The sequence below is a fragment of the Agathobaculum desmolans ATCC 43058 genome (assembly GCF_000701665.1).
GTDB classification, from domain to species: domain Bacteria; phylum Bacillota; class Clostridia; order Oscillospirales; family Butyricicoccaceae; genus Agathobaculum; species Agathobaculum desmolans.
Map to the genome: position 1 here is coordinate 1 of NZ_JNJN01000011.1, position 57333 is coordinate 57333.

Genomic DNA, 57333 nt, shown 5'->3' on the forward strand with positions numbered 1-57333 from the left:
ACTCGATATGAACACAAACGAAATCATTTCTTATGATTTATCTCAAAGTGCCAATATGGAACAGATCCAGAGAATGTTGGCCGGTGCCTTTGCGAAGTTTCCCTCTGTAGATGGCCTGATCTTTCACTCTGATCAAGGGTGGCAGTACCAGCACGTGTACTTCAGGCAGGCACTTAAAGATCACAAAATCATTCAATCCATGTCAAGGAAGGGTAACTGTTACGACAATTGCATCATGGAGACCTTCTTTGGACGGATGAAAAACGAGATGTTCTACGGGCATGAAAAAGAGTATTCCTCTTTTGAAACGTTTGCTAAGGCTGTTGACACCTACATAAATTACTACAACAACGAAAGAATCCAAGCGAAAACAAAATGGATGCCTCCCGCAAAATTCAGAGAGGCATCCATGTGCACCTAATTCAATTTTTAATGTGTCCAGAATCCTGGGTACATATCATAGCACCGAGCTGGTATTTGCGGCGGCTTGCCTGCTTTTTCTCTGCCTCCTCCGCGCAACGCCGTTCGATTTTCTGCTTGCGTTCGGCGGCATCCAGTTTCTTCTGCGCTTGCTTTGTACGCTCCTCAACGGTAACCATTGTAATCGAATCTCCTTTTTGTTGTTTCTGAGTATCCGAGATAACCGGATACGCCCCGACCTCCTGCATGAGTCTGTTTGCGGAAATCTTGCACACCCGCGCAAAGCCGTACGGCGACAGTAGAAGCACATCCTTCAACGTCGCCAGCTCATGCGGCTGAACAATGCGCTCACAAACCTCAGAAGTCTGCATGCTGTACCCGCATTTGTGCATCTCGGTGTCAAGCTGCTTGCTGACAGCATGATGACAATATAGGTCTGTGCCCATCGCATCACTGAAAAAACGTTGGGTTTCAGGATCGTTGACACGCAGCACTGCTTGGTATTGACAGTTGTCAAGTATGACTTTACGCTCGACCGAACCGTAATGCTGATCGATTTGCGCGATGCTCTGTACAAAGAGCGCGATGTTAACCTGCTTGCTCCGCAACGTGGACAGGGCATGTGTTATCATCTCCATCCGTCCGAAGCGAGCGAACTCGTCCATCATCAGCAAAAGCCGCGAATTTACCTCTGCCCCTCGGGTGCCCTGCTCCGGTCGGCACTCCAAATAATGGAACAGCTGGGCATACATCAGATTGATCACGCCTGCCCATTGCTCCAACTTGTGCTCTGGGATGTGCAGAAAAATTTGGAAGTCCCGAATCGCATCCCAACTGAAATAGTTTGCTGTCTCGCTCTCTCCGCGCAGCGCGTGGCTGATCAGCGGATCGATCGCGAGAATCATCAGGGCATTCCGCAAACCGCGATCAACGCATGCGAGTGTCTCTTCCTTCAGCTCCGCCGTCTCGCCGAGCAGCATGCGGACGCGAACGTCGCCGTTTACCTTAAGCGAGATCAAAAGCTCAGATAAGGGCTGTGAAAGAATATAACAAATAGTTTCGCTGAAACTGAGTCCGTGCGTAAAGCCGTGCAACAGAGCGGCAGCAAACACCGCCTGCTCACTCTCGCGCCAAAAGGGCTGCGGATCCTGCAGTTTCAACGGCATGATTGCACGCACGATATCCCAAATGTTGCTGATCAGGTTACTGTCGCTGTCATCACGCAGCAGTGCGAATGGGTCGTAGCCGGGTTCGGATGTATTTTCCGGATTGAATACAATGCACGGGCGGTCGACCATACCGCGGCGTAACAGTCGTCGATAGTGGCGTGACAGCTCACCTTTTATATCCGTTACGACGATCGGTCTGCGCCAAGTTTGCAGCGTCGGCATTGCAATGCCGGTGCTTTTACCGCTGCCGCTGCCGCCAACAATCAAGATATGACCGTCAGCACCTTCCGGCAATCCGACGATGCAGGATTCGTCAGCGCCACCGAAGAATACGGCGGAGGTTCCGTATTTAAGCCGCAGTTCCTGCGGAACCTGCGGTTCAAACGCCTTGCCGCGAACGCTCTTGCCAAACTTTGCGTCGATCGCACCGCGCCGCTTCTGGCGGTCGTATGGTGTGATTTTCGCAATAAATTCCGTTTTTTTCTTACTCATAGAAGCTCTCTCGCTTTCTTGGGGATTGTTTTGACCGGTCATCACAATTAGCATAAACGACAAATGCGAAACGTGACGGGACAAAAATAGAACCGAGCTGGATTGCGAGAAGCTGTCGTGCTTGTTATAATGGAATGGCAAATATTAGAGAACGGAGAAGACGATATGCAATATAAAGAATACTCCAATCAAGACTTGCTTGCGCGGGCAGAGCGCTTTTACTGGGATATTCAGCCGTTAAAAGATGCGCTGGACAAAGACCCGTCTTTTTTCCTGAATCCAGAAATCCTGCGTGACTTGATGCTTAATTATTGCAGCGGAGAGACATTTCAGGCATTTACTATTGAGGAAAAGTTGGATGATTTCTTTCAGAATCTGTTTCGACGAATTCATCGAACGAGTAATGAAATGCAGCTCTGTTTCGATATTGCGCCGCAAACAGATGAGGTTTGCAAATTTTTAACGTTATGTAATTATTTACATACCAGAAAATCAATACAAGGTATGCCAATCGTGGATTTTGTGCTACAAGAAAGCGGCATGAATTTCAGTGACCCTGATTCGCCATTTTATGGTTTGCCTAGTCTTGTCGAAAATGAGACGGAGAAGGTCAAAAAGATTCGTATGCGTATATTATCTAAAAGGGAAGTATATATCAAGAATATAAAACGGAATTCCATGTCGAAGGATTCTATCTATGAATGGAGTTTTATGTATAAAATAGAAAACGAACCCGAACTGGCTGATACCTATAAAAGAATGCATAATTTATATAATGATATCTGTTGCGTGCATCGGTTACCCCCTGAAAAAGTGTCTGCAGAAAAAGTGTGTACAGCATATAAGAAATTTGCATCCAAGCTCAAAAAGCTGTCTTACGAAAAGGTTGCTGCACTGCAAAGGGCGACTATAGAGCATATTTGTGCCAACAAGGATTACTATGGAATCAACCTGTATCGTTTTGAGCGAACCATGCGGGCATGCATCCTGTCGAGAGAAATCGAACGCTTGGAAAGCTGCGCTGAAAGCAAAAATAAGGGTTCCCTTTTGCAAAAGTTCACTCTGTTAAGTGATGTAAGTTTCCCCAGCATATATGAGGAATTGTATAAGCTGCCATACCGAAAATTAATCCGATATGCAAGCGTTTTTTCTAACTATATTGCAAGCACTTCGGTAATCGCTTGCTTGATTTTAGATGAGTTAATCGAACAGAATCTTTTTGGAGAGCAGAGCGAGTGGAAAGAACTGTTTCGCACCACTATTAATAAATTGGCAGAAACCGTACTCTACAATCCAGAAAAGATAGAGTTTCCTAACGGCGAGGGCGCGGAAAATAGTTTCCGTCAAATATTGAATTCGTCTGTCATTTGGGAACTTGCTCCAATTATGCCGAACCCATAAGGGTTATTCATGCACTCGCCGATAGAATGTGTTCGGCTTGAGTCCCGTCTTTCGCATGGCCTCCCTCGCTGTGATCTCGCCACGCCGCCAACGGGTAACGACAGCCTCGAAATTATCTGGCAGGGGGAGCGGCTTGCGGCCGGTGTATTTGCCCTGCTGCTTGGCAATCGCTATGCCTTCTCGCTGGCGCTGTAAAATGTACTCCCGCTCGAGCTCGGCGACAGCGGCAAACACAGTCAGCATAAACTTGCCGGTTGGGGTGGTCGTGTCAATCGCTTCCTTCTTCGAGACGAACTCGACCTCCTTGGCGGTCAGTTGCTCGACAAGTTCCAGCAGGTCGCGGGTATTGCGGGCGAAGCGGCTGATGGATTCAACGATCACCGTATCCCCTCTGCGGACATATTGCATCATGCGCTGCAGCTCCGGACGGTCGGTATTTTTTCCACTTGCTTTATCGAGAAATATCTCGTCCACGTTAAGCTCGCGCAGCAGTGTCTGCTGCCGAGCGGGGTTCTGTTCCTCCGTACTGACGCGGATATAGCCGATTTTCATTCAATTCTTCCTTTCCGCTGAAAAAGTTGGTATACTACTAATATAAAGGATGTGAGCGATATGGTATCAATACAGCAAACTCTGTCCGAAGCACTAGACAACATCGCAATGTCCTGCCAGATGGAAGGACTGGAACTCACACCAGAGATTCGTGCGCTGTGTCTATCTGTGATGAACGGCAGCGTCAGCCTTCAGGACAGTCTGCACCAGTTGAATACAAAATATAGTTGAGGTGATGGGCAGGGATGGCTTACAGTATTACGCCAGCAGCGGATGATTGCTATCCGGGCACCAGTGTGTTGATCAACAAATTGGACATCAAGGATCAGAAACAATTGGACGAAAACGAAACGCTGATCACATCGGTCAAGATACTGCAAATCGAGATGAATCCAATCACAGTAGAACCGGATTTCGCATATCTAAAACAGCTGCACCGCATATTATTTCATGAGCTCTATAGTTGGGCAGGAGAGGTGCGTACTATCAATATCAGTAAGATGCGCACTGCATTCTGCCCTGCAGATCAGATTGAAAAAACATCGCAGGCCATTTTTGAACGGCTGCAGGCTTATCACTATTTTCGCGATCTGCCGCGTGATCAGTTGGTTGTGGAGCTGGCCGATCTATATGACTCCCTCAATTATCTACATCCGTTCCGGGAAGGCAATGGCCGGGTACAGCGATTGTACTTCCGTCGGCTGGCACAGTGGAGTGGTCATAACTTGAACTTTGCCGCCGTAGACAGCGATCGAATGATGATTGCCACAATTCGCGCCTCTGCGGGTGTGATGGATGATTTGCGTCAGGTCTTTGACGAGATTTTAGAATGAATATTGCAATAGGGTCGGTACGGATCATGGCACATGTCAAAATCACGAAACCGACCCTATTGCCATACTTTTTACATGTGTCAGTAGGGTACACCCTATTGCACCACAAAACCGGATGTACCTATTCCCTCATCCCGTATATTTTTGCAGAGCAGCAAGGCGTGCCTCTTATGGAAACACGGTGCAGTAGCCAGCTGGTATATCCTCCGGATCATCCTCGTCCAGCAGTTCCCCCAGCACCATGGCAACACCAAGCAGAATCGTTCCCCAGTCCAATGTAATCCCTCCGTTCGTCAGTACGCATACAGCAGTTCCCCCGTCACCTCATGCAGCAGGGGCGGGTCATACAGCATTTCCTCGATCTCCTCCTCCGAACAGCCGTAGTCCAGCAGCGCCTGTATTTCATCCGCCGCTACGCCAAATGCCTTGGCCACCGCGAACAGGTCATCATTGCGCTGCGGCGATTCCTCCGATGCGAACATGCTGTAATACGGCCGATACCGCCACCAGTGCTCATAGGTTGTCCGCGGGATGAAGCTGCCTGTGGTGATACGCCCCCTGCTGTCTATCTTCAAAATATCACCCTCCTCCGGCTCCTGTATACTGCAGGGCGTGCCGAAACCAAGCCGCTTTATCGTCCGGGTCAGAATTTCCTTGGTGGACGCATAGAGCAAATACCCGTCATAGCGGAAGATGCAGAGCGGGTTGTCGCCCTTGACAATCCAGATGCTGTCTTCCGCATCCAGCACCGTAAACACAAAAGTGCCCTCAACTGCTTCAGCCATTTCCTTCAGGCCGGCAAAGTTGAGGGCGTTTTGTTTTTCCATGAGCTGTACAGCTACATAGCTGTCCGTCTCCACACTCGTTTCAGGCAGGCTTTCTGCTAATTTCAGCATCCGGTCGTTCCACAGCACACCGTTGTGGGCAAGGGCGAAGGACTTTCCATTGGCCTTCCCTATAAAGGGATGATTGTTCTGGTTGTGCTTCTCGCTGCCCTGTGTGGTCATCCGGGTGTGCCCCATCACCGCCTGCACACCGTTGGGGATGCGCAACCGCAGTTTGTGTGCCGGCAGCGGGCGTTTGTAGATCCGCATACGGCCTGAGAAATTATAGGCAATGCCGGTGGCATCCGTGCCCCGCACTTCACATTCTCGGGCAAGCGTGTTCAGAATCCGGTTTTTCTGTCTGGTCGTGAGCACATGGCTGTAGTCTATCAATCCAAATAAGCTGCACATATTCAGTCCTCCCCGCCGCAGGCCATACAAACCGCTTCATTGACATACAGCCGCCGTTCCTTGAGATATTGGATCAGCTCCGGCTCACGGATCCGATCCAGAAAGTCAAACCAGCTCATATCCTGTACATCGGTATCGGACATGGAAACAGCCACTTCGCAGAGGTGATCTACCAACTGCAAGGTGGCTGTCAGGGTATTCAGTTTCAGTGTGCCGCGGAACAGACGCAGCTCCACCGTATCTGCATTGGTCAGATTTACTGCGGTATACCGTCCGGCACAGGAGTTCTTCGCATGGTCGATCTGCTCCTTGGGGCAGAGCTTCATGCCGTATCGCGCCGCCCAGCGGTTGAGCTGATACTGTGTCCGGCGGCTGAACCGCAGCAGCTCCGGCCAGAACTTCTCTACAAAGAAGACCAGACGGGCAATCCCGGCCTCCTGCGCTTCGTACGTGCAACCGAAGGCCATGCGGGAGATATGGACATGTAAACCGCAGGTACCGGCGGAATGGCTCTGGTAATCCATCTGCCGGGCGGTATCCAGCACTGCTCCCCATGGCATTTCGTGCAGATGATAGTCCAGCGTCATGGGATGTGTCACGAGCTCCAAGCCGTCATCCAGACTGCCGTCTGTCTTGATGTACAGGTTCTCCGCCTGCCGGTTGGCGACCCGCAGCAGGCGTTCGGCATGGGAAGTGCATTGCCCGCCGTTATCAATCTCAAGCTCCACACCGAACTTGCGCAGCCCTTTGCCGTGGAATACCAGATCCGGAGTGTAGTTGTAATCATGGATCACCGCATCATCACGCACATCATCATAGCAATCCCGGCAGAGGTATTCCTCCCCGAATTCACAGACATCCGAATTGTGGATCAGCACACCGCAGCGGTCACAGCGGGTATAGTGGTGGTCATAGCAGTACCGGCACAGGGAATGGTGGCCGTCCCCAGCATCGGATTCGATATAAAACCGACCTCCGCATTCATCGCAGATAAACGTCAGCCGCTCCGCGCACGGCTGGCACAGCCGGTCTCCCTCTGCCAATACGGCTTCTTCGAGCGGGAATACTTCCCCGCAGTGATTACAGATATAGGTCGTTTGCATGATTTGTTCCTCCTGCTTGGCAATTTTCAGTATCATACGCCAGATCAAACAGGATGTTCGCTTTCTTCCTGTTCCAGCATCATCACGGTTTCTGTTTCACCAAACCGAACAACGATCACTGTATGAATCGGCTTATCCACTGGAAATACAACGACGTTTTCATAGGCGGGATAGGTTTGCGTATGGCGGATGCGCTGCATCCCGTTTTCCTCAGACAGCTCGAACATCTGCCGTGTGCCATGCTGTACGTTCATATCTCCGATTGCATACCATAGGAGATAGGGAACCCACTCCGGCAATTCTTTCGCTATTCGGTCTGAAATAAATACATTTTTCATGTCATGCGCCTCTTTCGCAATAAAAATACCCGCTGGAATCATCCAGCGGGTTCACTATTATAGTTTATATCTCCTTGCGAATGCAGTTCAGATCTGCCCGAGTAGCCAGCGGGCATCCACATTCAAAATCTCGGAAAGAGCTTTTAATTCGATATCGGATACAGGGCGCTTTTGCCCTTCCAATAGGGAGAGAGCGGGCAGGCTGATGTCCACACCCACAACCTGCATACGGGCGAGCAAGTCTTTTTGCAGGATCCCCTGTGCTGTGCGAGCCTCTGTCACCCGCGCCCCGATAATATTTCGATTTCCCAATGAAAGCTTCCGTTTGTTCAATAACCTCACCTACATATACTATTTTTCTATCAGTATATGCAAATTTGGTATTGCTAATTTTGGTAATACCAATTATAATAAAAATAGAACCATTGAAATACAATTTATTCACGAATAGGAGGGATATCTCATGTTTTTATCTCAACTATCCACACAGCAGAAATATAACTTTTTAGACCTTGCTGTTTGTGCTGCTTTGTCCAATGATGTATTCATTGAAGCAGAAAAAGGAGTGATTCAACAATATTGTGTGGAAATGCAGATTGATAACTGGAAGATGGCAGAAAAACCGGATCTAGAGCAAGTGCTACTCCAAATATCTTCTAATGCAACCGAACAGGAGAAGCGAGTTATTGCCTTGGAATGTCTGGCACTTCTACTTATTGACGGCGACTATGATGAAAAAGAGCAGTGTTTTGCGGAAAAGTTATTTCAATCCTTGTCCATTTCACATGATGAACAAGAAAAATTTCTTTCACTGCTAAAACAATATTTGGAGTGCTGTATGTTGCTTTCCAAAGCAGTCAAGCTTTCTTGAATGATGCGAGTATTCCCCTGCAATCAATGCGGTCAATGCTGCCGGCATATTCCAGATCAGCCGCAATATCAGATGTTAGATCGAGGAGATGGCATCTGTCGATACTTGAATCTTTCGACCAACCTTTGTACCATCTATCCAACTCGCCCACTGGTGTGCAATGTTGATGCGATGTATGATGCCTATTTTAAAACAATCTATACAAAAGACAAATTTTATAAATTGAATCAACAAGCATGTGAAAAATTGAAAAGTATGGGAGGAAATTAACTATGATTCCAATTTTGGTTGCAGGCATATCTGCTATCGGTTCCGCTATCGGCACTGCTGCAGCGGCAGTGGGTACGGCGGCAACAGCTCTAGGAACGGCAGCTGCAGGAGTGGCGGCAGCTGCAGCACCTGTAGTAGCCGCCGCCACTCCTGCAGCAGCAGTTGTTGGAGCAGCGGCCGTTAGTATAAAAGCTGTTTATGAAGTAGGTAAGGACGAAGGGCACATGGAGGGGTATTGTAAGTCATCCCGGGAATATGAGAAGAAATTTAGCCAGCAGGCCGCACAATTTGCGAAAGAGAAAGACAATATTATCAAGACTGCCAAGGCCAGTGCAGCGCAAAAGGACGAACTCCTTAAGAAGTGCCTTGATTATATTGCGCAGTTAGAAAAGGAGAAATCTGAGCTTCAGGCGCAGAATAAGACTCTTTCTACTGAAAAGCAAGAGCTTCTTAAACAACTATATATGATGCGTTTTGACATCGAGGCCGCTTAACAAGCGTGAGGCAGTATATGGAATATGAATCATTAACAAATGAGTTTCAAAGATTACAGCAGGCTGATGAAATCGTATTTCACAAAGCTGAAACTCGTATGGATACGTTGATCCGGGAATCTCATCGCGTAGCTGATGTGGCGCATAATGCAGAACAGGTTCTGCATGAGCTGAACGATCAGTTTTCGAAACAAACTGGCTTGACAAAACCCGATATTGTTATACTGCTTATAGCTGTTGGCTTACAAATTGCGCGGCAATGTCTGTTGACGAAGTTCCCGCAGCGCATGGACGATCAAACCGCCGCAAAGGCAACACACGGCCATATTGAAGAGCATTCCAATCGACAGCACAGATACTATGCACCATCTCTGAATGAGATCATAACCAACCCTGTGCCCTTTGACGCATTTGATAATTCAAATGGCGCACTTCGGGGCGGTGGCAAAATGGGGCATCGTGTTACTGCGATTGGACATGATCCCCTGCTGGGTCTTATCTTTGGAACAGCTAATATCGCAACAGCTACTTTGACGACCAATGATTTTCGGTCCTTTCATATCGGTACCAATACTTCCGGTAGAGATTTTTTCAAATGCAATGCACGTACCGACCTTGTACTGAGCCGAACGGGCGAAAAACTCATGCATAGCGGTAGTAGCGGCAAACGGATCGTTGGAGCTTCCTTGCTCAAGGAGATCATCCATCTGAAGACTGATCTGAATACCAAACACAGTTTGCCGCTGCCCGGTCTTACCATGTGCCCAAACCTTGCCAATGAGCTGGCAAGCTATGGATTGGACATGGCTAATGTCGTTACCATTGGAAAACAAGTTACGTTTGCCGCATTGATCAATACGTTGGTCGCAATGTTTCATCGTGCGCTTTTTGATGGAAATGACAGGATGGAGAAAAAGTTGTACGAAGTTAGAACCCGAAAAATTTTGTGTTATTCTAATCTGATCGCATCGTCGGCCAATTTGGTTGGCGTTGCTTTCACAAATAATGTGGCTATGTTAGATTTAGGTGGGATTGCAGTAGCAATTTATCGTTTGATCTCAGATATGAAATTCATTCGCCAAGTAAAGTATGAATTTGTCTTCGGCAGTTTCCATCAAATGATTCAAGGTGAAGATTTGGAACTGCCGCCATATGATTATAGCGATATTCTTGCATCTATTTAACCGCTTGCGAGGATTTCCGAAACTGGGTATTGGGTGGGCTTGTCACTATACTTCTTCTATGTGCAGAGGTATGATGCTGCATTCTATTATACTGTTTTCGGTATTTTGATCATCGAGACAATTCGCAAAATACTTAGCTGAATACTGCTATTCCAGCGTAGACCGCTAAATCGAAGAAATGCAACACATCCCTATCTCCTCAAGCTTTCTCAACAGTTTAATAAACTCGGATTTCTTAATTCTGCAATTTTTCCGGACGACTGCAAGTAACACGCAGTCGTTCGCTTTTTTTGCGATACGGCGCAGTTTCTTTTTCGTCTTTTCGAGATATCTGGAAGCGTTAATACGATTCAGATGTTCTGGGAGTGAAACAGGGGCGCAGTGTATCAGATACGACCGATGCAGAAATTTACGCTGCAGTTTTTCAACCTGAGAACCAAGCTCGATAAGCTGACATTCCCATTTCTTTGACTTGGAAATATTAGCGATTTTAAACCTTCTAAACCGTAATTCCAGCCGAAGAATATTCTCATCAATGGAAATCTGATGGCGGCTCCTGAGTTCATATGATTTATCATAAACCGAGAAAGCACAGCTTTTAGACTTGTTTTCAATCGTCCACGAATGATTATTGGCCAGTTTGGAGTTTATATCAGAATCTGAATGCTTTCCAAACGAAACTTCGCTATAGTGGGGGAGAGAATAGGATTTTTTAAAAATTTCCAGTCGCTCGCGAACATCAGCCCCACGTTCATAATATAGATTACAGGTTAAATCACGGCGTGAGAGCTTGAACGTCTTCAGTCGTTCCCATACGCCGATTGAGTCAAGAATTTCTCGCAGGCAATACTTTAACTGCTGCACTGATTTTTATCCCCTAGAAATAGCGTGGTCGGCTGATATGCACCAGTGAGCAAAGATGACGGATTGATGATTAGCACAAGCCAACACGGATGTGAAACTGACTGACGTAGATGAATCTCAACGCCAATACCCTTGTACCGTGCAGACGGTTATTAGGACATCCATCAACTGTTTCTGGTTCACAGAAATTGTAAGATTCAAGAAGTATTCCTCCCTATATTGTAGAGTAGTAGTTTTTAGTAACATCTCCGAGGGCATGTAACTGCAATAAATATAGCAAAGACGATGGACAAAATATGTCTACTGCCTGTATGAGATGATTTGCCTGTGATTCATTGCGGCATACTATTTCCACTTCCAGTAAGTGAGCTCTATGCAAACTGCCTGCCGATCCACGTTGCACAGGATTTCCGTCAAGCTGGGCATGCGGGCAGCAGCATATCCCTTCCGAAGCGGTATAGGGCTGAAACCAAGTTTTTCGAATTTACCGAGCAGATCCGTGGTGGCGAACCCTTGTTTTTCCATCTGTACAAAAGCAGCATCAATCGTCTGTTTGCGTTGCATCTGGTTTAGCAGGAGCAGCATCCGTTCACGGGTTGCCGCTTTGAATCCAGAATGCTCAATCTGTTCCTGCGCGGCATCATAAGAGAGATACGCTATATCCGGATAGCATTTTTGCACCAACTTTACGATCCTCGTTTTGCTTTCCTGCATCAGTAGCCACAGGATATCCAGTGGATCGTCTGTCCCGGCAGCACCTTCGATCGATTTGAGTTTCCCGCGGCTATAGTGCACCTCGATCCGCAGAACACTGTCCGGGAGATCATCATATGCAACCGCAAGGCCGTTTTCATCCATCTGATAGGTCTTATCATAGATGACCAACTCCTGTGAATTGCAGGCAATCCGAATGTAATGTTTGTTGTACTGGTTCGCTTTTTTCTTATCGCGATGCTGATAGAACTTGCGCTCGTATTTTTTAGGTGTGGCAGTCTTTCTCAGCAGGCGAACCAGCTCGCGGAAGGCTTTCTTGTTGCTGCAGCGGATATTTGTGCACAGATCCACGCGGGAAAGATAATAGCGTCGAATATCGTGCTCGAACGGTGACCTTCGGAACAGATGCTGGAATGTCTTTTCCAGCAGTACGATGCTCTCCTCCTCCGGCGGGAGGATGCCGAGATAGACGTTTTGCAGACAGATCAGCTTACGCGGGTTGATGATCATGCGGATAAAGTGCGTGGTTTTTCCTTCGCTGGTATCGTTCTGCTCCAATCTAATCCGGATTCCAGCGTCTGCATACCGTATACAGATGTAACAGCCGTTCTTTCCGTCCGGATAGATCCAGTTACTGTGTTCCTCGTACAGAATATGCCTGATCTGTTTCCATTCGGATTTGCTGAGCTTCATGGATAGCTCAAACGTGTGGATGGAGAAACCATCTGGTTCTAATGCGATTTCCACCTGCTTGTGCTTCCGAACTTTTTTACTTTTAGCCATAGAAAAACCTCCTGACAAATTGGATTTATTTCAATGTCAAAAGGCTTGTGAAAAAATATGCCCCCTGTTTTCGGATTAACATGGGTATAGGGCACTGTAAAATTATCAGAGGGCAGGGTATATGAAGGAGATGCTGGATGTTCAATAGGCTATCTCTTAACAGGCACCACAAAAACACGTTTATTTATCACGCTGAGAAATTTGCAATTCCGAAGAAATGTGCTATAATATGCGTGTTAAATGATATAAAAGTTCGCATCCATCTGTTACCCATGCACATGGAAAGGCTTTGCTTGCCACAGGCATGTGCACGGCAGAACGCATGATCGAGCTGAAAGGCAACACGCGGCAGATAACCTGCATCCTCCAGCAGGGTGAACAGCGGAAAAAAGATCGCCATCGGCGGCAGCATAACCGAAACCACCGTCGCCAGCACGCGCCACATGCCGTCGGTCAGCATGGCCACCAGCGCCGGCGGCAGACCGAGCGCCGTCAACCCGACGGCCAGCGGCTCGGTCAAACCAAGCAGATGGGTGCTCAGCCACTCGCTTGGCACATTGGCGCCCGACAATGTGATGTAAAAAACCAGTGCCAGCAGCGCCAGCATGCACGGTATCCCCCATCGCCTGCTGAGCACGATCCGGTCAATGCGGCGGTCACGCGCATCCGCCCCCGCCGGCGTACGCACACAGGTCAGCGCAATCTCCTCCGCCCGCAGCGCGGTGGCAGCCGTCAGCAGATCATCCACCTGCCCGGCCGACATACCATCCGGCAGCTGCTGCGGCAAAGCGGCCAATGCTTCGGCGCGGGGCAGTCCGCTGCGCTGTACCGCTGCTTCGATCTCCTCCGGATACCGGATCGCTGCGGTCTGCCCGGCCGGGCCATCCCGCAGCATACCGCCAACGGCCTGTGTCAGCTCCCGCAGACCGCGCCGTTTTCGTGCCGCGCAGGGCACGACCGGAATGCCCAGCTCCCGCTCTAACGCAGGCACATCAATATGAATATGCTTTTTGCGCGCTTCATCCATCAGGTTGAGACACAGCACGACCCGAGGCGTCCATTCCAATACCTGCAGCACCAAAATGAGGTTACGCTCCAAACAGGTCGCATCTGCTACCAGCACGGTTACATCCGCCTGCCCGGATGCCACAAAGTCCCGCGCGATGCGTTCCTCCTCCGAACGGGTGCGCAGCGAGTAAGTGCCCGGCAGGTCGACCAGCGTCATCGCCGTATCACCGCACCGCATCCGCCCATACGCCCCGGCTACGGTTTTTCCGCTCCAGTTTCCGGTATGCTGCCGCCCACCCGTTAACGCGTTGAAAACAGTCGATTTTCCGACGTTGGGATTGCCCGCCAGCGCGATGACCGGCATCTGCCCCGCCTTCAAGCCTGCACCCCCACTTCGATCAGACGGGCATCCGCCGCACGCAGCGCGATCACCGCACCGCGGATGCGGTAGGCGGTCGGATCACCGGAAGCGGCACGCTGGATGCACTGCACCCGCGTATCCGCAACCAAACCGAGATCCTGCAGGCGGCGCCGCATCCCGCCGGCTGCCCGCATGCGGCACACCCGTGCCTCTGCGCCTTCCGGCAGAGCGGAAAGCGGGCAAATGGTTTGATAATTCATGCTATCAGTCCTTACTGGTGTTTCTGATGATTGCCGCGCGCCGCAAAATGGGCGGGCGGCTGCTTCATGCTATGCAGCGGCAGGCGGCTGCGTGTTTTTTCTTCTTGCCTCCATATCAAAACAGGCCCCTCCGGGATCGGTCAAATCCACCCGGAAGGGCCTGTTCTGTCCGGCTGATATGCCGCCGGTTCAATCCGTATTCTGCGCACAGACGATTGAAATATCCGTGCTGATCAAATCACTTTCTGGCGAGCGTCCCTGCTGCAGCAGATCACACAGCAGCGTCAGCGGCTGGTATCCCTGCCGGTACAGATCCTGCGTCACGGTCAGGTCAAGCGATCCCTCTCGCAGCATCTGCCGGCGCCGCTCGGACATATCATGCGCAATAATGCGCAGGCGGCCGGTCATGCCTGCAGCCCGCACGGCATCCACGCAGCCGGTCACGCTGCGGTTTGCCATATAGATCGCCCGCAGCCCCGGCATCGTGCGGATCGCCTCGGTCACGCGGTTAAAGGTCAGGCGATAGTTATTATAGGTTTCGATCACTTCAATCTGTGAAGCTGCAAATCCCTTTGCTGCCATATGGCGGCAAAAACCATCCAAACGGGTGCGGTGCCCGTTATATTCCAGATTGCCCGCCATCGCAAGCACCTGTGCATCCGCCGGAATGCATTTACTGAGCAGCTCCGCTGCAATCCGCCCGCTTTTGGCATAATCCTGCCCGATAAAGCACAGCCGCCGGCTGTTCGGCAGATCCGAGTTGAATGTGATGCAGGGGATCCCCTGCTCTGCCAGCTCGTTGACCTTGGCCTCTATCGAAACATCCTCCAGCGCACACAGGGCGATCCCCTGTGCGCCCCATCCAAGCAGCTCGTCCAGCAGCTCGATCGCCTCGACCGGCAGATCGGTCTCACACATACATACGCGGATCTCCGCATGGCGTTCTGCCAGCGCAGCGCGCGCAGACTGAATCCCGCGGGAGACCTCTGCGTGGAACGGTCCGCCCCAGTTCGGCAGCAAAACGCCCAGCTTAACCGGCGCCAGCGGCAGCGGTCTGCCCGCATCCATGCGGCGGTGCGCCTCCCGCGGGGATAGATAACCGGTTTCGCGGATTGCTGCCATCACCCTCTCGCGCACCTCATCCCGTACATAAGACCGGTTGTTCAGCACCCGGTCTACCGTGCCGCGGGAAACACCGGCCCGCTCCGCCACATCCTGTATGGTAGGACGTTTACTCAAAACAATCACCTGCCTGCTTATTGCTTGTTATAGTATAACACAGATTGTGTGCTTTGTGTGTTAAAATTCATTCCGTGCTTTATATGTGCTTTTGCACATATCATTTCTCCCGCCGCGTATCCGTTGCAGTTTTCATTCTAAACCACATAAATCCATCCCATATGCAGCAATTAAATACGATTTTCCATCTATGTATCCGCAAAACGATTGTGAACCCTGCCTAAACGCATGGGCAAAATCTTGTATTCATCACTTTTATACCATTTTTTCGAGTATTTATCCTCATATTATCCATTTTTACTAACATTTGTTTCGCTTAATAACCTTCTTCGTCTCCATTTCTCTATTGATGATCCAGAAAATATCCGCCACCGGGATTGACATTATCACACAGAAAAACTATAATAAGCACATAAAGTGCACAGAGCACTGAAACACACATTATGGAGAGAAGAAGAAAGGAAGTCAGACATGAAAAAGAAGAACCTGTTAGCAGCACTTCTGGCCGGTTCGCTGGCCCTGAGCTTGACCGCCTGCAGCAGCGACACCGCGCCCGAGGGCGATCCGCAGGCCGGCGGCGAGGGCAGCGATCCCTTCCAGGTCAGCATGATCCTGAAAACCAACTCCTCCGAGTTCTGGCGCCTCATCCAGGCCGGCGCAGAAGCCTACGAGAAGGAGCATCCGGATCTTGTCAAGCTGTCCATCAAGGGGCCTCCGTCCGAGACTTCGTATGAAGAGCAGCTCAACATGATCCAGACCGACCTCGGCACCGCTGAGTTCGACGGTTACCTGATCGCTCCGCTGCAGTCCGACGCGGTTGCCAACCAGATCGCCAACACCGATAAGCCGGTTATGGCGTTCGACACCCGCATCGAATCCGACAAGTGCCTGTCCTTCATCGGCACCGGCAACAAGGAAGCCGCCAAGCAGGGCGCTAAGGCCGCTGTTGAAGCCGCCAAGGCTGCCGGCTGGGAAAAGATCCAGTGCATTGAGATCGCCGGCGTACAGGGCGACGCCACCAACACGGCCCGCATGGACGGCTACCGCGAAGGCATCAACGAAGCGGGCGGCGAATTCCTTGATAACGAAGTACAGTATGCAAACGCCACGGCCGACCTTGCCGTAACTGCAATGGAAGGTATTATGGGCAAATTCCCGGACGGCGTTGCCATCATCTGCTCAAACAACGATGATATGGCGATCGCTGCTGCCAGCACCGCAAAAAAGAACCCGGCTTACGCCAACACCATCTTCCTCGGCTTTGACGGCCAGCTTTCCGCCTGCGAAGCCATTGCCAACGGCGAGCTGACCATGAGCGCCGCACAAAACAACTACGATATCGGCTACAAGGCCGTAGAGGAAATGGTCCGCGTACTGCAGGGCGGCGAGCCGAAGGACTTTGTCGATACCGGCACAGAGATCGTAACCAAGGACAATGCCAACGAGCGCATCGAGCGCATGTCCGGTTACCTCAAGTAAGCATCCCGTTTTCTGTCAGCCCGCCGTTATGGCTCCAAACATAACGGCAGACATATGCCCTGCCGCTGCGGCTCCAAACACAGCGGCGGGACAGCACCGGCTCTGCTGCCCGTGCAGACGGCAAAGCCGGTTCACAACTACTCTTTCTCACAAACCTCTCTTAAGCAACCCCTAACCCCAAGCAACGGGCGCCCGCCAGACTCCCGCGGCGGACGCCCGTTCTATATCCAAAACGCAGGCGGGAGCAACACCCAGTGAGCAAGTCCGGCCACATAAGCCGGCAAAAAGGAGACAGTATTATGAAAGTTGGTATTATCGGTGCGGGCCGCATCGGCAAAGTACACGCCAAGAACATTTCCATGTTCGTACCCGAGATGGAGATCAAGACCATCGCCGATCCGTTCATGAACGAACAGACCGAGGCGTTTGCCAAGCAGTGCGGCATTCCGAACTGCACCAAGGACGCAAACGACATCCTGAACGATCCTGAGATCGAGGCTGTTCTCATCTGTTCCTCGACCGACACCCACTCCAAATACATCATCGAGGCAGCGCACGCAGGCAAGCACATCTTCTGCGAAAAGCCCATTGATTACGATCTGGCTAAGGTGCACGAGGCGATCAACGCTGCCAAGGAAGCCGGTGTCAAACTGCAGATCGGCTTCTGCCGCCGCTTTGACCATAACCACCGCGCAGTTTACGATATGGTGCGCGGCGGCAAGGTAGGCAAGGTGAACATCATCAAAATCTCCTCCCGCGACCCGGAGCCGCCCCCGGTATCCTACGTCAAGGTTTCCGGCGGCATCTTCTATGATATGATGATCCACGATTTCGATATGGCACGTTTCCTTGCCGGCAGCGAGGTTACCGAAGTCAATGCCATCGGTTCGGTGCTGGTCGATCCCGGCATCGGCGAAGCCGGTGATGTGGACACCGCACTGGTCACCCTCAAGTTTGAAAACGGCGCGATCGGCGTGATCGACAACAGCCGCAAGGCGGTTTACGGCTACGACCAGCGCGTAGAGGTCTTTGGCTCGGAAGGCTGCGCAGAGGATCAGAACGATACCCCGAACACCGCAGTTCTCTCCACGGCGGACGGCGCTGTGCACGGTGTGGCCTACAAGGTTATGTGGGATCGCTACACCGGCGCATTTGTTGCGGAAATGCAGGCATTTGCCGACGCTGTTGTCAACAACAAGGAAACCCCGGTCACCGGTGAGGACGGCCTGTATCCCGTGCTGATGGCAGCTGCGGCAACCAAGTCCCTCAAGGAAGGCCGCCCGGTCAAGATCTCCGAAATTGAGTAAAAATTTGTGCATTCTGATGGGTTGCTCCCACAGCCCGTCAGGGTGTATGCTGAAATCAAATCATCCATCCCTACGTTCCGTCTGGAGGTAATCAAATTATGGCACTGAGAAAATGCGCATGCATCGACACCCTGTACACCGAGCTGGACTGGCTCGACCGCTTTCAGGCGGCAAAGGACGATGGCTTTGAAGCCGTCGAATTCTGGGACTGGCGCATCCGTGATCTGGATGCGACCCGCGCAGCAGCCGAAAAGGCCGGCATTGCAATTTCCGGCTTTAACGGCGATGCGGACTACTCGCTGGTCGATCCGACCCACAAGGAAAAGTATATCGACTATCTGAAGCAGTCGATCGCTGCGGCGAAAAAGGTGGGCGCGTCCAGCGTGACCATCCACTCCAACGCATTGGGCGAAGGCGGCATTGTGGTTGACCATTACGACAATCTTTCCCACACGGTCAAGCTGTGCTCGATGTACGATATGCTGCTCGAATGCGCGAAGCTTGCAGAAGCGGAAGAGATCAACCTTAATCTGGAGGCGCTCAACATCACGACCGACCACGTTGGCAACTTCCTTGCCACCACGCAGATGGGTGCGGAAATCGTCCGTCTGATCGGCTCGCCGCGGCTCAAGCTGCTGTACGATGTATACCACATGCAGATCAACGAGGGCTGCATCTGCGATACGATCACCAACTATGCAGACTGTTTCGGCCATATCCACGTAGCGGATGCCCCCGGCCGCCACGAGCCGGGCACGGGCGAGATCAACTACACCAAGGTCATCCGTCATCTGGAGGCTTGCGGCTACACCGGCCGCGTTGGCTACGAGCTGTTCCCCTCCACGGATACCAAAACCGCGGTGCAGGCGATCATGACGCACTGCTGATAAAAACAGATCCCTACGGGAAGCTTTCTCTCTCAAAGCAAAAAGTCAGGCACAAAGCCTGACTTTTTTGCTTGTAACAAAGCGGTCCGGAACACGCCATACCGCTTTGTTATAATTTACTTTCGCTTGTCGGTGCGTCCGACAAGATCATCCAAACGTTACCTGATAATAGTCAGCCAATTTCACCGCCAAATCCAGCGACAGGATACGTTCTCCTCGTTCCTATTTAGAATAAAGCGATTGATCGCACAAAAGCATTTCGGCAATCTGTTTTTGCGTCCAATCGGTATCTTCGCGCAAGTCCCGCATTCTAAGATTCATATTTGTTCGACTGACTCGTATCTATCAGTACGGTTCAACAGATAATCAACGCTCACATCATAGAAATCTGCTAAAGCACACAAAATATGCGGCGGAATCATACGCTGTCCACTTTCATAATATGCGTATGTCCGCTGCGACACACCAATTTCTGCGCCAACCTGCGCCTGTGTGAGATCGCGATCTTCCCGTAAATCCCGGATTCGCTGATACCGCTCCATTTCAATCACCAATTGCAGTATATGTCAGAACAATTTGTTCCATTGACTTTTTGAATAAATTGTTCTAAGCTAAACAAAGAGGTGATTTTATGCCGGATTATAAAGAAATGTACCTGACGCTGTTTCGCGCGACCGAACAGGCCGTCAATACGCTGATCCAAGCACAGCGCGCATGTGAAGAGCTGTACATCAATGCACCGGAGTCCGCACTGCGGATCGTCCCGCTGCCGGAACACGCAGATGAAGCGCCCGGCGATCCGGCACCCGAGTGACAAACCGCCGCAGACGTATTCTGTTAACAGGCTGCATCCCTCGCGCAGCAGCACAAATGCACAAACCGTCAGGCCTTTGCCTGACGGTTTTCACTTCTCGCAAGGAAGATACCGGATATCCTACCTTTTATTTTGCCTGCCGTCCGGCGCTCTCTGCCGGCAGCCCCATCTCGCGCCGCAGCCAATACAGCAGCAAGCCGACTGCCGCGCGCTGTTCCCCCGGGGTCAGCGCCCGTCCCGCCGGGATATGATGCCACTTTTCCATGCAGCCCCGGCAGCACAGCGCTGTGGCATGCTGCGCCACAAATACCGGATGCCCGCGCATCGGCGTCTGCTTGCCGTCCTGCGGCGGCGCCGCCGGCGCCAGACGCAGCCGCACGAAATCCGCTGCATGGCTGCGGATGGTATCCCAGCCCTTATCGCAGATATACTGCCGCTCCCGCAGGCTCAGATGAAACCGGCTGCGGAAAGAAGAGCGCGCCAGACGCGTCAAAATGCGGACATACGCCTGCTGCCGTTCCGCCTGATCCATATCTGCTGTCCTCCCTGCTGTTTTTTCTTATCATACCGCGGCAGAGCAGCAAATGCAAGGCGAAAACACCGTATCGCATCCGGACAGCCCGTCCTGTTTACACAAGCGTAATATACTGCTGCGGATCGACTTTTTCATCATTGACATGGATCTCGAAATGCAGATGAGGTCCGGTGGAATTGCCCGTGTTGCCGGACAGCGCGATCCGATCCCCCTTGGCAACCACATCTCCCACCGACACCAGCAGCTCAGAATTGTGTCCATACAACGTTTTATAGCCATTGCGGTGATCCAGAATGATATATTTGCCATATCCGTTGCCGGAATCCTCCGCCACGATCACTTTACCGTGATCCGCCGCATACACCGGCGTCCCCTCTCCCGCCGCCAGATCGACCCCGCTGTGCAGCCGTCCCCAACGCCATTTGAAGCCCGAGGTAAAGGTATAGCTGCTCATCGGCACCAGAAAACTGCCCGTGCCGATGCCGACATTTTTCGTGCCGACCTCAACGATCTCATCGGTTGCATTGCTCAGCACGGTGCGCGCTACGATCGTGCGTCCGTGCTCCTCCCCGTCCACTGTCCGGATCTCCGCGGTAACAACCGCCTCTCCTGCGCAGCCCTCCTGCAAAGTCGCCCGGTAAGTCTGATCCCGCTCGTCATTCTCCCGCGTAACCGTTTCAAACGGGATCTCCTCGTTATACGTGACCGACCGTATCGCCGTCACATCCAGCTGCGGCGCAAGCGATTGATAAAGCGTCCCTAAATCCGAAGCCAGCGCGGTCTGTGCCACCACACGATCTACCCGCACCGGCTGCAAAAATTCCGCATTTTCATCAGTCGCTGTGGTGTACTGCGCCTTGATACGGTCAAGCAGGGTCTGCGCTTCCTCCGCCGTGCGGCATACCCCGGCCCGTTCCCCGTTTACGGAAATGACCGCCAGCGTATCCAGCTCACCGCTTGCCTCCATCAGATCGCGGCGCAGCTCCTCACCGCTCAAAAACTGCGCAGCGGGCGCACGCATCGGCCGCGTTTGCAGTACGACCGGCAGCGTATACTGCGTGCCGGATAACGCGGTGGCGCTTGCCTCCAGCTCCTGCACCGCGGCATCCAGCATCTCTGTCTGCTCCACCAGCCCCAGCGGACGGCCATCCGCCAAAACCAGCGTCCCCCGCTGCATAAACAGCAGCCCCGGCAGCAAAAACAGCGGCACAAATACCGCCAGTGCGCACAGAGCGCGCCGGCGTCCCACTGCAGTGCACCCACTGCGCAGCAGCCCCCAAACCGGCAGCGTACACAGGCGGGTGATCGCCCGGTCGAGCATCAGAACAGCCTGCACCAGCGCATACAGCAGTCCGGAGCAAAGGCCAAAGAAAAAAGCCAACAGGTTTCGCATATCGGTGACGGAAGGGGCACGCCCCTTCCATTCCCTCCTTTCGTGATCCAAAGGTTACATTTCGGTAACACTGGATAGCTTACTCACGCAGGAGGGCGAAGTCATACGAAACCTGTCGGCCGTGTGGCAAATATTTAATTTTTTACCGGTGCGCCGGTAAAATCTGTGGGGAAAAAGCGCAGATCAAGCGGTTTTTGCTGATAATACCGTTCCAGAACCGCGCGCTGCAGCGAAACCGCAAGCGGCACCGCCGCGTCGAACAGATCGCCAAAAGACTCGGTCCGTTCGACCCCATCCGACAGCCACGGGCGGCGCGCCCGGTTCGCACAATCCGCCGCATGCGGCTGTGCAGGGCGGATGAGTGAGGAAGCCAATCCTGCCTTGCCGACCATGCGCTCAAAGCGCTGCAAATGCCCCTTCGCATGGCTGCCGTTGTGCGCCAGATGCAGCACCCGCCGCATATCGTGCAGCGCATGGTATACCGCCGCAGGGGACAGCCGCACGCCGTACACCGTCCGCGCAGCGCGAGCCATGACCCGCGCCAGCACCGTGCACTCCGGTGCGTTCGGATCCAGCAGCCGGTATGCTTCAAAATCCGCCGGAGCGGCCGCGATATAACCCGCGATCATCACACTGTCAATATCACTTTCTACCTGTGCACGGCGCACCGCCGCCGCGTATCCCGGCAGATAAGGCGTAAGCCGGTCAGCCTGCGCACAGATAAAGGCATGCGTTACCCGATCCAGCGCATAATGCGTACAAAACCCGAACACATAGGCGAGCGCCGCCGTATTATGCTCCTGCACCGCAGCTTCACACAGTGCTTCAAACAGCGGTGCGGGCGGTTCGGTATACATACGTTTTGCCAGCCGCCGCACCGGGCTGGGAAATGGCATATGGTACAAGGTAAGCGGATCCGGCCCCTGTGCGCCCCAACGGTACGCCGCAGAAGACATTTCGGCAATATGCGTCACCGTATCCCCCGTTACACGCTGTACCGTTGCCGCAAAAATATGATGGGTAGCAAATGAAGGCATAGCAACTTCTCCTCCACAAACAATTTGAAATCAGACATTATCCTTAGTATACCGTAAAGCAGGGCAAAATGCCAGCGAAAGCCGCGGATTCCGCATACACAAGCCCGCCGCCGTGTCAGCCATAATATTTGAGCCGCCGCTGCGGCTCCACCAGCGCTTCCACAAACGCCGTAGCCGGATGCCGCACCAGCTCCTCCGGTGTATCGCACTGCTGCACTTGCCCCTGATCCATCACGAGCACACGGGTGCCCAGCTTCAGTGCTTCCCCGATATCATGCGTGACAAACAGGATCGTGATCCCGCTTTCCCGATGGATGCGCTGCATTTCCTCCTGCAGCTGCGCACGAGTAATCTCATCCACTGCACCAAACGGCTCATCCATCAGCAGAATCTCCGGACCGGCAGCCAGCGCCCGGGCAATACCCACCCGCTGCCGCTGTCCGCCGGAAAGCGTGCTCGGAAACCGTCCGGCCAGCGCCGGGTCCAGCCCGACCTGCCGCAGCAGCGCAGCTGTTTTTTCCCGGCGCGCCTGTCCTTTCCACCCGTCCATCCCGGCGATCGAAGGTACATAGGCAACATTCTTTTCCACCGTCATGTGCGGAAACAGCCCTACGCTTTGGATGACATAGCCGATCCGCCGCCGCAGGGCAACCGGATCCGCCTGCGCAACATCCTTCCCCTGCACAAGCACCCGTCCGCTGTCCGCACGGGTCAGGCCGTTGACCATCTTCAGCGCGGTCGTTTTGCCGCAGCCCGAGCGGCCGATCACCGTCAAAAATGTGCCGGATTGGATTTCAAGCGAAAAATCCTGCAGCACAGCCTGCCCGCCAAAGGATTTGAATACATGCTCAAAGCAAATGATAGGCTCCATCGCCTTACCCCTCCAGCAAGCCCTTCCCGATCAGGAAATCACGGGCTGCCTTCTGCTCGTCCACGCCTTCCACCTCGACCTGATAGTTAAGGGATGCCATTTCCTTCTCGGAAAGCAGCCCGTCCATCTGCATCAGCGCCTCTTCCAAACCGGGAAATTCCTCCAGCGCCTGCCGCCGCACCACGGTCGAGCAGAAATAATTCACCTGCAGGTGCTTGTCATCCGCCAGCGTCACCAAATCGGTCTCCGGATTGGCAAGCTGGGCGTCGGTCGTGTACGCATTGGTCACGTCGATCTCGCCGCCAGCCAGCGCCTGATATTTTAAGCCGATGTCAATATCCATCACGTTTTGAAATTGCAGGCCGTAGGTGTCACACAGTGCGCCAAAGCCGTCCGCCCGCTCGATATAATCGGGGTTGCCGCCAAAGGTCAGGCTGCCGGCTGCCGCCGCCAGATCACTGGTGTTCTGCAAATTGTACTGCTTCGCAGTGTCGCCGCGCACAGCTACGGTATAGGTGTTGTTAAAGCCGTACAGACCCAGCCAATCCATATCAAATTTTTCCTGATATTCTTTTCGAAGCTGCGCAAACATCTCGTCATCCGCTATCTCCCCGGCCGGATGGTCAAGCACCATCACCCAACCGCTCGAAGTATATTCCGGGTACAGATCAAACGAGCCGCTTTCCATCGCGGGATGGATATTGCTGGTACCGCCGCCCACGCCCTTGGTGATCTCCACCTCATACCCAGCCTGTTCGATCAGCAGCCCCAGCATTTCACCGAGGATATACTGCTCGGTCATGGGTTTGGTGGCGATACGCACCGGCCGTGCGCCGGCATCAGCCGCCGCATTGTTCCCGCCGCAGGCTGTCAGCGAAACCGCAAGCGCCAGCAGCAGTCCGGCAGTAAGCAGTCGTTTTCCATTCTTTTTCATCATCAGGTTCCTTTCTGTTTGAAGTAGCGTTCCAGCGCACCCAACGCCAGATCGCATAAAATAGCCAGCAGGGCAATCAGAATACTACCTGCCGCCGTCATCGCAGGGTTATAAATCGTGATGCCGCGGTAGATGGCAACGCCCAATCCCCCGGCGCCGACAAACGACGCGATGCCGGCCACCGATATGGTCATCACCACCATATTCCGCACGCCTGCCAGAATCACCCCGGCTGCCATCGGCAGCTTGACCCGCAGCAGCGACTGGAGACGGGTGCTGCCCATCCCCTCCGCCGCCTCCAGAATATCCGGATCCAGCGTTGTCAGCCCCACATATGTGTTGCGCACCATGGGCATGATGCCGTAAATCGTCAGCGCGATCACCGCGGTTTCATTTCCGACCCCGCTGAACGGGATCAGAATACCCAGCAGGGAGATCGCAGGGATCGTGTACAGCACATTGCACACCCCCATCACCGGCGGCGCGATCCGGGGATACTGGGCAATGCCGATGCCGATAAGCAGCCCCAAGACACCAGCCAAACCGATCGCCGTCAGTGCCAGCCCCATGTGTGCCGCCAGCAGCTCCGCAAACCAGTCTGCCCGCTCCACATACAGGGTAAAAATATCTTGCAGCAATTCCATGGCGCTTACCGATGCCGGCAGCGCACGTCCGCTGCAATACGATCGATCATCTGTTGTCCGGATTTGCACCGGCCATCTTCTATTCCGGCGTATGCAGCTCTTTGATGACGGAGCTGTGCTGCATACGCACTGTATATATGATTCACAAATTTTTCCTCCTCGCTTGCACTGCTGGCTTTATAGTAACATCATTTCCCACTTTTGAAAAGTACACTTTTTCACTATTATATCAATTTTTTGCTCCACCTTCCAATTTCTGCATTTTATCCATCCAATGCAGCAGCCCGTCCCTGCCGACACAGACAAAATATTTTACCGGAACTTCGCAGTCCCGCATCGCTGGCTATTGAGGAAGCAAATACATTGTGTTATAATAAAAAATACTGTATTGCAACCTTTCCTGCCGGAAAGACTGCACGCGCAGCTATATCCCACCCTGTAAACCCATTAGGGGATACCACCCATCCCCAGTAAATAAAGGAGAGTTAAGACATATGAAACTCGGTATCGTCGGCCTGCCCAATGTGGGCAAGTCCACTTTGTTCAACGCGATCACACAAGCCGGTGCAGAAAGCGCCAATTACCCCTTCTGCACGATCGACCCAAATGTCGGCATGGTAGCAGTTCCGGATGAACGCCTGCAGCCGCTGACCGATCTGTATCACGCCAAAAAGACCACCCCGGCAGTGGTGGAGTTTGTCGATATCGCCGGGCTGGTGCGCGGCGCCTCCAAGGGGGAAGGACTTGGCAACAAGTTCCTGTCCCACATCCGCGAAGTGGATGCGATCGTTCATGTGGTGCGCTGCTTTGAGAATGAAAACATCGTGCACGTAGAAGGCTCGGTCGATCCCGCGCGCGATATCGAAACCATTAACCTCGAGCTGATCCTTGCGGATATCGAACATCTGGAACGCCGCATCGAGCGTACCCGCAAGGCGGCCAAGGCAGATAAAAAGCTGAATCTTGATGTCGAGATCCTCGAATCCCTCAAAGCGCATCTGGAGGAAGGCAAAACCGCCCGCACCTTCGAAGGCTTCGGCGAGGACGAGGATGTTGACCGCGTCATCGGAGAAAGCGACCTGCTTTCTGCCAAAAAGGTGATCTACGCCGCCAATATGGACGAAGCCGGTTTCACCGGAGATGCCGCCGAGAATGCCCGCCTTACTGCGGTGCAGGCCATTGCGGACGCGGAAGGCGCAATGGTGCTGCCCATCTGCGCCAAACTGGAAGAAGACATCGCCGGGATGGACGCAGAAGAAAAGGAGATGTTCCTTTCCGAGCTGGGACTGCATGAATCCGGTCTCGACCGCCTGATCCGCGTGTGCTACGACCTGCTCGGCCTGATGAGCTATCTGACCGCCGGTGAGCAGGAAGTCCGCGCATGGACGATCGAAAAGGGCACCAAGGCGCCGCAGGCCGCCGGTAAAATCCACACCGATTTTGAGCGCGGCTTCATCCGTGCCGAGGTCATCAGCTACCACGATCTGATCGAGCTTGGCTCACTGGCTGCCGCCCGCGAAAAGGGTCTTGTACGCTCGGAAGGCAAAGAATACGTCATGCAGGACGGCGACGTCGTACTGTTCCGTTTTAACGTATAAACCGTTCCAAAAAGAAGCTGCCGCAGAATGAATACACATTCTGCGGCAGCTTTTTTGCATTTTTTCGCTCACAGCATGCGCAGACGCTGCAAAAACTCCTGATTCTCGGTTTTCTCACATATCCCATCAATACCAGAGGAAATCACCCAAACCGCCATCCCGCGGCGAGCACAGGTGACCAGCATATCGATAATCATATCATGATAAGCGGATTCCTGCCCTGCAAACGGAAAAAAACAGATCAGCAGCCGCGGATTGAGCAGGTACCACTTGTAATAAGAAAAGCGCAGCCGCTCCGGCAGTGTCCACGCCGACAGCGGACACTGCAGCATTTCCCGGCTGAACCAATGCGATGCCTCCTGTAAAATCGTCTCCGTGACCCGCCGGCGCACAATGTGCTGCCCTGCCTTGGGCAGCAGCCCAATACACAGATTATCCAGCGCGGTCAAGTCATCAAACAACACCCCATACGGACGGTCGGGCCGCTCGATCTGGATGCCGATGCGAGTACCGGTCAGCCGCATCAGATCCCGGTAGGCATAGGCCTTCCCATCCAAACGAAATACGCCACGCACCCAACTCTGTCCGTCCAAAAAGCAATCCCGTATGCGGGAAACCGTGTTGTAGTTTTCATCCCGCAGCAGCGCGATCTCCCCGCTGCGGATCTGAAATGTCAGCGGAGGCAGCCCCGGAAAGGTCAGTCCCGCCGCATCCACCACGACCCGCTCATCGCACGGGACGGCCGGGCGTTCCGCACCGCTGCGGCGGTGCTCCCAGCCGAGGATCTCGAACAGACGGCCGTCATATTCATCCGGATAAAGGCGGTAACAGGTGCAGCGATCCCGGATCACATCGATCCGTCCGGCATACCGATAAAGAAACTCCTCACTCATGTCACACAGCAGCACCGCCGTCCCCTGTCCGAGCAATAGCTGCACGCAGTGCATCAGCCGATCCAGATCACGGCGGCGCAGGATTTCGGTAAACCGGTCAAGCACCAGCAGCTCCATGCCGCAAAACCATGCGCGGAACACCGCCAGCCGGTAATAATCCAGCAAGGAGAGCCCGGTCAGCTTGGCCTGCCAGGGAATACTCAACTCCATCTGCTGCAGCATCCGCGTGGTTTCCGGCGCACGAAGCCGCATCTCCGCCTGCCGCCGCTGCCGCCAGGGAAGCGGTTTGCCGAGTGCCATAACAAAATCCCACGCGATCAGCTCCTTGGAGACAAAACGCGATCGATCCGCAACCATGCAGTGCTGTTCGATCCAATGCGTCATCTCGATCGAACCGGCGCGCTGCCCACATACAAATATTCGTCCGCCGGTCACATGCGAAATCCCTTTGAAAATATCCAGATACGCGGTACCCGATGTAAGATGCTCATCCACATAAACGCCGATGCATTCGCCGCGCGAGATCGAAAGCTCAAAGCGGCACTCGCTGCCGTTATTTTGAAACCGGCCGTTTTCCACCCGGATGAGTTCTTCTTTCATACTCCGTCACTCCTCCTGCGTTAGCAACGGCATGGTAACACAGCATTCCGTGCCAACCCCCACCGCACTGAAAATGTGCAGGCCGTAATCTTCCCCGAACATCAAACGGATACGGCTGTTGACATTGCGCAGCGCGATGCCGCCGTGCGAATGCAGAGGCGCCGCGCCGGTCTCGCCGGAAAACTGTGCGTTCAGCTGTGCAACCTGTTCCTCCGGAATGCCCATTCCGTTATCCCGCACACGCAGAAACAGGGTACGGTCGCTGTTTTCCACAATGACCCGCACCGTGCCCTGCCCGATCCGTCCTTCCAGCCCATGTATTACCGCATTTTCCACCAGCGGCTGCAAAATCAGTTTGGGCATGCGTGCCTCGAGCAGCTCCTCGTTTTCCATTTCCAATTCCATGGTCAGCTTATCGCCAAACCGACAGCGCTGGATGGTAAAATAGTTTTCCGCATTATCCAGCTCATCGGAAAACGTCACATATTCCTGCACATTTGAAATCGTATAGCGGAAAAAGGTCGCCAGCGCCTCGGTCGTCTCGGCAATTTCTTCCTGATCGGCCAGAAGTGCATCCGCCCGGATAGCTTCCAGCGCATTATACAAAAAATGCGGATTGATCTGGTTTTGCAGCGCCAGATATTCTGCCTGCTTTTGCTGCAGGCGGGTGATCTCCTCCCCGTGCAGGCGCTCTTCCAGATCGGCAAAAAACGCCTGCAGCTCGGATTGCGCGCTCCAGTCCGCCTGCAGAACCGCCTCCGGGTTTTTATCACTGCGGTAACGGCGCATCAGCCGCCGCAGCTTCCAGCAGGTTTTCAGCCACATGGTACACCACCTACCTGTACAGCTTTTTATAATCCGAAGGGCTTACCCCTGTGTTCTTCTTGAACAGCCGGGAAAAATATTTCAAATCCCGATAACCGACCCGCTCTGCCACATCCTGCACGGAAAGCGCATCGCGGCACAGCAGCTCCTTGGATTTATTGATCCGCAGCTCGGTTAAATAATCCATAAAGTTTTGACCGGTTTCTTTTTTGAACAACGCGGAAAAATAGGTAGCGTTAAACCCCACCGCACTGCTTACATCCTCCAAGCGGAGCGCTTCCTGATAATGCTGCTGCATATACCGCTTGGCTTCCAGGATCGGCCGCGCCTCCCGCCGGGACTGCTCCTCCAACAGCTGCCCAGCCTGCTTCAGGATATCGTCCCGCAGCAGATGCAGGATATCCTGCGGGCTGCCGCACCGCCAAAACTGCTCTTCCATCCGACCGGCCAGCTCCTCCGCCACGGGGCCGTTTTGCTGCATACCATACACTGCCGCCGCCAACACCTGACGAAACCAATCCTCAATCATCTGTCCGTTCAGCGGCTCCTGCTGCAGCAGCTCGTGGCAGCTATCCTCGATCTCCTGCTGCAGGCGGTCGCGATCCAGATACTCCCCGGCCTCCTGTATCCGTTTTTTCCGTGCGGCATCCAACTGGAACCGCACGGCATATGCGGGTGGTTCACTCTCCGCATCCCGCCACGGCTGGGGGCGGCAGAGCCGGTCTCGGCACAGCCAAAGCGCCTCGCGCAAAGAATCCGCCAGCTGTTCCGGACAAGTCCTGCGGCTTCCCAGACACACGGTGCTGCGGATCTCGCGGAACAGGTCGCGCTGCTTTTCGATCTCCTTACGGATCTTGGTAAAACACCGCCGGATCTCCACCGGCTGATAGGATGGCACACTCAGCACCACCGCCACACCTTCCCGCTGCACCGCAGCAGCATACCGTCCGGTCACCCCCTGCACCTCGCGCCGGACAATCTCCAGCGTATGCTGCATCAGCAGCCGGTATCCGTCCGGATACATCCTGCTGTCGGTCATATCCGGTTTGACCAGCGCCGCAAAGCACTGATTCCCGTCCAGCCGCAGGCCGAACAGTTCCTCTGCCTGCGCAGCATCCATAAACGGCTGTCGCCGGTCCGCTGCCCGGCGCAGTGCAGCGAGCATCTGTTCTTGCCGCCGCTCACCGCTCTGCTGCAATTCCAGTTCTACCGCCGCTTCCTCACCCAGCTTGGCTTTGAGGCGCAGCAGAATGCCCTCCAATTCCTCCTGTTTGAGCGGCTTGAGCAGATAATCCTCCACACCGTATTTAATCGCATTCTGCGCATATTCAAACTGGCGGTATCCGCTGATCACGATACAGTGCAGCCGCGGCTGCACCTGTTTGGCCCGGCGGATCAGGTCGATCCCGTCGCAGCCGGGCATACGGATATCCGTGATCAGCAGCTGCGGCTGCAGCTCCTGCACCATCTCCAACGCCCGCAGGCCGTCGTTTGCAGTACCGACGATCTCGTAGCCCAGCTTATCCCAGTCGATCAGCTTGCGCATCAGCAGAATGATTTTATTTTCGTCGTCCGCTAAAACGACCTTTACCATATTTCATACCCCCGGTGGCTGTTATGCCGGATAAGAAAAGGGAAAACGTCACCGTTTTCCCTTTTCCCCTATTCATAATAACATGTTTCGGATGGTTTGCCAACCGGCTGCCGCCGCGGCAAACGAATCAAATCACTCGTAATCCGCCAGATTGTTCGCGTCGATCCAGGTATTGTCGGTGATGATCTCGGTAGTTTCGAGCTTGCCGCCGTCGAGCAGCGTTACCGCCGCTTCGATGCCGTTGGCAGCCATATCCGCGCCGTTCTGCGAAACCGTACCGGTGATGCGGCCGTCCTTGATGGCCTCAAAGCCGTCCGGCGTGCCGTCAACGCCCGCGATCACGATGCCGCTGTTTGCACCGGCTGCGTTGCCTGCGCCAACCGCCATGCCGTCGTTCTGGCAAACGATCGCGTCCAGATCATACGCAGAGAGCCAGCTCTCCACGGTAGCCTGTGCCTGTGCCGTATCCCACTGGCAGTCTGCCGGAGCAACCACCTGCTTGATATCCGGGTAGTTCTTGAGCACGTTCTCATAGCCTTCCATGCGCTGCAGGCCGCCTGCGTCGCCGGACGGACCGGTCAGGATGGCGATATTGCCCTTGCCGCCGAGCAGTTCAGCAACCTGCTGCATCTCGGTTTCACCGGCCTTGACGTTGTTGCCATAGGAAACCGCGGAAATACCGCAGTTCTGCCAATCCGTGCAGGCAGATACGATGTTGATCATCACAACACCGGCGTCAGCCGCGCTCTTGGCTGCGTCACGCAGGCCGTCCGGATCGACCGGCTCAAACAGGATCGCCTCGTAGCCTTCGGAGACGCACTGCTCGATCTGCGAGATCTGGGTCGCCGCATCCTGATCTGCGCTCAGGATGGTCAGCTCTACGCCCATTTCCTTTGCCTTGGCTTCCGCCGCCTCAGCGATCGCGATCTGGAATGCATTGGTCTGGTGCTGAGCGATCAGCGCGATCTTGTGCGCACCGCCAGCCGACGCATCGTCGCCGCCGTCGGCAGCACCGCCCTCATCCGCCGGCTTGCTGCCGCATGCCGTCATGGTCAGTGCCATCGCGCCGGCCATCAGCATAGCCAAAAATCTTTTCTTACTCATCGTTTCTTCCTCCTTAAAGAAGCTTTCTATGTCAGGGCGAGCAGCCGGAAACAGCCGTTCCCCCGTAACACCATGATAATCGGTTTAATCCTTTTTGCGTTTGCCCTTGACATCGATCAAAACAGCCAGCACAATGATTGCGCCCTTGACGATCTTCTGCCAGTGGGACGATACGCCCATGATATCCAAACCGTTGGCGATGACCGTGATCAGCAGGCAGCCGACCACAACACCCCACGGCTTGCCGACACCGCCCGACATGGAAACACCACCGACAACGCAGGCTGTAATCGCATCCATCTCGTAGCTTTCCGCTGCGGTCGGCTGTCCGATCGTGACGCGCGAGGTCATCAGGAAGCCGCACAGGCCGGCCAGCAGGCCCGCAATGGAAAAGGTGGAAATGCGGATCAGCGTGGTATTGATACCGGAAACGCGCGCCGCCTGCAAATTACCGCCACAGGCATAGACCCGGCGGCCGTAAACGGTTTTCGCCAGCACAAACGAGCAGATCGCAATGACGATGACCAAAAATACCGCAAGCATCGGCACACCGAAGAACGACTGCGCGGCAACCGCACGATATTCCTGACTGATGCCGGTAACCGGCTTGCCGTTGCACAGCAGCAGCGCCAGTCCGCGCACCGCCGTCATGGTGCCGAGCGTCATGATGAACGGCGGCAGATCGCCGATCGATACACCCACGCCGTTGATCACGCCAACCGCCAAACCAGCCAGCATGGCAATAACCAGCGGTACGATCAGCGGATACTGACCCTGTCCCAGCAGCGCGGCAACAATGCCGGTAAATGCCACCGTAGAGCCGACCGACATATCAAACCCGCCCGCAATGATGACAAACATCATGCCGAAAGACAGGATGCCATTGATGGACGCCTGTTTGAGAATATTGACCAGGTTGCTCGGCTGGATGAAGCTCGGCTTCAAACAGGTCAGCACAATCACCAGCGCGATAAAAATCACGAAGATGAAGTATTCGCTGATCAGCGACTTTACACTTTTCTTCTGTTTCATATGTACCCCTTCCTTTATACCTCGATTGCAGAGGCCAGCGTCATGATACGCTCCTGCGTGAATTCATCGCGTGCAACCTCGCCGGAGAGATTGCCCTCACACATGACCATAATGCGGTCGCACACGCCCATCAGCTCCGGGATCTCGGACGAGATCATCACGACCGCCTTGCCCTGCTGCACCAGCTTGCCGAGCAGCAGGTAAATATCGCGCTTGGCGCCAACGTCGATGCCGCGGGTCGGTTCATCCAAAATGATAATGTCCGGATCGTTCAGCAGCCACTTGGCAATAACGACCTTCTGCTGGTTGCCGCCGGACAGGTTGCCGACGATCTGATCGCCGGAAGGCGTTTTGATATTCAGCTTTTCGATATACTCCTGCGATGCGCTGCGCGCCTTGTTTTTGTTGTACAGGCCGCCCGTCAGCAGCTTTTCGATTGCTACCATGGCGATATTGTCATTAACGCTGCCGCTCAGGTTCAGGCCGGTGACCTTACGGTCCTCGGTAATCAGTGCAACGCCCTCCTTGATGATATCCTTGGGCGAATGTACCTGTACCCGCTTGCCCTTGACAAAAATCTCACCTTCGGACAGCTTGTGCATGCCGAAAATACCTTCGACCAGCTCGCTGCGTCCCGCGCCGACCAGTCCGCCGATGCCGAGGATCTCGCCCTTGCGGACCGCAAAACTCACACCCTTGACCTTGTTGTCTTCGCGCACAATATTTTTCGCTTCGAACACCACATCGCCGATCTCAGCTTCGAGCTTAGGGAACACATCGGTGATCTCACGGCCAACCATCATCTTAATGAGCTGTGCCTCATCCATATCCTTGGTATCGCCCGAACCGATATATTGTCCGTCCCGGTAGACGCTGACGCGATCGCAGATCGAAAAAATCTCATCCATACGATGCGAGATATAAATCACCGCTACGCCCTGCGCCGTCAGCCGGCGGATGTGGCCAAATAACAGCTCAACTTCACGGTCGGTGATGGCGGCTGTCGGTTCGTCCATAATGATAACCTTTGCATTCAGCGAAATCGCCTTGATGATCTCGATCAGCTGGCACTGGGCAACGGTCAGGTTGCGCAGCCGCTCTTTAGGCGAAACATGCAGGCCGCATTCCGCAATCAGGCGCTGTGCCTCCTGTATCTCCGCTTTGGTATCCACCAACCCGTTTTTCTTCAGCTCTCGTCCGACAAAGATATTCTCAAACACGGTCATATCCAGAATCGGATTCAGCTCCTGATGGATCATTGCCACGCCTTGGTCCATCGCTTCCTTCGGACTGGAGGCGCGATAGGGTTTGCCGTCAAACAGGATCTCGCCGCCCTCATCCTTGGTATAGATCCCCATCAGTATCTTCATCAGGGTGGACTTGCCTGCGCCGTTTTCCCCCATCAGCGCATGGACTTCGCCGGGCCTGACCTGTAGCTGCACATGGTCAAGCGCTTTGACACCCGGAAAGGTTTTGCTGATATCTTTCATTTCCAGTATATACTCCATGCTTTGCTTCCCTCCTTGCACTTTCTTCTTTGAGATTATTTTATCAAACTCCTGCCGATTCCAAAAGGGCTATTCTTTACATCAAGGGGGACAAATTCAAGGCGTTTGATAAAAACGTCATTTTCATCAAATACTGAGTGATGCATTTGTATATTTCGCCTGCGCCTCCCCCGTATTTGCGTGCACTTTTGCACGCATTTTCTCCACTGCACCCGACAGTCTTGATCGCCGCCGGACTGCCCGTACCATACAGATACCCCAACCGCCCGGATGATATCCCGCCTTTCGGAAGGTTTTCTGCTGCCGTGTCACATACTGTGCCGCCATTTTACGTCATATAACAAATCAGTGAATACCTGTATCGATACGGCGAAAGAGCACACGCGGCAGCAGGGCGTCCACTGCACTGCGTTCGGCAGCTTGCGAGCCGCTGCACATTACATTGGCTGCGCTGGCCGCAATCGCCAGACGGATGGTATCCGCTTCACTCATGCCCTGCTCCGCTGCAAAGACCAACGCTGCGACCATGCTGTCACCCGCGCCAACCGTACTGCCGACCGGAACGGATATCCCCTCTGCACGGTAAGCGCTGTCCGCGCTGACAAACAAAGCACCATCCCTGCCCATGGAAACAACCACACGCTCCACACCGCCCGCGATCAGCTCCCGCGCGGCAGCCAGCAATTCATCCGCCGTGGTGAGCGTGCGCCCCACCAAACGGGAAAGCTCATGGTCGTTTGGCTTGACCAGATAGGGTTTAGCCGCAAGGCCATGTGCCAACGCCTCCCCATCAGCATCCAGAAAAACCCGTGCCCCGGCAGCACGGCAAGCTGCTGTCCATACACCATAGGTATCTGCCGACGCTCCTTGCGGCAGGCTGCCCGCCAGCACCACCAGATCGCCCGGACAGAGCATCTCCACCAGATCGGCACGCATCCGGTCGAGCACGGCAGATGACACCGTCAGCCCCGGCTCATTCAATTCGGTATTGGTATGATTTTCCGGATCGACTGCCTTGATATTGGTACGTGTCTCCCCCTCGGTAAAAGTGAAGCGTCCCTCGACGCCCAGTTCCTGTATCGCATCCGCGATGCGCCGTCCGGACGCACCGCCCAGCACGCCGACCGCCGTGCTGACACCCCCAAGCTTGGCAAGAGCCTTAGAAACATTCAGTCCCTTGCCGCCCGGATCGATGCGCCAAGCGGTAATACGGTTAACCGTATCCAAAGAAAAATGGGGGATTTCCACGGTTTTATCCAGCGCGGGGTTGAGCGTTACGGTAATAATCAAGTCAAAACCTCCTGCGGTATGTGATATGTTGTATCCGAATGATATCTTTAGCATACTACGAACAACATCTGGTTTCAACTGTTACGCCGTCCTGACCGGCAATTCCTCTTTCCCATTGCAGCAGCCGCATGGCATGCAAACAACGCACCATCGGCGCAGCCGTCCGATCGCTTATGGCAATATTTTCTCCCCCAAATGGCGGGCAGCTTTTGCACAAATGATAAAGACGGGTCTCCGCCCTTGCGAAGACCCGTCTGAGACTGTCAAAAAACTTCGTTTTTCCGACAATCTATGTTTGGACTTCGCCAAACATGAACGAGCAAAAAGTTCCTATGCAGAAACTTTTTCTCTCTCAAAGTATAAAAAGTCAGGCACATGTCCTGACTTTTTATGCATTTACGCTGCAAATGCTGTTTTACGCGCGCTGCCGCGCGTATTATGGGCATCCATATTAACAAAATACTTTTTCGACAAACTGAGACGGGTCTCCGCCCTTGCGAAGACCCGTCTGCTATGATTGCTTAAAAACAGCACTTAATCCTTCAGCGCATTGCCCTTTCCATCAACATTGATCTTGCCAATCAGAAGCAGGATGCCCTCGACAAGACCCCAGATCCCTGAAACAATTGGCCCCATGAAGAAAAGAGCCCAGCCCACGGTTCCAAGCAGCACCTGAATGATCGCCTTCGTGGTGTAGCCAAGGTAAAAGTTGTGGATACCGAGACTACCCAAAAAGATGCCCAGCAGTCCGGCCACCATCTTGGATTTCGATCCTTCTTTTTTGAGCGAACAGCCGCAGCTCAGGCACACATCAGCATTCGCGTTCGTCTCCTTTCCGCAATGCGGACAGAAAGACGTCCCTTTCTCCTTGTCACAGCCACACTTTACACAAACCACCGCATTTTCGTTCATTTCGGTACCGCAATTTCTGCAAAACATTATTATGCCCCCTTGATCCTTATGTTTTCTCTATTTTGATAGCAAAAGAAAACATTCTGCGCACATGAACGCCTGCATCTGCTCTCATTTATTTGATGATACCATTTTTTACACAATTATCAATATGCCAGCTGCATAGGATTTACTGCTTTTTCTCCTTCAAATCGTCCTCCAGATACACGGTTGCAGCCCAAGCAGTGATGAGACCCCCAAGCGGAAACAGCAGGATCGCCCAGTTATTGCCTGCGCTACGTACTGTGCGGCGTTCATATTCTGTATCCGTCACCTTGCTGCCATCTTTATTGTGCTTGATTGTGCCGTCTTCATTATATACGTAGGTAATATCAGTAATATGATTCTCGCGCCGCGTTACAATGCCCGCATTCGGCAGTTGAAAGAAGAAGCCAATATTGCAGGCTGCGCTGATGCCGACAGCCACGATTGCCGCCGTGACCCAGCGCTGATATTTCTTTTTGTGCGCAACTATTTTGCAAATAACAAAAACCGTTACCAAAACGCTGGGAATCAGCAATTTCTGTGCCATCATGCTAAAAGGCAGCGCAAAAATTTGCAGCATATATGTCCCGATGACAAATCCATACAGCGGAACCGCTCCCGGAACGCTTTTCTTTGTTTTGATCTGCTCAATCAGCTTGGATATTGCAAACACCAGCAAAAGAAGGGAAATGATTGTCTTTACAGCTGATGAAACACTCCACACAACTGTCGGCACTTCCATAACCATAAAAAGCAGCGGAACGAAAAACGGCGAGTAAGCATAAAAGCCGATTACAATACCGAGCAAAGCCCATTTCACCGGCATTTTGTTGACCGGATTGCCCTTGACGATGCTTGTCTCTCTCCAGTAGCGGTTTACAGCCCAACTTGTGAGTATTGCTGCAACAGCCAAAAAAAAGAAGAGGTACATCATTTTTATCTTCTCCTTTCTGCTTCACACTGAAATTTAGTTTACGCTTACCCACGCAGCGTTTGTTCCTCTGTTTTCTACCAAATAGCATGGCGTAACGCCAATGCCGATTCCATCATTTTCTGTTTTGACAATGGCAATCGTACCAGCGATTGTTATATCATCATTAATGGAGATAGCCTCCAACAGCTTCGCTGTAAGTGCTTCAGACCATATTTCTGCGTTCTCAACGAGATCCTTCCTTCCCCCTCCGCAAGCGCCTAATGTAAACATTATTGCAAGCGCAAGCATCAATGCGACCATTTTTTCATTTTGTTCACCTCTTTTTGCATATATGATATCCGGAACCTAGTCAAATAGCAATATGCCAGCTGCATAGTTTTTCCATTTGTGTGCATTTCCCGCCCCGAGTGCATCACGAAACGCCAACGCCGCCGGTTCAATTGCGCTTCTTGAGCAGAAAGAATCGCCGAAAAATAAAAAACGCCCCGGCACATCTGCACATCCACAGCGCGTCGGGGAATTTTTTGAAAAATCGATCCATTTTGGAGCCAATCGGCAAAAAAATGCCGTTCTACTTATAAATATCTTGCTCAACTTTCAATGTATGTAAATAAAAAGCACCGAAACCACAAGATTTCGGTACTTCATGGCGGAGAGTCAGGGATTTGAACCCTGGAGACGCTCATCACGCCTACACGATTTCCAATCGTGCGCCTTCGACCACTCAGCCAACTCTCCAAGCCGAGCAACTGCTTTCGCAGAGAACGTAATATATTATATCGCAGTTCCTACTTTTCGTCAAGTGCTTTTTATATAAAATTTATACCGTGTGATACACAAAAGATATTGAAACATCAATACTTAAAAGTTACTATAATAAAATCGCATAAAACAGTCCCTATTTCAAGCAAATCACACTCAAAATGCGAACTTTCTCTTTCGGTAAATTGAGTCTTATGCTCGCTGCATCAGCTTTGCTGCCAGTACATTTTTTCTTTTTCACCAGCGTATTTCCCGTCGCTGTCAAGCCTGCCGCTATCCTAAAAACGAGCACAAATAATCAAAATATCATTTGACATTTTTATAAGCATCTTTTACATCAAATCGTTTTTGAATTTATGGCTTCCACCAATTTTTCACATTATCCATTGACAATCACTTAATATAGGATTATTCTGTTCACAAGAAATTCACCTGTTCGACGAATATGTAAAAGGCGAATTATTTCAATGCAGCAAAATGAATCTCAATCACATGAGCGGTTTCAAGCTTATGATCAACAGTGACTTATAATGAGGTGAGGTTAATGCAAATAGGCATGGATATTGGCGTAAGAACAACGGGATATTCCAAAGCGTTCGGACATTCTCCATCACGTGAAAAGTCCACTGCTTCTATTTTTTCTATGCAAAACGGCGGACAAGTATCAAGCGATGATCCTATTTACTGGAAGGATTCTGTTGATGCTTTAGGGCACTCATATAAAGATGTGTGTAATCCTTATGACATCTTGGATCAATATAAAGAGTGGAAGCAAAGCCAACCCGAAATTGATGTCCCGAACGCTGGAGGCTGGACTGCCGCCAATATGCAATTTTTACAGGAGCGCTATGGTGATATCGACAAGCTCCCTGTATTTAAGCGTCTGGAACTGATTGACGTTTTGCAAAAGATGAATATTATTAACTGCAGCGAAAACGAATTAGAATCCAAACTCATACCGGGCGGAACAGCTATTGGTCAGGATGGTTATCGCGCTGTCGCTATTGATATTGGCGGCACCATTGTCTCCTTGGAAAACGGTCAGTCCTATAAAAACAAAGCTGAATATTGGAGCCATTATAATAGCTTTTCCGAATTCGAAAAACGTTTTTGGGGAGACTCTCCGCTAAACTCTCTTATTACCCTTGATGATGTTCTCAAATGGGCGGAAAGTTTTTGATCTCTATTCTATTCAATGCTTCAAATATTCAATACTTCAAAAGATTTTCAGTTTATATCCGAGAATTTTGCAATAACTGCAATGAACGTTTTGAAACAGTCATGACATACGCTGCACAGCCGCGTAGCCAGCGCCGCTTTTGCCAGTGTATTTGCCGTACTGCTGATTACGTCCTACGCAGTTCTGCCGCAGTCGAAGTTTGAAGCGCCAAGCAGCACCGAACCGGGTGCAATAGATTTTGACAACAGCACAGCATATCTCAAGCAAGATCATGTGGGGAATATTGGATTGGCCTTTGAACGATGAAGAAATGATTAAGGGGGATGCCTATGATTGCATTAAAAAATCCACATAAAACCGAAAGGCAGAACACCTCACCGCATTAGCGGTGTGCCGGATTTATGTGGATATAGATAGTATAGCTGATTTTATAGTATATCACAAGTTTATCATACAGATTCTCAATGACTAATATATAAAATGATTTAGGCAATTTTGTTAATATCAACAAGGAGAATATATGATCTATCGCAAATTGATTAAAGCTATCTGCTTGATAGCTTCACCCTATATCGCATTTGCCTTAGCTGGAAAATATACATTCAGCACTCCGCTACCTCAGTTCACACATCATACTGGCGATATATTAGGTATTCTCAACTGTGTTTCGCTATATTGGATTATAACTATTATTTTTCGTGAAAAACAAACTAAGGAGTAAATTTAGAAAAAGCGAATGCATACAGTACGAAACGATAACAGAGCTCTATCCCATCTTTCAGAAGAATATACTCTGCGGTCAGTATCGAAATGACCGCAGAGTATAGAAAGTATATTTACAAGGGGATACTCTGATTCACGAAAAAACTCTTCATTTCCACAAAATCATTAAGAGCCACAAGATACTCTCCAACATGTGACAACAAGTTCATTGCGCATATTACTTTAATAACAGCCACAGCATTCATTGCTGCGGCGATACTTTCTACCGAGTGTGGGGGTGATGGTGTGTCGACTTGGATTCTCGTAACATTGTCCGCTATAGCCAGCATATGTTTGAAACATCTCAAGCAGCTGCAAAATATGCAAAGAAAATGGACTGATCGGTTACGTGTATCTTCGCTTTCTCGATCGCAATTATGGTTATGCAGCAGAGCGATATTACCTATGTTGCTTATCGATTTCTGCATTGCGGACTGGTTTCCAACCATATCAATGCCAATCGGCTGTATCATTGCTATCTTTACGGCATATACCGTTATTCAATGTGCGGTGTTCTTATTTTCTTTGGCAGCATACGAGGTCGTCACAGAAAATAAATAATGTTCTAAGATTTGCAGCAAAAAAGATCACAGGCAAATGTCCTGTGGTCTTTTTTACGCTCCTGTATCTGTAAGGACGGCAGTTTATATATCATCTTGCAAGAACTTTTTCTTTCACATGGGACACTTTTTCTGATAATACGCAGCGTGTAAACACTGCGAGACACCCATGGGATACCGCAAGACGCAAAAGAGAGGGAACCGGTTTCCCTGTTCCCTCTCAAAAGTGCTTGTTTATCCGGTTTTATTAGCCGAAGTAACGCTGCAGCAGGCCCTCGAAAGCCTTGCCGTGGCGAGCCTCGTCCGGTGACAGATTGCACTTTATGCAACGATCCGTCCATACTGAGAACTCAGCGTATTCCAATTAAATCGTGCCCACACTTTGCCCACAAAAAACACGCTCTGCAAATCCAGTACCGAGTCAGGCTCCACAGGGGAAATGCTTACTTATTCTGGCTCGCTGCTGATTTAGCTTTGGATCGGTGCCGCGTGGCTTTTTTAGTCACGTGATCGTACTCGATAATACCGGCATCCATATCACGAATAAAGTCCTCTACCGCGATGGTAGCCACCTTGGTGCTGCCCAGCTTGACCGCCCGCAGCAGCTTGACACTGATTAGGTCATACACCATGTTCTTATTGACCTTCAAAATCTTCGCTACCTGTGGGACCGTCAGAAACTCACAGTTGGTCTGGCGTACTTCTTCTACCGCAGCTCGGGTTTGTTCGTTCATTGCATTCATGCTCATGCACCTCCTACAAAAAGTATAGATGGCGCAGGAGCATTTCGCAAAAAATTACACGTTCAGTCTGGCCAAGCAGGGGGATTCTCGTCCAGAGCCTTGACCTCATCAACCGTTAATCCCAAAGAGGATGCAATTTCCTCATAAGACAGTTTGCCCAAAGCAAGGAATGAACGAGCTGCTTTAATAGCGTTTTCCTTAACAGCTTCATTTCTCATATCTTCCATAGCTTTGCACATAGTCGCAACTCCTTCCTGATCTTCTTTGAAATAGCGAACTCTGTCCGCCAGAATTTGATAATGCATCTGTTCAGCGCTGGTGCAAGAGAAATCGTGCATGAGCTGCCCCAGAGCTGTATCATCCTTGATTTGGGCGTTCACATACAGGATATGCGACTCATCTCCAAATAATGCGCCAGTTTCCTTGATCGTTCGGTCAATGTGATAGATTGGCTGACCACCGCCCAGCACATCATGTTCGGTAATGAAGATGACATAGGTTTCGTTCAGCTTCTCATATTCATCGCCAGGCTCAGTAACATTGGCATCGATCAAGCTGCTGTTGTATCGGGCGCGCTTGACGCCTGCACCCTTATCACTGCGCTGCACCTCAATGTTGTAGACACGGTTCGCTTCATCCACTGCCAAAATATCCAGCCGTACAGATCGCCCCTGCAAATTCTTAATATCGTGTTGGCCGTGAACACATTGCACCCGTAAGTCGGTACGTTGCAAAAGGATTTGGAGCAAAAACTCGGCACAGGCTGTATCCTCAAATACCTTGTTCATGAAGTCGTCGTCAAGCAGGCGAAGACCACGTAGACGTTGTAAGTCCTCTGCATGCTTGCGCTCGAAATTCAAGTCACGCATGTTTTCACATCCTATCTCATTTATAATATAACACGGAAATACTATCGGTTCAAGCCGTGACTTTTGAACTTTTAGGAGAAGCTATCCTGTCAACTGGCTCTGTAATGCTGCGCATAAAACATTTTTATGCGCGGAACTATTCTGACTGCACACCCGGAAGTTCCACCGTTTTTCCATCGAACGCCTCAACAAATTCTAATAGTGCCTTACGGCTTACCTTGCGGCTTCCCAGCTTCATGGAACGTAGATATCCGCAGCGAATTAAATCGTATACCATGTTCTTATTGACCCGCAAAAGCTTTGCAACCTCCGGCACCGTATATAACACATCCCGGCATGCAAGTATTTCAACGGCAATTTCATTTGCCTGCTTTCTTTGTTCTTGTAAAGACATATTTTACTCCTATTGAATCGGGGCAGGGACGCTATGTGATCGGAGCATCCCTGCCATTTTATATACATTGTCGTTCTCCCCGCATCCTGTTCCTGATGGACTGCCTTGTGTGACAGCTCATCGTATATGCAGCACATTGGCACGCTCACTTCTTATCCTCCTCACTGAAGGTCGTGGCATGCTTCCCCTGTGCAGTATCCGATACGGACGATCATATTGTTTTCAAGGTTCACGGCAAACAAGGTAGCTGCTTTATCTGCCTTTCACAAAAGACGATCCTTCGTCCTTTGTGAAAGACGGACAATGATAGAACAGCCGCCGTATCAGCGGCTGTTCTGCCGAATGCCGCTATTCCAGATTAAAATTTTCAAGAACCACAATCATAAGTTTCAGTTGAAGCTCATGATACAGTTCTTCATCATAGCAGGTATAGACTCTACCACTGGCATCATACAATTCAAATTGACACAGCTCCAACATATATCCCTTATAATGCTCCAAAACTTTTTCAAGTGCCGTTTGGTCACCAGATTTTGCGCGGAGAATAGTATCAATATCTACTCTACGCACGATTGCCTGTTTCGCTTTGCTTTTGTCTTTCAATGCTCTTCCTCATTTCCTGCAATGTTTTCATACGGGCTTTCTGAATCGTACTACGGGCAACATGAAGTCGTATTCCAACTTTTTGATCTGTCCATCCGAGAAAGTAAAACAAGAGAATGATTTTTCGTTCCCGAGGAGAAAGCATTTGCAATGCCTTTGCTAATGTATCGCTCTTAATCCAAAACGTCCGACCAAATTCAGAAATTTCCTGAAATTCATTGCATATAATATAGTCTGTATGAGATGCTTCAGGATGTAAAGCAAGGACTGTGTCAGTAAAAAGGATTTCTTGTTCCTTGCGTCGTTCCTTTCTTCTCATCCAATCCCTTGCTTTATTTCGTAAAACCGTCTTGCAAAAACTGTCAAACTTTCCCTCATTCCGATTGATGTATGCTCTGGAATATCGCACAAATTCACCCCCTCCCGCACGATCTCATTGCCGGAGATGGGTTCTTTCTTGTTCGGATACTAACTAATACGTTTCAGCAAACGCGCTTTGCCACCTTCATCAAATTTTTATAAAATAATTTTCAACCGTTCTTATGGAAAAGGCAGCGCGGTTTATTAGCCGTCCTGTCTCCTGTAAATTGTAGTGCCTTATGATAGAGGAAATTCATGATATAAATAAAAATTGATTCCCATGCGCTATAAACTGAACTGCTTCATCTTGTGCGGACAGTACAAAAAGAGCCCTGATAGTAAAAATGAGTTTTAGTCAGAGAGGCACTGTGCCAGCGGCAGCTCTCCAATTTTTAATTAGGTGCGCTCATAGCTATAAAAGTGAATACGCCCTGCTTGGTGTGGATATAGGATATGTCTGTTACCCATTTGCTGTTGAGTTTTCCCCTCTGCCACCATTGTCTTGATTCAGATAGCAGGGGTTGAACATGTGTGTAATTTCGTTTCTTCATAACAAAGTCCCCCGATGTAGTACTTACATTTTCCTACATTAGGGGGGCTTTTGTCATTGCCCGTTTTTTCTTGACCTATTCATTTCAATTCTGCGAGGGATCCTTAAAATATTTCCCCAATATACTTATCCGCTATTATATATTTATCCATTTACACCATTAATACGCTTATTTATACTATGAATATGCAAACGACAGACGCGCCAATAAACAAGTCTCTTAGAGATAATCCCGCACGCGTCAGCCACAACAAGAAAGCGTTTGTGACTAACAAATGGGACGCTTCATTCTTTTTTCATAGCACTTGCATCATTTCAAGTATAATTCCATCCGGATCTTTGAAATAGAAGGCTTTACTTTCTCCAAATCCTTGTGAAGTGAAATTGAAATGTTGAGGTTCAGATAAGCACTCTACATTGTTTTCAATAAAATGCTTATAAGTCAAATCAATATCATCAGTATAAAAACACAGTTCAGAGATAGATGTAGTGAATAAATCTGACTGCATCTTATTGACCGCATTATCTACAAACTGAATAAGTTCAACCGGTGGAGATTCAACATTCTTAGAACCGTTTAAATAAGCAATCCGTGCTTTACAGTTTCGCCTATGAAATAATTTATCAGTTTCCTCACCCGCCATCATTAATTCTCCTTGGAATTCAAGCCCAAGAATGTCTCTATAAAAAGCAACCGACCTATCCAAATTTGACACTGTTAATCCAACGTGATATATTCTTCCAACCATTTATTGTATATCTCCTTAAAGATTTTCCATACTTCTGTTTTCATTACACAACTGTATTCATAAATCTTACCGGTACTATATCAAAAGAATTTCGGTATGATTCTGATGCAAAATAGTACGGTAATTTTCGGGTACATCATCCGCAATCAGGTATTGAAATGCATCGAGATCGGCAACAGGATACATAGCAATTTGACCAAATTTGTGACTATCTGCCATCAAGTACCAAGATCGTGCGATAGACGGTAGATTCCGATAAATATGAGTCGAAACAATGGAATGTACTGTAAGTCCAGCCTGTAAATCAATACCCGAGATACTCGTAAATGCTTTTGAAACGAAAACATGATTTGTGAAGGTGTTCGGGTTCTCAGGACTTGAGAATAAGGTGTGAGCATCTGTGGATGTCACTTCTCCACCGAGAAGATATACACGAGCATCGGTCTTCAACAGATCATTTAGCGCAGTAATATTATTAGTTACTATCGATAGGTTATGAAAGCGCTCGAGGAGCTTGGCTAGATAGCAGCAGGTTTGCCCAGATCCCAAAAAAATGCTGTCACCATCTTGTATTTCTTCGCAAGCGCGTTCAGCCAAAGCAATTCGTGTCCTATCTTTCGCATTAGATAGCGAAGAAGGTAAAGCACAATCAGCCAGCACCGCACCACCGTAAATGCGCTTGGCAATACCCTCGTCCTCTAGCTGCTGCAAATCTTTCCGAATGGTAACACGACTAATGTCAAATTGAACACTCAAATCGTTGACTAACACTTTTTTTTGTGTAAAAAGCAACTTCCTTATTTCTTCAATACGACTTGTCATAGTATATTCTCCTTCCTTCTTTTAATATAAACGAAATAAAACAAAATGTCAATTCGAAATAATCGAAATCGAAAGAAAGCGAAAGTTGAAATAAAAACATGATGATGGTATGATGAAATCAACAAGAGAACGAAAGTCAAAAGGAGGAATACATCATGAAAAATGTGCAGAATCGGAGCATCGAGCTGTTATTGGTCGGACGTGCAGGAATCGACCTAAACACTACAAAAGCAGGCTGCGCTTTTGCAGATATTCCAGCATTCACAAAATCTGTAGGCGGTTCGCCTGCAAATATCGTGCAAGGAGCTGCGCGTTTAGGACTAAAAACGGGTTTTCTTGGAAAAGTAGCGCATGATGGTATGGGAGAATATATTCTATCCACTTTTCAGGCACAAGATATCGAAACCAAGGGAATTGTGATCGATCAAACAGGGGCTCGTAACTGTATTGCAGTAACAGAGATCATCAGCGCCGAAGAGAGTGGTGGCTATGCAACCGGCGGAGATGCATTCCATCATGGAACTTATCTATATCGGCTGGGGACAGCTGATATGCTATATTCTCCTGAAGAGGTAGATCGCGATATGATTGCTTCATCGAAATCCGTGATGCTTTCTGGTACTGCTTTCTCCCAATCCCCTTCACGTGAAGCAATGTTTAGAATATTGCAACTGGCACGAGATTTTGGAACTATGACCGTTTTAGATATTGATTACAGACCGTTTGGCTGGGCATCAAAAGATGAAACTGCACATTGCTACGGACAAGTGATAAAACAGTGTGATATTGTTATTGGTAATCGAGAAGAATTTGATGCTGTTGAATATCTCACCATGCCGGGCAACAAAGACAATGCCAAATCGGCACAGGCATTATTGGATATGGGTGTGAAACTGGTCGTTGTTAAGGATGGTGCAAATGGATCGACAGCATACTCATCTGACGGTAGAGTATTACGTTGCGGTAGCATTCCGACTCCAGCAGTAAAGACTTTTGGTTCTGGTGATGCATACGCGGCAGGATTGATGTATGGCATCCTGAGAGAAAGCAATTTAGAGTATGCGATGCAGCTTGGCACAGCTTGCGCTTCATTAGCGCTGAAAACAATCAGCTGTGGAGATGCAATGCCTAATTTACAAGCCGCAGAGCGTCATCGTGCACAGCACAAAAAGGAGATGATGCCATGAAATGGGAACATGATTATGTTACACAAGCAGCACAGCAGCAGCGTATCGTTGCAGGATTTAACATATTTGGATATGAAGATGCGCAAGCTGTAATTCGCGCTGCTGAACGCGCTACTTGTCCGGTTTTACTAATGATCAACCGTGATGCACGTACAGTAATGGCAGTTGAACATTGGGCAGCACTGCTGAACTCTTTAGCGGAATCTTCGAGGGTACCTGTCGGCATTCATCTGGACCATTGCACCGAAACAGAAACCATCATTCGCGCGATTGACAGTGGATTTACTTCTGTTATGTTTGATGGTTCACACATTCCGATAACAGAAAATTTGAAGATCACGCAAGATATCGCGCAGTATGCACATAAAAAAAACGTATTTTTAGAAGCCGAACTTGGAACCGTACCATATAGCGATATCGGAGAAACCGAAATAAATCTAACCGATCCGGAAGAAGCACGAGAAATGCAGGAGCAGACACAGGTCGATTGGCTCGCTGTTTCGGTTGGCAATATCCATCGTTTAGCCACCCGTAAGGTTTCAATTCAATTTCCTGTTTTGCAGCAAATTGAACACAAATGCCAACTACCTCTGGTAATTCACGGAGCAAGCGGCATCAGGGACGAGGAAATTTCACAGCTCAAGCAAACCCGGGTTGGAAAAATGAATTTTGGAACCGTTTTACGAAAGACCTTTGCTGATTGCTTACGTTCCGAAATGAAAGCCCAGCCCGATGAGTTCGATCGCCTGCGCTTATTCAACCATCCAATTGCACAGGTAGAAGAACAGGCACTTCACATCATTAAAATGCTATGGCAGGAGGAGAACTAACATGAAAATTCATCAGCAGGAGCCTTTTTCGATTGGTTATCACCCAATTACAGAATTAAGCGGCAAGTATAGTGAGATGATGATGGATTTTGGTATTCTTAAGCTTTCCGCAGGCATGGAATTTGAAGATAGCCTGCCGCTTGAACGTGTATTTGTTTTGCTTTACGGTGAAATTGAAGTCGAGTTCAATGGAAAAATCGTAAAGGGTACTCGACTCACCTACACAAACGATACGATCTGGAGTGTAAACCTGCCCAAGGATATCCCTGTCAAATTGCGTGGTATTGCAAAAGAGAGCGAAATTGCAGTAATTCGAACCGAAAACGAACGTGATTTCATGCCGGTAATCCGCGCCCAGGATGATATTGTGGAAGAAGTGCGTGGCCAAGGTTTTATGAACGAGGCTGGTACTCGTATTGTGCGAACAGCACAAGATGTAAAACTTTCACCGGAATCCAATATTATGTTTGGGGAAGATATGCACTATCCCGGAAAATGGTCCGGTTTTCCATCTCATTCACATGCACAGCCGGAGATTTACTTTTATAAGTTTTATCCTCAAAACGGTTTTGGTCTGCTGCGATTGGGGGATGAAGGCGTTCTGTTGGAACATAATGATACCGTTTTGATTGAACCTAACAAAGTTCATCCACAGGTTGCTGCCCCTGGCTATGCTATGTATTACCTTTGGATCATTCGACATCTGGAAGGAAATCCGTATATTAAACCGGATTTCGACCCGCAGCATCTGTGGGTAGAACAATCTGGCGCAAAATACTGGCCTGATTCCTGCGAAATAAGAGAGTAAAGGAGGACTTGCACATGTTAGGTAAGGCATTACATACAAAATCAATTTGGAAAAGCAATCTAATGACTGACATTCGTCTGGCCAGCGAAGCTGGATTTGGCGCAATGGAAGTTGCCGCAAGCAAAGTATGGGACTACTTGTCCTCTGGAAGTCCATTAAGCGATGTGACGGAACGACTGGAACAATATAATATGCAGATCATCAGCATCAATGATATTGCCAATGTGGAGCGAACAGACGATGATGCCGTGCGGAATACACTGGCAGAAACAGAAAAGTTGTCTGCAGTCGCACAGCAGCTGGGTTGTGATTGCATACAGCTTGTCCCACTGTTGGCTCTGGAAGGTCGTTCGGAAGATGAAGTGATTGAACTGACCGCAAAAAATATTGCACGTATCTGTGACATTGGTGCGAAATACGGCGTGCGCTTCCAATTAGAGCCTGTTGGTTGGTCACCGATCAACTCGCTTCGCCTGACGCAGAAGCTGATTCGAGCAGTTGGAAAGGATAACTTTGGCAGCGTCATTGACTTTTTTCATCTGTTTGTCGGCGGTGATACCACACCGGACGATGTGCGGCATTTTGATCCTAATCGTATTTATCACATTCACTTCTGTGACTGCAGGCTTCCCAAGGAAGGAGAATCCTTCGATGAGACTATTCTGCGTGGTATGTACGCTGGTGAAGGTGAAGTCCCTATTGAAGAGTGGGTACAAGCAGTCAAAGACACTGGCTATGATGGCTGGTGGAGCTACGAGTTGGTTAGCGCCAGACATTGGCAGTGTGATGTAGCAGAAGTTGCTGCAGAAGCTAGCCGCCTTCTTGATAAATATGTATTAAATCCAAAATAGAGAATATACAACAAGGAGATCGTGATATGGCGCAGGATATTATCATTGCACTGCTGTCAGCCGCATTAATTCTTGCCGGACGTTTTTCCATGGCTGACAAAGCATTCTATCTAAATAATGAGTTCAAAGAAGAATATGATTACCGTTGAGAGGGGTAGAAAAATGAGCATAATGAAATTAACAATGGCGCAAGCGTTGGTACGTTTTCTTGACATGCAATATGTCTGCGTTGATGGGAAAGAAGAAAAGTTTGTGCATGGCATCATGGGGATTTTCGGTCATGGCAATGTAGTGGGATTAGGGCAGGCATTAGAGCAGTATGCCGATAACATGCCGTTTATTCAGGGCAAGAACGAGCAGGAAATTGCTCATGTGTGTGTTGCATTCGCTAAACAAATGCGCCGCCGCGCGATCTACGCCTGCACCGCGTCCATCGGCCCCGGCTCGCTCAATATGGTTACCGCAGCCGGCACAGCCTCGGTCAACCGTATCCCCGTGCTACTGCTGCCGTCCGACACCTACGCCGACCGCCAACCCGACCCGGTGCTCCAGCAGTTTGAGCATGACGAGGACTATTCGATTTCCGTCAACGATTCGTTCAAAGCAGTAAGCCGTTACTGGGATCGTGTACAACGCCCGGAACAACTCATGACAGCCATGCTCAATGCCATGCGTGTTTTAACCGATCCTGCTAAGACTGGTGCTGTCACTGTCTGCCTTCCTCAGGATGTGCAGGGAGAAGCCTATGATTACCCCGAAGAATTCTTTAAGAAACGCGTCTGGCATTTGGATCGCCAGCCCGCGAGTGCCGAGGCAGTGGATCGGGCAGCAGAACTGCTGATGACCAGCAAGAAACCGATCATTCTGTCGGGTGGAGGCGTACGCTACAGTGACGCAGGCAAAGCAGTTCTGAACTTCGCCGAGAAATTTGGCATTCCGGTTGCAGAGACCCAAGCCGGCAAGGGAGAGGTCAACTGCGAAAGTGATTGGTATCTGGGCTGCGCAGGTATCTGCGGCACGCTGTCTGCCAACATAATCGCTAAGCAAGCCGATTTGATTCTTGCGATTGGTACCAAACTTAATGATTTTGTCACCAATTCGAAGAATGGCTTTGCATCAGCTGCGCGCTTTGTCTCCATCAATACCAGCCGTATGGATGCGCTCAAATTGGATGCAGAATCGGTAGTTGCCGATGCTCGTGAGGGTATAGAAGAACTGCACTCTGTTTTACAGGCGCAGGGCTGGCATGCTGACTGGGGCAATGAGGTGCAAGCTGCTAAGCGTTCGTGGCAGACCGAGCTTGCACGTCTGGCGCAGTTGGAGGCTTCGGAAGCCGAAACACTGAACCAGACCCGCGTGCTGATGGAACTGAATGAATTGCTGCGCGAGGACAATATCGTTGCCGCCTCCGGCAGCCTGCCGTCCGATCTGGAACGCGTCTGGACTGCACGCCGTCCGGGTGCATACCATTTGGAATATGGTTTCTCCTGCATGGGATATGAGGTCTCCGGCGCTCTGGGCGTCAAGCTGGCCGATCCCGAGCACGAGGTCTATACCTTCGTCGGCGACGGCGGCTTCCTGATGGGTCACTCCGATCTGCTGACCAGCATTCAGGAGGGGCATAAGATCAATGTCCTGCTCTTCAATAACAGCGGCCACCAGTGCATTCACAATCTGGAGCGTTCGCAGGGCATGGGTACCTTCGGCACTGAGTTCCGCTTCCGTGAACAGTCCACCGGCGGACTGACCGGCGGCTATGTCCCGGTGAACTATGCCAAGCTTGCCTCTGCCTATGGCGTAAAGACCTGGCGCGTCACCACGCTCACCGAGCTGCACGCTGCCATCGAGGCCAGCAAGCAGTCCGATGTCTCTACATTAATTGAGATTATGGTTCTGCCCGGCACGATGACCGAAGGTTATGAGAATTTTTGGCGTGTTGGCACCGCCTCTGTTTCCGAGAAAGAATCCGTGCGTAAAGCGTACGAAAAGCTGAATGATGTTGTTAAGAACCTGCGGAAATACTAAAAAGGAGAATAAACATGAAAGTACAATTTGGCTGCGCACCGATTAACTGGACAAATGATGACCTGCCCTCTTTGGGTGGTGAACTGACCTATCAGCAGTGTCTGAGCGAAATGGCACTAGCCGGATACAAGGGTAGCGAAGGTGGCTGCAAATATCCCAAAGATTTTGATGTGCTTAAGAAGGCTCTCGATTTGCGCGGTCTGCAGATCTGTAACATGTGGTTTTCGAGTTTTTTCACTACATTCGAGAACGATCGCACCTATGCCGCGTTTGAAGATCATATGGACTTCACCTATGGGCTGGGCGCTCGTGTAATCGGCGTTGGCGAATGCGGAGTAACTGTTCATGGGCAGGAGGAGACTCCGCTTTTCCCAAACTCCCCGATTCTAACCGAAGAGCAGATGAAAAATCTGGCTGAAGGACTGAATGAACTGGGGCGCCGTGCGCAGCGAAAGGGCATGAAGGTTGGTTTTCATCCCCATGTTGGCACAGGCATCCAATCGATGAAGGAAATTGACCGACTGATGGAACTGACTGATCCGACACTGGTTGGTCTGCTGTTCGATACCGGACATTCAACAATCGCAGGTGAGAATCCGGTATCAATTCTGAAAAAGTACATCGACCGTGTTGTACATATCCATGTTAAGGACGTCCGCCGCGAAGTATTCGAGCAGGTTAAGTCCGGAGATCATAGTTTCCTTTGGGGTGTAAAGAACGGTATGTTTACTGTGCCAGGTGATGGCAACTGTGTAAACTGGGATGCGATCTTCTCGATTTTGAAGGAAAGCAATTACGAAGGTTGGATTGTTGTAGAAGCAGAACAAGATCCCGCTAAGGCTGATCCGCTGGAATACGCCCAGAAAGCGCGTGCATTCATGCGTAAGCAGCTCGGTGTCTAGTTGAAGGAGTGGATGCAGCATGAAGAAACGACTTTCCGTGAAACAAGCTGTTGAATTAATTCCGGATGGCGCGGTAATCATGTGTGGCGGTTTTCTGGGATGTGGCACAGCACATCGTCTCATTGATGCGCTGGTGGCCAGTCACAAGAAGAATCTTACGATTATTTGTAATGATGCGGGTCTTTTGGAAGGTCCGAATGGGGAAGCATATTATGGGATAGCCAAGCTGATTCACAACCGTCAGGTCAGCCACTTAATTGCCACTCATATTGGTCTGAATCCAGAAGCAACAGAGCAAATGAATGCAGGTAGTATGCGTATCGATTTGCTGCCACAGGGCTCTCTGGCGGAAATGATTCGCGCAGGCGGTGCTGGTTTGGGCGGCATCTTAACCAAAACTGGTATCGGCACACTAGTTGAGGATGCAAAAGACTACGTGGTTGGACGACAAACCATTGACGGCGTGGATTACTTGTTGATGCGCCCATTGCGCGCTGACATTGCACTGATTTGTGGTCAGCAGGTCGATGACGAAGGAAATGTCTGGTACGAGGGCACTGCACGTAATTTCAATCAGGTTATGGCAACTGCCGCAAATATTGTTATTGTAGAAGCTGAACAAATAGTATCCGCAGGAGAAATTCGACCGGAAAACGTGCAGACATTTGGGATTTTGGTGGATTATATCGTGAATGGGAGACAAGTCAATGAGTGAATCTTTGAACGCATTTGAAGCACGTTCTGCCAAAGAGATTATTGCTCGGCGAACGGCTCGTGAACTGAAAAATCACATGGTTGTAAATCTCGGTATTGGACTTCCCACTCTGGTGCCACAATATCTGTCTGCAGATGTCCACGTGACAATCCAGTCGGAGAACGGAATCATTGGATTGGATAAAGTGCAGGATGATACGCTACATCCGTATATTACAGATGCAAGCGGCAAATCTGCTGCTGTTGCCTCTGGGGGCGCATTCATCGATTCTGTGACCTCCTTCGGTCTGATTCGGGGAGGCCATGTAGATGTTACGATTTTGGGAAGTCTGCAAGTGGATCAGGAGGGTTCACTTGCAAACTGGATGATCCCTGGAAAGAAAACGCCCGGAATGGGTGGCGCGATGGATTTACTTTCAGGTGTTCATCATGTCATTGTGGCCATGGAGCACACAGCTAGAGGCACACCTAAAATTCTGAAAAAATGCACACTTCCACTTACAGCAGTACATTGTGTCACTAAAATCATCACTGAAATGTGTGTGTTTAATGTTACAGATACTGGTCTTGTATTGACTGAATTAAATCCACAGTATACGATTGACGATGTGCAGGCAGTAACCGAAGCTGAGTTTGCAATTTCAAAAAATTTGACAGAAATGAATATCGTATAAGGAGGATATTGATTATGTTTAACGAAGAGTTTCGTCTAGAGCAACCTATCCGTTGGGGAATGGTTGGCGGTGGTCGCGGTAGCCAGATTGGCTATATCCATCGCAATTCTGCATTGCGGGATCGTTTATTCACGCTGTGTGCCGGTGCTTTTGATGTGAATGAGGAACGAGGACGAGAGTTTGGTGTCAACTGGGGGGTTGACCCCGAACGTTGCTACTCGGACTACAAAACCATGTTTGTTGAAGAGGCAAAGCGTCCAGACGGTATTCAGGCCGTATCTATTGCAACCCCCAACTTTACTCACTATGAAATTCTAAAAGCTGCACTCGAAGCCGGATTGCATGCCATCTGTGAGAAGCCGCTTTGCTTTACAACTGAACAGGCTGAAGAACTAGTTGCTCTCGCAAAAAAGCAAAATCGCATTGTTGGCGTGACCTACGGCTATACTGGTGCCCAGATGATTCATCAGGCACGCCGCATGATTCAGGAAGGGATGTTAGGCGAAATTCGCATCATCAACATGCAATTTGCGCACGGCTATCATTCCTCCGCTGTGGAAGCGAATGATCCGGGTACAAAGTGGCGCGTCACCCCTGAAAAGGCGGGACCTTCCTACGTACTAGGAGATGTCGGCACACATGCGCTGTTCCTCGCTGAAACCATGGTACCCAACCTCAAAATTGAAAAGCTGATGTGTGCCAGACAGAGCTTTGTCAAGAGTCGTGCCCCTCTGGAGGACAACGCTTTTGTTCTGATCCAATATAATAATGGTACAGTCGGCAACCTGTGGGCGAGCTGTGTCAACGCTGGTTCTACCCATCAGCAGAAAATCCGAGTGGTCGGTGAAAAGGCATCTATTGAGTGGTGGGATGAACACCCCAATCAGCTTATCTTCGAAGAGCAGGGAAAACCGGTTCAAATTCTGGATCGTGGACAGGGATATCTCTACCAGGATGACGAAGCCATCACTTGTGACCGCATGGGAGGTGGACATGCCGAAGGGCTATTTGAATCCTGGGCGAATCTGTATCGCCGGTTCGCAACCGCAATGGATCGTGTTATCCATGGAGAATCGACCAATGTAGTCATGGATGATATTTGGTTCCCGAACATCCGAGACGGTGCGGAGGGCGTCCGTTTCATCGAAAACTGCGTGCGTTCGTCGGATGAAGGTAGTACATGGGTCGAGTATCGATAATAATCCGCTGCAATCTATTTTGATATAGCAGTCCCCTGCCTTGGATAATTATAAAATGGAGGAATCAATGATAAAGGTAAAATTTGGCATTTTGGGTGTAGGTGAACTCGGCTTACAGCACGCAAAGAATATACAATTTCGGATCCCCAATGCCGAATTAATTGCTGTTTGTGTTCGTACTACCGAAAAAATTGACCGACTCCAGAAAGAACTGGAGGTTCCATATGGGTATACAGACTATCAGGAAATGTTGCACAATCCAGAATTGGATGCAGTGGTAATTGCATCGTCTACAACTGCGCATTTTGAACACGCAATGGCAGCCATTAGGGCTGGTCTACATATTTTTATTGAAAAACCTATTGGTATGACTGTAGACGAATGCGTTAAACTTGAAGAGGCTGCTAAAAATAGTGGTAGGTTGTTTATGGTCGGATTTATGCGCCGCCATGATCCCGCTTATGCGGATGCCAAAAGGCGCATTGAAGCTGGCGAAATCGGTCAACCAATTCTCTATCGGGGATATAGCTTGGATCCTGTTTGGGTTGCGGAATATCTTGCGAAGCGTGCGGAACAGAATGGTTGCTGGTTTTTGGATATGGGGGTTCATGATTATGATCTTGCCAGATGGTTTCTTGGCAGCGAGCCAGAAAGTGTCTTTGCTTGTGGTGGGGCATATATGTACCCAATATTTGAAAAGACGAAAGATATCGACAACGGATATGCCTTAATGAAGTTCCATAACGGTTCTGCGGCATTTTTCTACGAAGGACGCACTGCGCCACACGGCTCGCATGTCGAAAGCGAAATCATCGGAACCGAAGGAAGCATTCGCATCAACTCTATTCCAGCAAAGAATCGATCGGTCATTTATAACGAAAATGGAGTATCTGTTCAATGCTTTTCCACATATTTGGAGCGTTGGGCAGAAGCGTTCTATCTGGAGTTACAGTCATTTGCAGACGCTATTTTAGCAGGGCATACGAATGTTGGCGCGAATGCACACGATGGTACTCTTGCTACGACTATGGGTCTTGCTGTTCAAAAATCATATGAATCCAACTCTCTTGTGGAGATTATTTAGTACAAGAGGAAAATATACAAAATATAGCAATGCATATGCATAAGCAGATATGTGCGTTGAATTTGTTGGTGCAAACATTTTGTTATCACTTGAATATAATGGTGACAGCATCAGCTAATGTAAATATATTTTTAATGCGCTATAGGCTGAGAAGATATTATTTGCATATATCTTGAACGATGTCTATTCATACACAAAAATTAAGCCGTCCCGTATCTAATTATGGATACGGGACGGCTTCTTTCTGTGGCTATATTTTACACATTGCTTGTGCATCAAAAACAATCCGGTCTACCGACGCTGGTGAATCCCTGCAAGCCGGTCAACACCACATTATTCTGCGAACTGGCACAGTGAATAATCAGCGGATTTCCCGAAGCGTCCTTGCCCACGAATACACCTACATGAGAATCGCCGGGATAGAACACCAGATCGCCAGGCAATGCTTCGTTCCACGAGATCGGCGTGCAATAGGTATGCTGCGCGTGTGCACCACCGCCATGACCAATCACATAATTCAGGGCGTTATTAAATACCCAATCCACAAAGCCGGAACAATGATATGATCCTCCTAAAGTAGACCATGGAAAAAACCAAAATCTACTTTAGGAGGATTTTTTATGGGCAAAATAAAATTCACTCCAGAGAAGAAAATAGAAATCATAGAAGCGTATAAGTCGGGTAAGGTTGCCTATTCTCAATTACAAGATGTTTATGGAATGAATCGTGACGAGATATATAGATGGATATCCAAGTACGAAGCGAACGGTATTGAAGCCTTTGTAAGTGGAAACAGAAGGTATTCCAAGGAATTTAAGATTCATTGCATTGAAGAGTATCTTAGCGGAATTGGCAGTGTGGATGATATCGTAGCCAAATACAATATTTCAAACAGAGAG

General features: G+C 50.3%; 62 protein-coding genes, 1 tRNA gene and 1 pseudogene. 26 read left to right on the plus strand and 38 right to left on the minus strand.

Annotated features, from left to right (window positions below; genetic code table 11):
* A partial coding sequence (locus T363_RS0104635; protein WP_031473697.1) for an IS3 family transposase occupies positions 1-421 on the plus strand: 421 nt, incomplete at its 5' end.
* 1 nt (position 422) lies between these two features.
* Here T363_RS0104635 and T363_RS0104640 read toward each other — a convergent pair.
* The gene (locus T363_RS0104640) at positions 423-2135 is read right to left on the minus strand and encodes a type IV secretory system conjugative DNA transfer family protein (RefSeq protein WP_078096910.1); all 1713 of its coding nucleotides are present in this window, start codon (positions 2133-2135) and stop codon (positions 423-425) included.
* 111 nt (positions 2136-2246) lie between these two features.
* Between T363_RS0104640 and T363_RS0104645 the strand changes: the two genes are divergently transcribed.
* Entirely contained in the window at positions 2247-3482 is a 1236-nt protein-coding gene (locus T363_RS0104645; RefSeq protein WP_031473701.1) for a hypothetical protein, read from the plus strand.
* Between the two features lie 3 nt (positions 3483-3485).
* Here the strand turns inward: T363_RS0104645 and T363_RS0104650 are convergent, their stop codons facing one another.
* Positions 3486-4034 carry a recombinase family protein gene (locus T363_RS0104650; protein WP_031473703.1) on the minus strand — a complete coding sequence of 183 codons (549 nt, stop codon included), beginning with the start codon at positions 4032-4034 and terminating at the stop codon, positions 3486-3488.
* Positions 4035-4094: 60 nt separating this feature from the next.
* On the opposite strand from T363_RS0104650, the gene T363_RS15975 reads away from it, so the two are divergent.
* Both T363_RS15975 and T363_RS0104660 read left to right on the plus strand, forming a co-directional pair.
* The gene (locus T363_RS15975; protein ID WP_154658739.1) at positions 4095-4265 is read left to right on the plus strand and encodes a hypothetical protein; all 171 of its coding nucleotides are present in this window, start codon (positions 4095-4097) and stop codon (positions 4263-4265) included.
* 14 nt (positions 4266-4279) lie between these two features.
* Positions 4280-4867 carry a Fic/DOC family protein gene (locus tag T363_RS0104660; protein ID WP_031473705.1) on the plus strand — a complete coding sequence of 196 codons (588 nt, stop codon included), beginning with the start codon at positions 4280-4282 and terminating at the stop codon, positions 4865-4867.
* Between the two features lie 293 nt (positions 4868-5160).
* Here T363_RS0104660 and T363_RS0104670 read toward each other — a convergent pair whose 3' ends face one another.
* Genes T363_RS0104670 through T363_RS0104685 form a run of 4 tightly spaced genes read right to left on the minus strand, consistent with a single transcriptional unit; the run spans position 5161 to position 7855 of the window.
* A complete protein-coding gene (locus T363_RS0104670) occupies positions 5161-6102 on the minus strand; it encodes a class II glutamine amidotransferase (RefSeq protein WP_031473707.1) in 942 nt (313 codons plus the stop codon).
* Positions 6103-6104: 2 nt separating this feature from the next.
* A complete protein-coding gene (locus T363_RS0104675) occupies positions 6105-7205 on the minus strand; it encodes an LIM zinc-binding protein (RefSeq protein WP_034971698.1) in 1101 nt (366 codons plus the stop codon).
* A gap of 44 nt (positions 7206-7249) precedes the next feature.
* Complete coding sequence (locus tag T363_RS0104680; RefSeq protein ID WP_031473711.1) at positions 7250-7585, minus strand: DUF960 family protein; 336 nt, start codon at positions 7583-7585, stop codon at positions 7250-7252.
* A 45-nt stretch (positions 7586-7630) separates the two neighbouring features.
* On the minus strand, positions 7631-7855 hold the full coding sequence (locus T363_RS0104685) for a helix-turn-helix domain-containing protein (protein WP_242840229.1): 225 nt from the start codon (positions 7853-7855) through the stop codon (positions 7631-7633).
* Between the two features lie 151 nt (positions 7856-8006).
* Here T363_RS0104685 and T363_RS0104690 point away from each other — a divergent pair, with 151 nt between their 5' ends.
* From T363_RS0104690 to T363_RS0104700, 4 genes are read left to right on the plus strand one after another with little or no spacing between them, the layout of a single operon-like run.
* Positions 8007-8414, plus strand: a complete 408-nt coding sequence (locus T363_RS0104690) for a hypothetical protein (protein ID WP_031473715.1) — start codon at positions 8007-8009, stop codon at positions 8412-8414.
* Positions 8415-8417: 3 nt separating this feature from the next.
* Complete coding sequence (locus T363_RS16775; protein WP_407919069.1) at positions 8418-8684, plus strand: YkgJ family cysteine cluster protein; 267 nt, start codon at positions 8418-8420, stop codon at positions 8682-8684.
* Positions 8685-8686: 2 nt separating this feature from the next.
* Entirely contained in the window at positions 8687-9178 is a 492-nt protein-coding gene (locus T363_RS0104695; RefSeq protein ID WP_031473717.1) for a hypothetical protein, read from the plus strand.
* Between the two features lie 17 nt (positions 9179-9195).
* Complete coding sequence (locus tag T363_RS0104700) at positions 9196-10362, plus strand: hypothetical protein (RefSeq protein WP_051643097.1); 1167 nt, start codon at positions 9196-9198, stop codon at positions 10360-10362.
* 165 nt (positions 10363-10527) lie between these two features.
* On the opposite strand, the gene T363_RS0104705 is transcribed toward T363_RS0104700, so the two are convergent.
* The 5 genes from T363_RS0104705 to T363_RS0104730 all read right to left on the minus strand — a co-directional run bounded on the left by T363_RS0104705 (position 10528) and on the right by T363_RS0104730 (position 15600).
* Positions 10528-11226 carry a hypothetical protein gene (locus tag T363_RS0104705; RefSeq protein WP_031473721.1) on the minus strand — a complete coding sequence of 233 codons (699 nt, stop codon included), beginning with the start codon at positions 11224-11226 and terminating at the stop codon, positions 10528-10530.
* A 345-nt stretch (positions 11227-11571) separates the two neighbouring features.
* Positions 11572-12723 (minus strand): hypothetical protein, encoded by a 1152-nt coding sequence (locus T363_RS0104710; protein WP_031473723.1) that lies wholly within the window; start codon positions 12721-12723, stop codon positions 11572-11574.
* 187 nt (positions 12724-12910) lie between these two features.
* Positions 12911-14110 (minus strand): ferrous iron transporter B, encoded by a 1200-nt coding sequence (locus tag T363_RS16530; protein ID WP_051643098.1) that lies wholly within the window; start codon positions 14108-14110, stop codon positions 12911-12913.
* Positions 14107-14352, minus strand: a complete 246-nt coding sequence (locus T363_RS0104720; protein ID WP_031473727.1) for a FeoA family protein — start codon at positions 14350-14352, stop codon at positions 14107-14109. Before T363_RS0104720 ends, T363_RS16530 begins: the two co-directional genes overlap by 4 nt.
* Before the next feature lie 189 nt (positions 14353-14541).
* Positions 14542-15600, minus strand: a complete 1059-nt coding sequence (locus tag T363_RS0104730) for a substrate-binding domain-containing protein (RefSeq protein ID WP_242840230.1) — start codon at positions 15598-15600, stop codon at positions 14542-14544.
* 462 nt (positions 15601-16062) lie between these two features.
* On the opposite strand from T363_RS0104730, the gene T363_RS0104735 reads away from it, so the two are divergent.
* Complete coding sequence (locus tag T363_RS0104735) at positions 16063-17070, plus strand: sugar ABC transporter substrate-binding protein (RefSeq protein ID WP_031473731.1); 1008 nt, start codon at positions 16063-16065, stop codon at positions 17068-17070.
* Here T363_RS0104735 and T363_RS15980 read toward each other — a convergent pair.
* Complete coding sequence (locus T363_RS15980) at positions 17063-17221, minus strand: hypothetical protein (protein ID WP_154658740.1); 159 nt, start codon at positions 17219-17221, stop codon at positions 17063-17065. The two genes, T363_RS0104735 and T363_RS15980, sit on opposite strands and share 8 nt — an antisense overlap.
* A 145-nt stretch (positions 17222-17366) precedes the next feature.
* On the opposite strand from T363_RS15980, the gene iolG reads away from it, so the two are divergent.
* Both iolG and T363_RS0104745 read left to right on the plus strand, forming a co-directional pair.
* Positions 17367-18377 (plus strand): inositol 2-dehydrogenase, encoded by a 1011-nt coding sequence (gene iolG / locus T363_RS0104740; protein WP_034971705.1) that lies wholly within the window; start codon positions 17367-17369, stop codon positions 18375-18377.
* 98 nt (positions 18378-18475) lie between these two features.
* On the plus strand, positions 18476-19264 hold the full coding sequence (locus T363_RS0104745) for a TIM barrel protein (protein WP_031473733.1): 789 nt from the start codon (positions 18476-18478) through the stop codon (positions 19262-19264).
* A 317-nt stretch (positions 19265-19581) separates the two neighbouring features.
* On the opposite strand, the gene T363_RS15470 is transcribed toward T363_RS0104745, so the two are convergent.
* Positions 19582-19806 carry a helix-turn-helix domain-containing protein gene (locus T363_RS15470; protein ID WP_031473734.1) on the minus strand — a complete coding sequence of 75 codons (225 nt, stop codon included), beginning with the start codon at positions 19804-19806 and terminating at the stop codon, positions 19582-19584.
* Positions 19807-19895: 89 nt separating this feature from the next.
* On the opposite strand from T363_RS15470, the gene T363_RS0104755 reads away from it, so the two are divergent.
* Positions 19896-20078, plus strand: a complete 183-nt coding sequence (locus T363_RS0104755) for a hypothetical protein (protein WP_031473736.1) — start codon at positions 19896-19898, stop codon at positions 20076-20078.
* A gap of 127 nt (positions 20079-20205) precedes the next feature.
* On the opposite strand, the gene T363_RS0104760 is transcribed toward T363_RS0104755, so the two are convergent.
* From T363_RS0104760 to T363_RS0104785, 6 genes are all read right to left on the minus strand, one after another.
* Entirely contained in the window at positions 20206-20610 is a 405-nt protein-coding gene (locus tag T363_RS0104760; protein ID WP_031473738.1) for a DUF4186 domain-containing protein, read from the minus strand.
* 97 nt (positions 20611-20707) lie between these two features.
* Complete coding sequence (locus T363_RS15050; RefSeq protein ID WP_161645945.1) at positions 20708-21994, minus strand: peptidoglycan DD-metalloendopeptidase family protein; 1287 nt, start codon at positions 21992-21994, stop codon at positions 20708-20710.
* Between the two features lie 146 nt (positions 21995-22140).
* Positions 22141-23043 carry a hypothetical protein gene (locus T363_RS0104770; RefSeq protein WP_031473747.1) on the minus strand — a complete coding sequence of 301 codons (903 nt, stop codon included), beginning with the start codon at positions 23041-23043 and terminating at the stop codon, positions 22141-22143.
* 115 nt (positions 23044-23158) lie between these two features.
* Positions 23159-23914 (minus strand): ABC transporter ATP-binding protein, encoded by a 756-nt coding sequence (locus T363_RS0104775; RefSeq protein WP_034971687.1) that lies wholly within the window; start codon positions 23912-23914, stop codon positions 23159-23161.
* 4 nt (positions 23915-23918) lie between these two features.
* On the minus strand, positions 23919-24851 hold the full coding sequence (locus tag T363_RS0104780) for a glycine betaine ABC transporter substrate-binding protein (RefSeq protein ID WP_099092269.1): 933 nt from the start codon (positions 24849-24851) through the stop codon (positions 23919-23921).
* The gene (locus tag T363_RS0104785) at positions 24851-25561 is read right to left on the minus strand and encodes an ABC transporter permease (RefSeq protein ID WP_034971689.1); all 711 of its coding nucleotides are present in this window, start codon (positions 25559-25561) and stop codon (positions 24851-24853) included. The genes T363_RS0104780 and T363_RS0104785 overlap by 1 nt, the downstream gene beginning before the upstream one ends.
* Before the next feature lie 425 nt (positions 25562-25986).
* On the opposite strand from T363_RS0104785, the gene ychF reads away from it, so the two are divergent.
* Entirely contained in the window at positions 25987-27090 is a 1104-nt protein-coding gene (ychF, locus tag T363_RS0104790) for a redox-regulated ATPase YchF (RefSeq protein WP_031473755.1), read from the plus strand.
* Positions 27091-27158: 68 nt separating this feature from the next.
* On the opposite strand, the gene T363_RS0104795 is transcribed toward ychF, so the two are convergent.
* The 11 genes from T363_RS0104795 to T363_RS0104845 all read right to left on the minus strand — a co-directional run bounded on the left by T363_RS0104795 (position 27159) and on the right by T363_RS0104845 (position 38544).
* Positions 27159-28583, minus strand: a complete 1425-nt coding sequence (locus tag T363_RS0104795) for a hypothetical protein (RefSeq protein ID WP_031473757.1) — start codon at positions 28581-28583, stop codon at positions 27159-27161.
* Between the two features lie 6 nt (positions 28584-28589).
* Positions 28590-29408, minus strand: coding sequence for a sensor histidine kinase (locus tag T363_RS0104800; protein WP_051643100.1), 819 nt, complete (start codon positions 29406-29408; stop codon positions 28590-28592).
* A 10-nt stretch (positions 29409-29418) separates the two neighbouring features.
* Positions 29419-31002: a response regulator gene (locus T363_RS0104805; protein WP_031473761.1), complete on the minus strand. Its 1584-nt coding sequence runs from the start codon at positions 31000-31002 to the stop codon at positions 29419-29421.
* Between the two features lie 132 nt (positions 31003-31134).
* A complete protein-coding gene (locus tag T363_RS0104810; RefSeq protein WP_031473763.1) occupies positions 31135-32106 on the minus strand; it encodes a sugar ABC transporter substrate-binding protein in 972 nt (323 codons plus the stop codon).
* 84 nt (positions 32107-32190) lie between these two features.
* A complete protein-coding gene (locus tag T363_RS0104815) occupies positions 32191-33138 on the minus strand; it encodes an ABC transporter permease (protein WP_031473765.1) in 948 nt (315 codons plus the stop codon).
* A gap of 14 nt (positions 33139-33152) precedes the next feature.
* Entirely contained in the window at positions 33153-34646 is a 1494-nt protein-coding gene (locus tag T363_RS0104820) for a sugar ABC transporter ATP-binding protein (protein ID WP_031473767.1), read from the minus strand.
* A gap of 345 nt (positions 34647-34991) precedes the next feature.
* Complete coding sequence (gene pfkB, locus T363_RS0104825) at positions 34992-35936, minus strand: 1-phosphofructokinase (protein WP_031473769.1); 945 nt, start codon at positions 35934-35936, stop codon at positions 34992-34994.
* A 534-nt stretch (positions 35937-36470) separates the two neighbouring features.
* On the minus strand, positions 36471-36875 hold the full coding sequence (locus tag T363_RS0104830) for a TM2 domain-containing protein (protein WP_031473771.1): 405 nt from the start codon (positions 36873-36875) through the stop codon (positions 36471-36473).
* 142 nt (positions 36876-37017) lie between these two features.
* Positions 37018-37806, minus strand: coding sequence for a hypothetical protein (locus T363_RS0104835; protein WP_031473773.1), 789 nt, complete (start codon positions 37804-37806; stop codon positions 37018-37020).
* Between the two features lie 33 nt (positions 37807-37839).
* Entirely contained in the window at positions 37840-38106 is a 267-nt protein-coding gene (locus tag T363_RS0104840; protein ID WP_031473775.1) for a hypothetical protein, read from the minus strand.
* Positions 38107-38453: 347 nt separating this feature from the next.
* Positions 38454-38544, minus strand: a tRNA-Ser gene (locus T363_RS0104845).
* Positions 38545-39112: 568 nt separating this feature from the next.
* On the opposite strand from T363_RS0104845, the gene T363_RS0104850 reads away from it, so the two are divergent.
* Positions 39113-39748, plus strand: coding sequence for a hypothetical protein (locus tag T363_RS0104850; RefSeq protein WP_031473777.1), 636 nt, complete (start codon positions 39113-39115; stop codon positions 39746-39748).
* A 1765-nt stretch (positions 39749-41513) separates the two neighbouring features.
* On the opposite strand, the gene T363_RS0104860 is transcribed toward T363_RS0104850, so the two are convergent.
* The 7 genes from T363_RS0104860 to T363_RS0104885 all read right to left on the minus strand — a co-directional run bounded on the left by T363_RS0104860 (position 41514) and on the right by T363_RS0104885 (position 46160).
* Positions 41514-41813, minus strand: coding sequence for a helix-turn-helix domain-containing protein (locus T363_RS0104860; RefSeq protein WP_031473781.1), 300 nt, complete (start codon positions 41811-41813; stop codon positions 41514-41516).
* A 62-nt stretch (positions 41814-41875) separates the two neighbouring features.
* A complete protein-coding gene (locus tag T363_RS0104865; RefSeq protein ID WP_031473783.1) occupies positions 41876-42682 on the minus strand; it encodes a PD-(D/E)XK nuclease family transposase in 807 nt (268 codons plus the stop codon).
* Between the two features lie 136 nt (positions 42683-42818).
* Positions 42819-43076: a helix-turn-helix domain-containing protein gene (locus tag T363_RS0104870; RefSeq protein ID WP_078096913.1), complete on the minus strand. Its 258-nt coding sequence runs from the start codon at positions 43074-43076 to the stop codon at positions 42819-42821.
* 348 nt (positions 43077-43424) lie between these two features.
* Entirely contained in the window at positions 43425-43679 is a 255-nt protein-coding gene (locus tag T363_RS0104875; protein WP_051643101.1) for a helix-turn-helix domain-containing protein, read from the minus strand.
* Complete coding sequence (locus tag T363_RS15475; RefSeq protein ID WP_078096914.1) at positions 43639-44088, minus strand: RNA polymerase sigma factor; 450 nt, start codon at positions 44086-44088, stop codon at positions 43639-43641. Before T363_RS15475 ends, T363_RS0104875 begins: the two co-directional genes overlap by 41 nt.
* 797 nt (positions 44089-44885) lie before the next feature.
* Positions 44886-45338 carry a VOC family protein gene (locus T363_RS0104880; RefSeq protein WP_031473789.1) on the minus strand — a complete coding sequence of 151 codons (453 nt, stop codon included), beginning with the start codon at positions 45336-45338 and terminating at the stop codon, positions 44886-44888.
* A 75-nt stretch (positions 45339-45413) separates the two neighbouring features.
* Complete coding sequence (locus T363_RS0104885; RefSeq protein ID WP_031473791.1) at positions 45414-46160, minus strand: DeoR/GlpR family DNA-binding transcription regulator; 747 nt, start codon at positions 46158-46160, stop codon at positions 45414-45416.
* A gap of 155 nt (positions 46161-46315) precedes the next feature.
* Between T363_RS0104885 and iolC the strand changes: the two genes are divergently transcribed.
* The 11 genes from iolC to T363_RS0104940 all read left to right on the plus strand — a co-directional run bounded on the left by iolC (position 46316) and on the right by T363_RS0104940 (position 56434).
* Positions 46316-47347, plus strand: a complete 1032-nt coding sequence (iolC, locus tag T363_RS0104890) for a 5-dehydro-2-deoxygluconokinase (protein WP_031473793.1) — start codon at positions 46316-46318, stop codon at positions 47345-47347.
* Complete coding sequence (locus tag T363_RS0104895) at positions 47344-48177, plus strand: class II fructose-bisphosphate aldolase (protein ID WP_031473795.1); 834 nt, start codon at positions 47344-47346, stop codon at positions 48175-48177. Before iolC ends, T363_RS0104895 begins: the two co-directional genes overlap by 4 nt.
* A 1-nt stretch (position 48178) precedes the next feature.
* Positions 48179-48985 (plus strand): 5-deoxy-glucuronate isomerase, encoded by an 807-nt coding sequence (locus T363_RS0104900; protein ID WP_031473797.1) that lies wholly within the window; start codon positions 48179-48181, stop codon positions 48983-48985.
* A 14-nt stretch (positions 48986-48999) separates the two neighbouring features.
* A complete protein-coding gene (locus T363_RS0104905) occupies positions 49000-49836 on the plus strand; it encodes a sugar phosphate isomerase/epimerase family protein (RefSeq protein WP_031473799.1) in 837 nt (278 codons plus the stop codon).
* A gap of 26 nt (positions 49837-49862) precedes the next feature.
* Complete coding sequence (locus T363_RS16690) at positions 49863-49985, plus strand: hypothetical protein (protein WP_278246989.1); 123 nt, start codon at positions 49863-49865, stop codon at positions 49983-49985.
* A gap of 13 nt (positions 49986-49998) precedes the next feature.
* Positions 49999-51861 carry a 3D-(3,5/4)-trihydroxycyclohexane-1,2-dione acylhydrolase (decyclizing) gene (gene iolD / locus T363_RS0104915; protein ID WP_031473801.1) on the plus strand — a complete coding sequence of 621 codons (1863 nt, stop codon included), beginning with the start codon at positions 49999-50001 and terminating at the stop codon, positions 51859-51861.
* 14 nt (positions 51862-51875) lie between these two features.
* A complete protein-coding gene (iolE, locus tag T363_RS0104920) occupies positions 51876-52763 on the plus strand; it encodes a myo-inosose-2 dehydratase (RefSeq protein ID WP_031473803.1) in 888 nt (295 codons plus the stop codon).
* A gap of 19 nt (positions 52764-52782) precedes the next feature.
* Complete coding sequence (locus T363_RS0104925) at positions 52783-53478, plus strand: CoA transferase subunit A (protein ID WP_031473805.1); 696 nt, start codon at positions 52783-52785, stop codon at positions 53476-53478.
* Complete coding sequence (locus tag T363_RS0104930) at positions 53471-54151, plus strand: 3-oxoacid CoA-transferase subunit B (protein ID WP_051643102.1); 681 nt, start codon at positions 53471-53473, stop codon at positions 54149-54151. The genes T363_RS0104925 and T363_RS0104930 overlap by 8 nt, the downstream gene beginning before the upstream one ends.
* A 14-nt stretch (positions 54152-54165) precedes the next feature.
* Complete coding sequence (locus tag T363_RS0104935; RefSeq protein WP_031473809.1) at positions 54166-55350, plus strand: Gfo/Idh/MocA family protein; 1185 nt, start codon at positions 54166-54168, stop codon at positions 55348-55350.
* 67 nt (positions 55351-55417) lie between these two features.
* The gene (locus T363_RS0104940; RefSeq protein ID WP_031473811.1) at positions 55418-56434 is read left to right on the plus strand and encodes a Gfo/Idh/MocA family oxidoreductase; all 1017 of its coding nucleotides are present in this window, start codon (positions 55418-55420) and stop codon (positions 56432-56434) included.
* 275 nt (positions 56435-56709) lie between these two features.
* On the opposite strand, the pseudogene T363_RS14460 reads toward T363_RS0104940, so the two are convergent.
* A pseudogene (locus tag T363_RS14460) lies at positions 56710-56988 on the minus strand (NlpC/P60 family protein); the annotation flags it as partial.
* A gap of 66 nt (positions 56989-57054) precedes the next feature.
* Here T363_RS14460 and T363_RS0104950 point away from each other — a divergent pair.
* A partial coding sequence (locus tag T363_RS0104950) for a helix-turn-helix domain-containing protein (RefSeq protein ID WP_031473815.1) occupies positions 57055-57333 on the plus strand: 279 nt, incomplete at its 3' end.

Coding starts and splice junctions, on each gene's coding strand:
- T363_RS0104640 (WP_078096910.1), bottom strand. CDS start 2,135: ATGCTAATTGTGATGACCGGTCAAAACAATCCCCAAGAAAGCGAGAGA.
- T363_RS0104645 (WP_031473701.1), top strand. CDS start 2,247: ATGCAATATAAAGAATACTCCAATCAAGACTTGCTTGCGCGGGCAGAG.
- T363_RS0104650 (WP_031473703.1), bottom strand. CDS start 4,034: ATGAAAATCGGCTATATCCGCGTCAGTACGGAGGAACAGAACCCCGCT.
- T363_RS15975 (WP_154658739.1), top strand. CDS start 4,095: ATGGTATCAATACAGCAAACTCTGTCCGAAGCACTAGACAACATCGCA.
- T363_RS0104660 (WP_031473705.1), top strand. CDS start 4,280: ATGGCTTACAGTATTACGCCAGCAGCGGATGATTGCTATCCGGGCACC.
- T363_RS0104670 (WP_031473707.1), bottom strand. CDS start 6,102: ATGTGCAGCTTATTTGGATTGATAGACTACAGCCATGTGCTCACGACC.
- T363_RS0104675 (WP_034971698.1), bottom strand. CDS start 7,205: ATGCAAACGACCTATATCTGTAATCACTGCGGGGAAGTATTCCCGCTC.
- T363_RS0104680 (WP_031473711.1), bottom strand. CDS start 7,585: ATGATTCCAGCGGGTATTTTTATTGCGAAAGAGGCGCATGACATGAAA.
- T363_RS0104690 (WP_031473715.1), top strand. CDS start 8,007: ATGTTTTTATCTCAACTATCCACACAGCAGAAATATAACTTTTTAGAC.
- T363_RS16775 (WP_407919069.1), top strand. CDS start 8,418: ATGCGAGTATTCCCCTGCAATCAATGCGGTCAATGCTGCCGGCATATT.
- T363_RS0104695 (WP_031473717.1), top strand. CDS start 8,687: ATGATTCCAATTTTGGTTGCAGGCATATCTGCTATCGGTTCCGCTATC.
- T363_RS0104700 (WP_051643097.1), top strand. CDS start 9,196: ATGGAATATGAATCATTAACAAATGAGTTTCAAAGATTACAGCAGGCT.
- T363_RS0104710 (WP_031473723.1), bottom strand. CDS start 12,723: ATGGCTAAAAGTAAAAAAGTTCGGAAGCACAAGCAGGTGGAAATCGCA.
- T363_RS0104720 (WP_031473727.1), bottom strand. CDS start 14,352: ATGAATTATCAAACCATTTGCCCGCTTTCCGCTCTGCCGGAAGGCGCA.
- T363_RS0104735 (WP_031473731.1), top strand. CDS start 16,063: ATGAAAAAGAAGAACCTGTTAGCAGCACTTCTGGCCGGTTCGCTGGCC.
- T363_RS0104745 (WP_031473733.1), top strand. CDS start 18,476: ATGGCACTGAGAAAATGCGCATGCATCGACACCCTGTACACCGAGCTG.
- T363_RS15470 (WP_031473734.1), bottom strand. CDS start 19,806: ATGGAGCGGTATCAGCGAATCCGGGATTTACGGGAAGATCGCGATCTC.
- T363_RS0104755 (WP_031473736.1), top strand. CDS start 19,896: ATGCCGGATTATAAAGAAATGTACCTGACGCTGTTTCGCGCGACCGAA.
- T363_RS0104760 (WP_031473738.1), bottom strand. CDS start 20,610: ATGGATCAGGCGGAACGGCAGCAGGCGTATGTCCGCATTTTGACGCGT.
- T363_RS0104770 (WP_031473747.1), bottom strand. CDS start 23,043: ATGCCTTCATTTGCTACCCATCATATTTTTGCGGCAACGGTACAGCGT.
- T363_RS0104775 (WP_034971687.1), bottom strand. CDS start 23,914: ATGGAGCCTATCATTTGCTTTGAGCATGTATTCAAATCCTTTGGCGGG.
- T363_RS0104780 (WP_099092269.1), bottom strand. CDS start 24,851: ATGATGAAAAAGAATGGAAAACGACTGCTTACTGCCGGACTGCTGCTG.
- ychF (WP_031473755.1), top strand. CDS start 25,987: ATGAAACTCGGTATCGTCGGCCTGCCCAATGTGGGCAAGTCCACTTTG.
- T363_RS0104795 (WP_031473757.1), bottom strand. CDS start 28,583: ATGAAAGAAGAACTCATCCGGGTGGAAAACGGCCGGTTTCAAAATAAC.
- T363_RS0104800 (WP_051643100.1), bottom strand. CDS start 29,408: ATGTGGCTGAAAACCTGCTGGAAGCTGCGGCGGCTGATGCGCCGTTAC.
- T363_RS0104805 (WP_031473761.1), bottom strand. CDS start 31,002: ATGGTAAAGGTCGTTTTAGCGGACGACGAAAATAAAATCATTCTGCTG.
- T363_RS0104810 (WP_031473763.1), bottom strand. CDS start 32,106: ATGAGTAAGAAAAGATTTTTGGCTATGCTGATGGCCGGCGCGATGGCA.
- T363_RS0104815 (WP_031473765.1), bottom strand. CDS start 33,138: ATGAAACAGAAGAAAAGTGTAAAGTCGCTGATCAGCGAATACTTCATC.
- T363_RS0104820 (WP_031473767.1), bottom strand. CDS start 34,646: ATGGAGTATATACTGGAAATGAAAGATATCAGCAAAACCTTTCCGGGT.
- T363_RS0104830 (WP_031473771.1), bottom strand. CDS start 36,875: ATGTTTTGCAGAAATTGCGGTACCGAAATGAACGAAAATGCGGTGGTT.
- T363_RS0104835 (WP_031473773.1), bottom strand. CDS start 37,806: ATGATGTACCTCTTCTTTTTTTTGGCTGTTGCAGCAATACTCACAAGT.
- T363_RS0104840 (WP_031473775.1), bottom strand. CDS start 38,106: ATGGTCGCATTGATGCTTGCGCTTGCAATAATGTTTACATTAGGCGCT.
- T363_RS0104850 (WP_031473777.1), top strand. CDS start 39,113: ATGCAAATAGGCATGGATATTGGCGTAAGAACAACGGGATATTCCAAA.
- T363_RS0104860 (WP_031473781.1), bottom strand. CDS start 41,813: ATGAATGCAATGAACGAACAAACCCGAGCTGCGGTAGAAGAAGTACGC.
- T363_RS0104865 (WP_031473783.1), bottom strand. CDS start 42,682: ATGCGTGACTTGAATTTCGAGCGCAAGCATGCAGAGGACTTACAACGT.
- T363_RS0104870 (WP_078096913.1), bottom strand. CDS start 43,076: ATGTCTTTACAAGAACAAAGAAAGCAGGCAAATGAAATTGCCGTTGAA.
- T363_RS0104880 (WP_031473789.1), bottom strand. CDS start 45,338: ATGGTTGGAAGAATATATCACGTTGGATTAACAGTGTCAAATTTGGAT.
- T363_RS0104885 (WP_031473791.1), bottom strand. CDS start 46,160: ATGACAAGTCGTATTGAAGAAATAAGGAAGTTGCTTTTTACACAAAAA.
- iolC (WP_031473793.1), top strand. CDS start 46,316: ATGAAAAATGTGCAGAATCGGAGCATCGAGCTGTTATTGGTCGGACGT.
- T363_RS0104895 (WP_031473795.1), top strand. CDS start 47,344: ATGAAATGGGAACATGATTATGTTACACAAGCAGCACAGCAGCAGCGT.
- T363_RS0104900 (WP_031473797.1), top strand. CDS start 48,179: ATGAAAATTCATCAGCAGGAGCCTTTTTCGATTGGTTATCACCCAATT.
- T363_RS0104905 (WP_031473799.1), top strand. CDS start 49,000: ATGTTAGGTAAGGCATTACATACAAAATCAATTTGGAAAAGCAATCTA.
- T363_RS16690 (WP_278246989.1), top strand. CDS start 49,863: ATGGCGCAGGATATTATCATTGCACTGCTGTCAGCCGCATTAATTCTT.
- iolD (WP_031473801.1), top strand. CDS start 49,999: ATGAGCATAATGAAATTAACAATGGCGCAAGCGTTGGTACGTTTTCTT.
- iolE (WP_031473803.1), top strand. CDS start 51,876: ATGAAAGTACAATTTGGCTGCGCACCGATTAACTGGACAAATGATGAC.
- T363_RS0104925 (WP_031473805.1), top strand. CDS start 52,783: ATGAAGAAACGACTTTCCGTGAAACAAGCTGTTGAATTAATTCCGGAT.
- T363_RS0104930 (WP_051643102.1), top strand. CDS start 53,471: ATGAGTGAATCTTTGAACGCATTTGAAGCACGTTCTGCCAAAGAGATT.
- T363_RS0104935 (WP_031473809.1), top strand. CDS start 54,166: ATGTTTAACGAAGAGTTTCGTCTAGAGCAACCTATCCGTTGGGGAATG.
- T363_RS0104940 (WP_031473811.1), top strand. CDS start 55,418: ATGATAAAGGTAAAATTTGGCATTTTGGGTGTAGGTGAACTCGGCTTA.